This window comes from Pseudoalteromonas rhizosphaerae (assembly GCF_902498845.1).
GTDB lineage: Bacteria > Pseudomonadota > Gammaproteobacteria > Enterobacterales > Alteromonadaceae > Pseudoalteromonas > Pseudoalteromonas rhizosphaerae.
Genome location: NZ_CABVLM010000006.1, coordinates 1 through 57,537 on the forward strand (window position 1 = coordinate 1; position 57,537 = coordinate 57,537).

At 40.4% G+C, this 57,537-nt stretch carries 60 protein-coding genes, 1 tRNA gene and 1 pseudogene (1 of these 62 only partly in view); 26 read left to right on the forward strand and 36 right to left on the reverse strand.

Going from position 1 to position 57,537, the window contains the following annotated elements; all coding sequences use genetic code 11:
• Positions 1-145: 145 nt before the first annotated feature.
• A complete protein-coding gene (locus PSR9079_RS10420; protein WP_149981424.1) occupies positions 146-481 on the forward strand; it encodes a hypothetical protein in 336 nt (111 codons plus the stop codon).
• A gap of 431 nt (positions 482-912) precedes the next feature.
• Here PSR9079_RS10420 and ggt read toward each other — a convergent pair whose 3' ends face one another.
• A complete protein-coding gene (gene ggt, locus PSR9079_RS10430) occupies positions 913-2,583 on the reverse strand; it encodes a gamma-glutamyltransferase (protein WP_149981425.1) in 1,671 nt (556 codons plus the stop codon).
• 92 nt (positions 2,584-2,675) lie between these two features.
• The gene (locus tag PSR9079_RS10435) at positions 2,676-3,212 is read right to left on the reverse strand and encodes a GNAT family N-acetyltransferase (protein ID WP_149981426.1); all 537 of its coding nucleotides are present in this window, start codon (positions 3,210-3,212) and stop codon (positions 2,676-2,678) included.
• Between the two features lie 95 nt (positions 3,213-3,307).
• On the opposite strand from PSR9079_RS10435, the gene PSR9079_RS10440 reads away from it, so the two are divergent.
• The 3 genes from PSR9079_RS10440 to PSR9079_RS10450 all read left to right on the forward strand — a co-directional run bounded on the left by PSR9079_RS10440 (position 3,308) and on the right by PSR9079_RS10450 (position 5,536).
• Positions 3,308-3,676, forward strand: coding sequence for a hypothetical protein (locus PSR9079_RS10440; protein WP_145242884.1), 369 nt, complete (start codon positions 3,308-3,310; stop codon positions 3,674-3,676).
• Between the two features lie 296 nt (positions 3,677-3,972).
• Positions 3,973-5,118, forward strand: coding sequence for a porin (locus PSR9079_RS10445; RefSeq protein WP_149981427.1), 1,146 nt, complete (start codon positions 3,973-3,975; stop codon positions 5,116-5,118).
• Between the two features lie 10 nt (positions 5,119-5,128).
• Positions 5,129-5,536 carry a type 2 periplasmic-binding domain-containing protein gene (locus PSR9079_RS10450; RefSeq protein ID WP_145242880.1) on the forward strand — a complete coding sequence of 136 codons (408 nt, stop codon included), beginning with the start codon at positions 5,129-5,131 and terminating at the stop codon, positions 5,534-5,536.
• A 70-nt stretch (positions 5,537-5,606) separates the two neighbouring features.
• Here PSR9079_RS10450 and PSR9079_RS10455 read toward each other — a convergent pair whose 3' ends face one another.
• The 9 genes and pseudogenes from PSR9079_RS10455 to rlmE all read right to left on the reverse strand — a co-directional run bounded on the left by PSR9079_RS10455 (position 5,607) and on the right by rlmE (position 14,394).
• Positions 5,607-7,232 (reverse strand): methyl-accepting chemotaxis protein, encoded by a 1,626-nt coding sequence (locus PSR9079_RS10455; protein WP_149981428.1) that lies wholly within the window; start codon positions 7,230-7,232, stop codon positions 5,607-5,609.
• Between the two features lie 282 nt (positions 7,233-7,514).
• Positions 7,515-7,630, reverse strand: a pseudogene (locus PSR9079_RS10460) (transposase); the annotation flags it as partial.
• Between the two features lie 474 nt (positions 7,631-8,104).
• Positions 8,105-8,189, reverse strand: a tRNA-Leu gene (locus tag PSR9079_RS10465).
• Positions 8,190-8,271: 82 nt separating this feature from the next.
• Entirely contained in the window at positions 8,272-8,622 is a 351-nt protein-coding gene (gene secG / locus PSR9079_RS10470) for a preprotein translocase subunit SecG (RefSeq protein ID WP_149981429.1), read from the reverse strand.
• A gap of 1 nt (position 8,623) precedes the next feature.
• Positions 8,624-9,373 carry a triose-phosphate isomerase gene (gene tpiA / locus PSR9079_RS10475; protein ID WP_145239190.1) on the reverse strand — a complete coding sequence of 250 codons (750 nt, stop codon included), beginning with the start codon at positions 9,371-9,373 and terminating at the stop codon, positions 8,624-8,626.
• A 72-nt stretch (positions 9,374-9,445) separates the two neighbouring features.
• On the reverse strand, positions 9,446-10,795 hold the full coding sequence (glmM, locus tag PSR9079_RS10480) for a phosphoglucosamine mutase (protein WP_145239192.1): 1,350 nt from the start codon (positions 10,793-10,795) through the stop codon (positions 9,446-9,448).
• Positions 10,796-10,797: 2 nt separating this feature from the next.
• Positions 10,798-11,652, reverse strand: coding sequence for a dihydropteroate synthase (gene folP, locus PSR9079_RS10485; RefSeq protein ID WP_149981430.1), 855 nt, complete (start codon positions 11,650-11,652; stop codon positions 10,798-10,800).
• 102 nt (positions 11,653-11,754) lie between these two features.
• Positions 11,755-13,698, reverse strand: coding sequence for an ATP-dependent zinc metalloprotease FtsH (gene ftsH, locus PSR9079_RS10490; RefSeq protein WP_145239198.1), 1,944 nt, complete (start codon positions 13,696-13,698; stop codon positions 11,755-11,757).
• A 66-nt stretch (positions 13,699-13,764) separates the two neighbouring features.
• Positions 13,765-14,394, reverse strand: a complete 630-nt coding sequence (gene rlmE / locus PSR9079_RS10495; protein ID WP_145239201.1) for a 23S rRNA (uridine(2552)-2'-O)-methyltransferase RlmE — start codon at positions 14,392-14,394, stop codon at positions 13,765-13,767.
• Between the two features lie 88 nt (positions 14,395-14,482).
• Between rlmE and yhbY the strand changes: the two genes are divergently transcribed.
• On the forward strand, positions 14,483-14,779 hold the full coding sequence (gene yhbY / locus PSR9079_RS10500; RefSeq protein WP_016707974.1) for a ribosome assembly RNA-binding protein YhbY: 297 nt from the start codon (positions 14,483-14,485) through the stop codon (positions 14,777-14,779).
• A 93-nt stretch (positions 14,780-14,872) separates the two neighbouring features.
• Here yhbY and PSR9079_RS10505 read toward each other — a convergent pair whose 3' ends face one another.
• Entirely contained in the window at positions 14,873-15,349 is a 477-nt protein-coding gene (locus PSR9079_RS10505; protein ID WP_149981431.1) for a SixA phosphatase family protein, read from the reverse strand.
• Positions 15,346-16,512 carry a serine hydrolase domain-containing protein gene (locus PSR9079_RS10510; protein WP_484297942.1) on the reverse strand — a complete coding sequence of 389 codons (1,167 nt, stop codon included), beginning with the start codon at positions 16,510-16,512 and terminating at the stop codon, positions 15,346-15,348. The genes PSR9079_RS10505 and PSR9079_RS10510 overlap by 4 nt, the downstream gene beginning before the upstream one ends.
• A 128-nt stretch (positions 16,513-16,640) precedes the next feature.
• On the opposite strand from PSR9079_RS10510, the gene PSR9079_RS10515 reads away from it, so the two are divergent.
• The 6 genes from PSR9079_RS10515 (at position 16,641) to PSR9079_RS10540 (ending at position 22,399) form a co-directional block, all read left to right on the forward strand.
• Positions 16,641-17,444 carry a hypothetical protein gene (locus tag PSR9079_RS10515; protein ID WP_149981783.1) on the forward strand — a complete coding sequence of 268 codons (804 nt, stop codon included), beginning with the start codon at positions 16,641-16,643 and terminating at the stop codon, positions 17,442-17,444.
• A 104-nt stretch (positions 17,445-17,548) separates the two neighbouring features.
• On the forward strand, positions 17,549-18,406 hold the full coding sequence (locus PSR9079_RS10520) for a MipA/OmpV family protein (protein WP_149981433.1): 858 nt from the start codon (positions 17,549-17,551) through the stop codon (positions 18,404-18,406).
• Positions 18,396-18,788, forward strand: coding sequence for a DUF3019 domain-containing protein (locus PSR9079_RS10525; RefSeq protein WP_149981434.1), 393 nt, complete (start codon positions 18,396-18,398; stop codon positions 18,786-18,788). Before PSR9079_RS10520 ends, PSR9079_RS10525 begins: the two co-directional genes overlap by 11 nt.
• A 13-nt stretch (positions 18,789-18,801) precedes the next feature.
• A complete protein-coding gene (locus PSR9079_RS10530) occupies positions 18,802-19,506 on the forward strand; it encodes a response regulator (RefSeq protein WP_149981435.1) in 705 nt (234 codons plus the stop codon).
• A gap of 28 nt (positions 19,507-19,534) precedes the next feature.
• A complete protein-coding gene (locus PSR9079_RS10535; RefSeq protein WP_149981436.1) occupies positions 19,535-20,830 on the forward strand; it encodes a sensor histidine kinase in 1,296 nt (431 codons plus the stop codon).
• Between the two features lie 216 nt (positions 20,831-21,046).
• Positions 21,047-22,399 carry a sodium-dependent transporter gene (locus PSR9079_RS10540; protein WP_149981437.1) on the forward strand — a complete coding sequence of 451 codons (1,353 nt, stop codon included), beginning with the start codon at positions 21,047-21,049 and terminating at the stop codon, positions 22,397-22,399.
• 16 nt (positions 22,400-22,415) lie between these two features.
• On the opposite strand, the gene PSR9079_RS10545 is transcribed toward PSR9079_RS10540, so the two are convergent.
• Both PSR9079_RS10545 and PSR9079_RS10550 read right to left on the reverse strand, forming a co-directional pair.
• Entirely contained in the window at positions 22,416-22,868 is a 453-nt protein-coding gene (locus tag PSR9079_RS10545; protein WP_149981438.1) for a GNAT family N-acetyltransferase, read from the reverse strand.
• Positions 22,869-22,946: 78 nt separating this feature from the next.
• Positions 22,947-23,690 (reverse strand): sporulation protein, encoded by a 744-nt coding sequence (locus PSR9079_RS10550; RefSeq protein WP_149981439.1) that lies wholly within the window; start codon positions 23,688-23,690, stop codon positions 22,947-22,949.
• A gap of 265 nt (positions 23,691-23,955) precedes the next feature.
• Here PSR9079_RS10550 and PSR9079_RS10555 point away from each other — a divergent pair, with 265 nt between their 5' ends.
• The 3 genes from PSR9079_RS10555 (at position 23,956) to PSR9079_RS10565 (ending at position 26,430) form a co-directional block, all read left to right on the forward strand.
• A complete protein-coding gene (locus PSR9079_RS10555; RefSeq protein ID WP_149981440.1) occupies positions 23,956-25,527 on the forward strand; it encodes a cation:proton antiporter family protein in 1,572 nt (523 codons plus the stop codon).
• Positions 25,528-25,813: 286 nt separating this feature from the next.
• On the forward strand, positions 25,814-26,095 hold the full coding sequence (locus tag PSR9079_RS10560) for a hypothetical protein (RefSeq protein ID WP_149981441.1): 282 nt from the start codon (positions 25,814-25,816) through the stop codon (positions 26,093-26,095).
• Between the two features lie 116 nt (positions 26,096-26,211).
• The gene (locus tag PSR9079_RS10565; RefSeq protein WP_145239236.1) at positions 26,212-26,430 is read left to right on the forward strand and encodes a DUF3820 family protein; all 219 of its coding nucleotides are present in this window, start codon (positions 26,212-26,214) and stop codon (positions 26,428-26,430) included.
• A gap of 171 nt (positions 26,431-26,601) precedes the next feature.
• Here the strand turns inward: PSR9079_RS10565 and PSR9079_RS10570 are convergent, their stop codons facing one another.
• The 5 genes from PSR9079_RS10570 to ilvY all read right to left on the reverse strand — a co-directional run bounded on the left by PSR9079_RS10570 (position 26,602) and on the right by ilvY (position 30,866).
• Positions 26,602-27,837 carry an ATP-binding protein gene (locus PSR9079_RS10570; RefSeq protein ID WP_149981442.1) on the reverse strand — a complete coding sequence of 412 codons (1,236 nt, stop codon included), beginning with the start codon at positions 27,835-27,837 and terminating at the stop codon, positions 26,602-26,604.
• A gap of 6 nt (positions 27,838-27,843) precedes the next feature.
• Positions 27,844-28,536: a response regulator gene (locus PSR9079_RS10575; protein WP_149981443.1), complete on the reverse strand. Its 693-nt coding sequence runs from the start codon at positions 28,534-28,536 to the stop codon at positions 27,844-27,846.
• Between the two features lie 14 nt (positions 28,537-28,550).
• Positions 28,551-28,937 carry a DUF3019 domain-containing protein gene (locus PSR9079_RS10580; protein ID WP_149981444.1) on the reverse strand — a complete coding sequence of 129 codons (387 nt, stop codon included), beginning with the start codon at positions 28,935-28,937 and terminating at the stop codon, positions 28,551-28,553.
• Between the two features lies 1 nt (position 28,938).
• Positions 28,939-29,799, reverse strand: a complete 861-nt coding sequence (locus PSR9079_RS10585) for a MipA/OmpV family protein (protein WP_149981445.1) — start codon at positions 29,797-29,799, stop codon at positions 28,939-28,941.
• 152 nt (positions 29,800-29,951) lie between these two features.
• A complete protein-coding gene (gene ilvY / locus PSR9079_RS10590) occupies positions 29,952-30,866 on the reverse strand; it encodes an HTH-type transcriptional activator IlvY (protein ID WP_149981446.1) in 915 nt (304 codons plus the stop codon).
• Positions 30,867-31,030: 164 nt separating this feature from the next.
• On the opposite strand from ilvY, the gene ilvC reads away from it, so the two are divergent.
• From ilvC to PSR9079_RS10610, 4 genes are all read left to right on the forward strand, one after another.
• Complete coding sequence (ilvC, locus tag PSR9079_RS10595) at positions 31,031-32,503, forward strand: ketol-acid reductoisomerase (protein WP_145239254.1); 1,473 nt, start codon at positions 31,031-31,033, stop codon at positions 32,501-32,503.
• 194 nt (positions 32,504-32,697) lie between these two features.
• Positions 32,698-34,611: a methyl-accepting chemotaxis protein gene (locus PSR9079_RS10600; RefSeq protein WP_149981447.1), complete on the forward strand. Its 1,914-nt coding sequence runs from the start codon at positions 32,698-32,700 to the stop codon at positions 34,609-34,611.
• 81 nt (positions 34,612-34,692) lie between these two features.
• The gene (locus tag PSR9079_RS10605) at positions 34,693-35,886 is read left to right on the forward strand and encodes a tetratricopeptide repeat protein (RefSeq protein WP_149981448.1); all 1,194 of its coding nucleotides are present in this window, start codon (positions 34,693-34,695) and stop codon (positions 35,884-35,886) included.
• Positions 35,887-35,923: 37 nt separating this feature from the next.
• Positions 35,924-36,793 (forward strand): M28 family peptidase, encoded by an 870-nt coding sequence (locus tag PSR9079_RS10610; protein WP_246175529.1) that lies wholly within the window; start codon positions 35,924-35,926, stop codon positions 36,791-36,793.
• A gap of 37 nt (positions 36,794-36,830) precedes the next feature.
• Here PSR9079_RS10610 and PSR9079_RS10615 read toward each other — a convergent pair whose 3' ends face one another.
• A complete protein-coding gene (locus PSR9079_RS10615) occupies positions 36,831-37,148 on the reverse strand; it encodes a GIY-YIG nuclease family protein (protein WP_149981449.1) in 318 nt (105 codons plus the stop codon).
• 119 nt (positions 37,149-37,267) lie between these two features.
• Here PSR9079_RS10615 and PSR9079_RS10620 point away from each other — a divergent pair, with 119 nt between their 5' ends.
• Entirely contained in the window at positions 37,268-37,627 is a 360-nt protein-coding gene (locus PSR9079_RS10620) for an outer membrane protein assembly factor BamE (RefSeq protein ID WP_145239264.1), read from the forward strand.
• Between the two features lie 75 nt (positions 37,628-37,702).
• Here the strand turns inward: PSR9079_RS10620 and PSR9079_RS10625 are convergent, their stop codons facing one another.
• Both PSR9079_RS10625 and PSR9079_RS10630 read right to left on the reverse strand, forming a co-directional pair.
• On the reverse strand, positions 37,703-38,032 hold the full coding sequence (locus PSR9079_RS10625) for an RnfH family protein (protein WP_145239596.1): 330 nt from the start codon (positions 38,030-38,032) through the stop codon (positions 37,703-37,705).
• On the reverse strand, positions 38,032-38,469 hold the full coding sequence (locus PSR9079_RS10630; protein WP_149981450.1) for a type II toxin-antitoxin system RatA family toxin: 438 nt from the start codon (positions 38,467-38,469) through the stop codon (positions 38,032-38,034). Before PSR9079_RS10630 ends, PSR9079_RS10625 begins: the two co-directional genes overlap by 1 nt.
• A 146-nt stretch (positions 38,470-38,615) precedes the next feature.
• Between PSR9079_RS10630 and smpB the strand changes: the two genes are divergently transcribed.
• Positions 38,616-39,095: an SsrA-binding protein SmpB gene (gene smpB, locus PSR9079_RS10635; RefSeq protein ID WP_064666579.1), complete on the forward strand. Its 480-nt coding sequence runs from the start codon at positions 38,616-38,618 to the stop codon at positions 39,093-39,095.
• 189 nt (positions 39,096-39,284) lie between these two features.
• Entirely contained in the window at positions 39,285-41,879 is a 2,595-nt protein-coding gene (locus PSR9079_RS10640; RefSeq protein ID WP_149981451.1) for a TonB-dependent receptor, read from the forward strand.
• Positions 41,880-41,945: 66 nt separating this feature from the next.
• Here PSR9079_RS10640 and PSR9079_RS10645 read toward each other — a convergent pair whose 3' ends face one another.
• Together PSR9079_RS10645 and fadR are read right to left on the reverse strand one after the other, a co-directional pair.
• Complete coding sequence (locus tag PSR9079_RS10645; protein ID WP_145239274.1) at positions 41,946-42,551, reverse strand: peroxiredoxin C; 606 nt, start codon at positions 42,549-42,551, stop codon at positions 41,946-41,948.
• 270 nt (positions 42,552-42,821) lie between these two features.
• Entirely contained in the window at positions 42,822-43,535 is a 714-nt protein-coding gene (gene fadR, locus PSR9079_RS10650; protein ID WP_149981452.1) for a fatty acid metabolism transcriptional regulator FadR, read from the reverse strand.
• A gap of 433 nt (positions 43,536-43,968) precedes the next feature.
• Here fadR and nhaB point away from each other — a divergent pair, with 433 nt between their 5' ends.
• The 3 genes from nhaB to PSR9079_RS10665 all read left to right on the forward strand — a co-directional run bounded on the left by nhaB (position 43,969) and on the right by PSR9079_RS10665 (position 46,530).
• Complete coding sequence (gene nhaB / locus PSR9079_RS10655; RefSeq protein WP_149981453.1) at positions 43,969-45,552, forward strand: sodium/proton antiporter NhaB; 1,584 nt, start codon at positions 43,969-43,971, stop codon at positions 45,550-45,552.
• 163 nt (positions 45,553-45,715) lie between these two features.
• Positions 45,716-46,228: a disulfide bond formation protein DsbB gene (dsbB, locus tag PSR9079_RS10660; RefSeq protein ID WP_149981454.1), complete on the forward strand. Its 513-nt coding sequence runs from the start codon at positions 45,716-45,718 to the stop codon at positions 46,226-46,228.
• Complete coding sequence (locus PSR9079_RS10665) at positions 46,228-46,530, forward strand: DUF6170 family protein (protein WP_149981455.1); 303 nt, start codon at positions 46,228-46,230, stop codon at positions 46,528-46,530. Before dsbB ends, PSR9079_RS10665 begins: the two co-directional genes overlap by 1 nt.
• Before the next feature lie 16 nt (positions 46,531-46,546).
• On the opposite strand, the gene PSR9079_RS10670 is transcribed toward PSR9079_RS10665, so the two are convergent.
• Positions 46,547-46,843 carry a ComEA family DNA-binding protein gene (locus tag PSR9079_RS10670; RefSeq protein ID WP_149981456.1) on the reverse strand — a complete coding sequence of 99 codons (297 nt, stop codon included), beginning with the start codon at positions 46,841-46,843 and terminating at the stop codon, positions 46,547-46,549.
• Positions 46,844-47,104: 261 nt separating this feature from the next.
• On the opposite strand from PSR9079_RS10670, the gene PSR9079_RS10675 reads away from it, so the two are divergent.
• Positions 47,105-47,419 carry a YebG family protein gene (locus PSR9079_RS10675; protein WP_149981457.1) on the forward strand — a complete coding sequence of 105 codons (315 nt, stop codon included), beginning with the start codon at positions 47,105-47,107 and terminating at the stop codon, positions 47,417-47,419.
• A gap of 70 nt (positions 47,420-47,489) precedes the next feature.
• On the opposite strand, the gene putP is transcribed toward PSR9079_RS10675, so the two are convergent.
• A complete protein-coding gene (gene putP / locus PSR9079_RS10680) occupies positions 47,490-49,001 on the reverse strand; it encodes a sodium/proline symporter PutP (protein ID WP_149981458.1) in 1,512 nt (503 codons plus the stop codon).
• A gap of 377 nt (positions 49,002-49,378) precedes the next feature.
• Here putP and PSR9079_RS10685 point away from each other — a divergent pair, with 377 nt between their 5' ends.
• Entirely contained in the window at positions 49,379-50,602 is a 1,224-nt protein-coding gene (locus PSR9079_RS10685) for an EAL and HDOD domain-containing protein (RefSeq protein ID WP_145239295.1), read from the forward strand.
• 69 nt (positions 50,603-50,671) lie between these two features.
• Here the strand turns inward: PSR9079_RS10685 and PSR9079_RS10690 are convergent, their stop codons facing one another.
• The 9 genes in view from PSR9079_RS10690 to ccmB are tightly spaced (at most 9 nt apart) and all read right to left on the reverse strand, a layout consistent with a single transcriptional unit that may run on beyond the window.
• The gene (locus PSR9079_RS10690; protein ID WP_149981459.1) at positions 50,672-51,403 is read right to left on the reverse strand and encodes an MlaA family lipoprotein; all 732 of its coding nucleotides are present in this window, start codon (positions 51,401-51,403) and stop codon (positions 50,672-50,674) included.
• A gap of 9 nt (positions 51,404-51,412) precedes the next feature.
• Entirely contained in the window at positions 51,413-52,711 is a 1,299-nt protein-coding gene (ccmI, locus tag PSR9079_RS10695) for a c-type cytochrome biogenesis protein CcmI (RefSeq protein WP_149981460.1), read from the reverse strand.
• Positions 52,712-53,173 carry a cytochrome c-type biogenesis protein gene (locus tag PSR9079_RS10700; protein WP_149981461.1) on the reverse strand — a complete coding sequence of 154 codons (462 nt, stop codon included), beginning with the start codon at positions 53,171-53,173 and terminating at the stop codon, positions 52,712-52,714.
• Positions 53,170-53,742 (reverse strand): DsbE family thiol:disulfide interchange protein, encoded by a 573-nt coding sequence (locus PSR9079_RS10705; protein ID WP_149981462.1) that lies wholly within the window; start codon positions 53,740-53,742, stop codon positions 53,170-53,172. Before PSR9079_RS10705 ends, PSR9079_RS10700 begins: the two co-directional genes overlap by 4 nt.
• Positions 53,739-55,706 carry a heme lyase CcmF/NrfE family subunit gene (locus tag PSR9079_RS10710; RefSeq protein WP_149981463.1) on the reverse strand — a complete coding sequence of 656 codons (1,968 nt, stop codon included), beginning with the start codon at positions 55,704-55,706 and terminating at the stop codon, positions 53,739-53,741. The genes PSR9079_RS10705 and PSR9079_RS10710 overlap by 4 nt, the downstream gene beginning before the upstream one ends.
• A 1-nt stretch (position 55,707) precedes the next feature.
• Positions 55,708-56,187, reverse strand: coding sequence for a cytochrome c maturation protein CcmE (gene ccmE, locus PSR9079_RS10715; RefSeq protein WP_149981464.1), 480 nt, complete (start codon positions 56,185-56,187; stop codon positions 55,708-55,710).
• Positions 56,184-56,387 (reverse strand): heme exporter protein CcmD, encoded by a 204-nt coding sequence (gene ccmD / locus PSR9079_RS10720; protein ID WP_149981465.1) that lies wholly within the window; start codon positions 56,385-56,387, stop codon positions 56,184-56,186. Before ccmD ends, ccmE begins: the two co-directional genes overlap by 4 nt.
• Before the next feature lie 2 nt (positions 56,388-56,389).
• Entirely contained in the window at positions 56,390-57,127 is a 738-nt protein-coding gene (locus PSR9079_RS10725; RefSeq protein WP_149981466.1) for a heme ABC transporter permease, read from the reverse strand.
• Position 57,128: 1 nt separating this feature from the next.
• Positions 57,129-57,537, reverse strand: the 3' portion of a protein-coding gene (gene ccmB / locus PSR9079_RS10730) for a heme exporter protein CcmB (protein WP_145239323.1). The gene runs 278 nt beyond the window's last position; 409 of the gene's 687 nt are visible here — the last part of the coding sequence; its start codon lies beyond the right edge, outside the window; its stop codon occupies positions 57,129-57,131.

Here is a 57,537-nt window from a genome sequence, read left to right on the forward strand (position 1 = left end):
TATGCTATGTTTATTCATGTTAGCCTCTGCTGTTTAGTTGATAGACAAACTAATTATGGCTCTGGCTTTGAATTAAGCTAACCCACGAAAAGCGGAGGCTAACACCGTGTGGGAGTCATTATGTCTAGCCGTACAAGGAGTTCACATGAAAATATGGATATTGTTTCTCATTTCGAGTATCTCTTTCTTTGCACAATCTAATAACGATATTGCTGTGAAAAAGGAGATTGATTTATTTTTGGGCGTTTCTGAGTGTTTAAGGAATATTCCCAGCAAAAAAATTATAAATCAAGAACACGATGAATTATCTTTAATCACTAGCGTAATTGAAAATATTACTCTTGAATTAGGCACAAATGATAACGAGCAAAAAGAATTCAGAGAATTATATAAAATAGCTTCCAAATACTGTTCAAAAGAAATAAATGACCTTAAAGCTAGTTATAAAAGTACACCTAATCGGGTAACTGGAGGTCTCTAACCTCCCTCTCCACACCACCCATCATGCGCTTTTCATTAACAGGAAGTGCTATAGGCGGTTCAGCTCCCGTTATCAATATTGATCCAAATATTTCTCAATAACGCTAAACCTTGTGAAGCTAAATAGTCATTGCCTAGCGCAATGTTAATTCCTTTTGTTTTTGAGCTTCAACAAGGGTCTTCGCTTCCAAGCGCCTACTTTTGGTGCTGGTGATACCACATGCTAAGGCGAGTCGTTCGTTTACACCCAATTTCATTAAACTGCGTACTGCGCGAGGTAAACTCGCGCCTACGAGTCACTCCCCTAACACCTAGTTACCTAGCTCCTAAAACCTTTTTGTAATTGGGCTTCGTTACCCTCACCCCAACTACAATCGCTTGATTTATCACCAAGCAATCTTACAACTTATGACTTACCGCTTAAAGCTGCAATCAAAACACCATCGCCTTACCGCGCCCTGACGCTTCTGAGCCGGCATCTAGTTTGCCATCACGTTCGATAATCACATGCATATCACCAAAATGGCGCTCGTCTAAGGTGTAGCCCATTTTCTCTAGTGCTTTAACAACGTTTGCATCTAACCCTGCATGATGACGTATGACATTTTTAGGCCAAAGTTGATGATGAAAACGCGGACTATTTACCACTTCATCGGCGCTCATATTAAATTCAACCGCGTTTAAAATAGATTCGTACACCGAGCTTATTATGGTGGTGCCGCCAGGTGAGCCGGTAACCATTTTAACTTTATTGCCTTTGAGTAAGATAGTTGGCGTCATTGAACTAAGCATACGCTTATGCGGCTGGATTTCATTGGCTTTACCACCGAGCGCGCCAAATACATTCATCACCCCAGGTTTGGCACTAAAGTCATCCATTTCATCGTTAAGCAAAAAACCCGCGCCAGCAACGACTACACCACTGCCATAACCTAAATTAATGGTGGTGGTATTCGATACTGCATTACCCCATTTATCAACTATAGAAAAATGCGTGGTTTGTTCGCTTTCATATAACCCAGGCTTAATGTTTTCAGTCGTCGATATTTTATCGAGTGTGATGCTGCTACTGCGCTTTTTAAGATAATCCATGGCGATTAGTTCGCTCTTTGGCACATCAAAAAAGTCTGGATCACCTAAGTACTCTGCTCTATCAGCAAATACGCGTTTGCCAATTTCTGCTAATAAATGAATATATGCTGTGGAGTTATGCTCAAGCCCTGCTTTGGGTTTAGTCAGCTCGTACATTTTTAACCATTGTATTATTGCAATACCGCCGGAGCTTGGTGGTGGTGATGTAAGTACTTGGTAACCGTTCCAAGCTGCTTTCATTGGTGTACGTGATTTTGCTTGATAGGCTTTTAAATCCGCTTGCGTAATGATCCCGCCATGTTCAGCCATAAAATCGGCAATGATTTTAGCAGTTTCTCCTTCATAAAATCCTGCCTTACCTTGCTCGCGAATACGTTTTAACGTGGCTGCAAGCTCAGGTTGCTTAAAGTTTTGATTCGCTTTAGCGCTGGCAAAATAATCAGCAAAGTTAATTGTTACGTCTTTTTTAGCCATGCGGGCAATGTAGCGCTCAATACTGCTGGCTAATTTCGGGTGAACAATAAAACCCTGCTCGGCTAACTTTACTGCAGGCTCAACAAGGGTTTTCCAATCAAGTGTGCCGTGTTTTTGATGAGCAAGCCACATACCCGCCACACTACCGGGTACCCCACTGGCGTGAATGCCGTATATCGATTTATTTGCAACCACATTACCTTTGTCATCCAAATACATATCGCGATGAGCGGCAATTGGAGCTGTTTCGCGGTAATCTATAAAGTCGCCTTGCCCGTCTTTTTGGATCAGCATAAAACCACCACCGCCAATGTTTCCCGCTTCAGGCAAAGTAACGGCTAATACAAATTGCGCAGCAATGGCTGCATCAACCGCGTTACCGCCCTGCTCCAAAATGGCTCTTGCTACGTCACTACTGTAACTATCGGGCATAGCCACTGCTGCTTGAGCTGTTTTGCCACTAGCTGCCAATGCAGTTATATGTAACTGCATTACAATGACACTAAAAATCAGTAAATGTTTTACACCTGCAAACATATTTAATTCCTTGTTGATTTTATTTTTTGATTATTTTATTAACCCCATTAATACACATTCAGTTAACAAGGGTCAAACTACAATGAACAACTTTACACAAATTTTCGATATAACACGGCTGGTAACTCGCCGAACTCGTCGCTATGGGTATAGTGTTCAATAAACTGCAGACCCAGCTTTTCCATCACTTTAATCGAGCCGTTATTGTCTTTTAGTGCAGTGGCGCTAAGTGCCTTGATCTCAGCATTGGCGGTGATCACATCGGCAACGGCTTGTGCGGCTTCACTGGCGTAACCTTTACCCCAACTTGTGCGTTTAAAACGCCAGCCAATTTCAATATCACTAAAATCCGACTCTGCAGTAAAAAACCCCATTGGCCGAATTAATATCCAACCAATAAAGCTGTCATTATCATTAAGGTTAACTTGCCAAAGCCCCCAGCCCTGTTGTGGATTGCGGTAGGCTTGCATGCGCGGAATAAAAACGTCTTTGATGGTGCTCATGGTCGTCGTCTTGCCACGAGTAAGGTACTCCATAACCTGTGGGTCGTTATCGAGTTCAAACAGTAGCGCACTGTCATTTTCATCCATTAATTTAAAATTAAGTCGTGCTGTTCGAGGTATATTCATTTTCTAGCCTGTATATTGCTTGTTTTAAGATTGCCATCAATACTGTACCAGAGGAAATATTCCTCGGGACATCATTATTATACAAAGGAACAAATATGAACAAATTAGCAAGTTTAGTTTTATTAGGCTGTGTAGCACTAACCGGTTGCGAAGACGCCAGCGAAGCAAAAAAAGAAGCGGCTGAAGCAAAAGCTGAGGTTAAAAAAGCACTTAATGATGCATGGGATGAAGTAAAAGAAACCAGCAATCAATTTAAAGGTGAATCACTTGATGAGCTACTGCAAGAAAGTAAAAAACTTGGCCTTGATATGTATGATGATGGCAAAGAGGTGGCTTTAGATGCCTGGCTTGAAAGTAAAGAAGCAGCAGGCGAGTTAACCGAAAAAACCAAGCAAAAAGCCCAACAGCTCGTTGAAGAATTACAAGCCGCACGTGAAGAACATGACAAAGAAAGTAATAACTAACCCCCTGCACTTTAAACTGCTATTTTTATAGTTCGCTGCATTACTGAATTTCTCGTCAGAGTTGATGTTAACACCTATTTTATCTGATTAGGCTGCTATTAGGGCAGCCTACATTCGCAATATAATTAGATCAGCTCGGCTGATCGTACGGGTTGTTTTCAAGTTACCTACCACACTTACCTCATTTTAAAAAATACATATATAAAATCAAAATGATACTGTTAAATTGTCGATAATTCACATATTTACTCCTATACTCTAGCTGAAATCAACATACTAAAAACTTAGGATACACAATGAAAAAACTTCCTCTCGCAATTGCTTTATGTGCTGTATGCGCATCTGCAAGCTCATTTGCAGAAGTGCGTATTAATGGTTTTGCCTCTATTGTTGGTGGCAAAACATTGGATGATAATACAACTCGATACGGGTACGACAACGACATTTCATTTAAAAATGAAAGCGTTTTTGCTTTACAATTATCGGCTGATTTACAAGATAAGCTCAGTGCAACTGCACAAATTGTAGCCCGCGGTGAGAATGATTTTGATGCCGAATTTGAATGGGCTTATTTAACATACGAATTTACCGATGAGCTGCAACTCAGTGCGGGTAAAATGCGTGTGCCTTTTTATCGCTACTCTGACTTCTTAGATGTTGGCTATGCTTATCGCTGGGTAAGACCACCACAGTCTGTTTATAGCATTCCATTTTCTACCTATGAAGGCTTGAGCCTACTGCACACTTCACAAATAGGAGATTGGGATTCAACCTTACAAGTCATTTATGGTGGCTTTGATGGTGACATTGCAGCAGTTACAAACAATGATGAAGCCAAACTAAACGACATCGCAGGGGTTAACTGGACTCTATCGTATGATTGGTTTAGTGTTCGCGCTGCTTACTTAGTTGCTGAAACCTCTATTGATTTAAGCAATGGTGAAGCTGGCGGACAAGCTATTAATGGCCTTGAACAATTACTGCGCGACAACGGCCTAATAACTCAAGCTGATGATATTGCTATAAATGAAGATGACGGTACATTTATTGGTGTGGGTTTTTCGATTGACTATAACAACATATTATTTGATGCCGAATATACACAGTTTGAAGTTGAAAAAAGTATCTTAGCAAAACAATCACAATATTATGCGTCGATTGGTTATCGTATGGATGAGTGGATCGTTCATTTTACCTATGAAGATAATGACGACAAACATGACAAATCTCGCTTTGATCAAGTAACCCAAGTGCCTCCTCTCAATAATGGGATTAATCAGGCACTCGATGGTGTTCGTGCACAAAGTAATGTATACACTATCGGAACTCGTTACGACTTTCACCCATCTGCGGCACTAAAAGTTGATTTTAGCCGTTTTAATGATGATATCTCAGATACTGAAACGGATGTTATTGCCGTTGCTGTTGATTTGGTTTTTTAAGGGGATGGTTATGAAAAAACTAATTTTAGCGGGTCTTATGTCTGCCTGTTCATTTAGTGCGTTTGCAGGCGTTACTGTGATCGTAAATACAGGTAATGCCAACGCGATAGACCAAGATGAAATCAAAAAAATCTACCTTGGCAAAAGCAAGTCATTCGCGGATGGTGTGAAAGTAAATCCAGTAAATCAAAACGGCAACAGTATTGCTGATGAATTCAATGACAAAGTGGTTGGTAAATCAAGTAGCCAACTTAATGCCTATTGGTCAAAATTGGTTTTTACTGGTAAAGGTACACCGCCAGAAAAACTAGATAATGACCAAGCGGTGATCGACTTTGTTTCGAGTAATGCCGATGCTATTGGCTATATTGATAGCAGTAAAGTGAGTGATGCAGTGAAAGTAATCGCAACTTTCTAGCTGTTATAACTTAAATAAAAAACGCCTTGTGGTATCTAACCACAAGGCGTTTTTTATTATAACTACAAGGTTATTCGACTTTAAATTTAGCCGTCGCATCCAATAGATTATCAGACAAGTAATGTAAGTTCTTCGCCACATCACGAACCGCAGTAAGCGAAGCCATCGTATCTTCAAATGATGTATGCATATTAGATACATTTTCGACCACCATTGCCGCAACTGATGTTTGCTCTTCAGTGGCTGCTGCAATTTGTGAGTTCATACCATTAATTTCAAGCATTTGCTCTGCAATTTTTTCAATTGAAATACCTGTATTTTCTGCCGCTGTTGCATTATTACTGGCCATATCACGCGCCGATGTCATAGCGCTAACCGACTCATTTGCAGCACTGGTTAAGGTGTTTAATAATTCACGAATTTCATTGGTTGATTTAGCCGTACGCGATGCCAACTCTCTGACTTCATCAGCAACCACAGCGAAACCACGCCCTTGCTCACCCGCTCGCGCAGCTTCTATAGCAGCATTAAGTGCTAACAAGTTGGTTTGCTCTGCAATCGAAGTGATCACATTAAGTATCTGAGTTACATTTTTTGTATCATCCGCAAGCTTGTTAATCGTCGAAGCGGCACGATTGATTTCAGCACTTAACGTCTGAGATTCAGTGACCGATGTTCGGATCTGTGAACGACTTTGTTCCACTTCTTGTTCAGCTGTTTGCGCAGCACGTGAGGCACTTGCTGCCGAATGTGAAATGTCTCCTACACTTTGCTTCATTTCTTCCATCGACTGTTTAACTATTTCAGCATCTGCGGTTTGCTTGCTGGTCGCATTTTCTGCTTGTTCCATGCCTTGCACTAAGCGCGTTGAGTTTTCCATCAAGGGTTCACACACCGCCATTACTTCGAGTACCGACTCTCTTAATAAGGCTATAAATGTATTGAAGTTAATTGCAACTTGGCCAATTTCATCTTCACTACGCACTGTAAGCTGCGTGCTAAGAGAGCCTTTCCCCTCACCTAATAAGCGTAAATTGCTAGCCGCATCACTGGCGGCGGCAGCAATTCCACGAGCAATCCAAATAGCCATAAATAACAGTAATAACAATGAAACAGATGACACAACCAGCATTAACGTTAAAGCATGATCAGAGCGTGACTTAGTATTTTTTACCAACTCAAAAAAGCGCGCATCGGCACGTTGCTGAGCAGCTTTAAGACTTTGCAATACCGAGTTATACATATTGGTTTTAGATTGTGCTTGCTGCTGGATTTTACTAAAATCAGCAGTCCCACTGATCATATCGTTCGCAATTTTTGATGATATAGCAGCGTATTCGGTTAACTGTGTGCGTGTTTGCCTGTCAATGTAGGTACTATTAATATTATTTATTGCGTCAAGGTTCTCAGTTAATGCTGTCAGCGTCTCTTTTGCTTTATCAACAATATCTTGTTCGCCAAATGTAACTGCTTGTGTATAAAGCTCATCTAATTTTTCAAGTAACCCGACGTTCGCTGATGTTAGTTTTACCACTTGATAAGATGTTTTTTCAAGTTCGTCTAATGATCCCCGATTGTCCACCATCGAAATATAATTGATTAATACAATAACCACAAAAGCGATAACAGCAATACTCGTGATAGCGTGAATTTTTTTACTTATGCTTAGGTCCTGAAAAGACAAACTTGAAGCCATGCGATCTACCTTATTATTTAACTGTGTGTATTATCGGCCTGTTAGTTATAAGTGTTAACTATATTTTTAATTTATCTAGCTTTATTGCCATAAAAGTTCACAAACCGGATAAAATACTAGAGAACTAAAGAAACCGATTGTCTTTTACTTAATAGGCTATTATTTAAGCACACCGTTACTGAACTAATATTAACAATATCTACTCTGTTCAATATAGCAGAACTTATCGTTAAAAGAGTTGAATATAAGCGAGCTATGCTGAACTCATCAATAAAGATCCGCTAACTTTGATATTGACAGCTTTGCCGGTACTTTTACCACTAAATGTATGTGATCTATTTTACATTCAGCTCTACAACCTTGCAGTCCAGTTGTTCGAAATAGATCTGTTCGCAGCGCACGGTTTGAACTTTTAGACCATCGACTTTATAAATAAACAGCGCTTAATTTTTTCAAGCCCAAACGTGGTCTCTAGTATGCCCTTATTACCAATTAATCCCACCTTAAAAGACTGTGTTTGGCCAAAAAACAGATCTACTGGCGTATAATTTTTAAGAAATCATTAGCATTTGAGTCTAGATAAATAATTTAATAAATGGGGATAACGAACTGATACCAATCGACTTAAATATTTAACCATTTTAGCGAGCTAAATAAAGCGCTAACTGCGTTATAATTTTTTCAAGTAGAACAACTACATGTCAAAATTTACGCCTTGTTATCACTGTATTTATCTGTCGCTATAAATGGTCAGTAACTTAACACGATTGGTATAATAAACAGGAGGAGCTAACCGAGGTGAGAGTCTGTGCTAATTGCAGACCACAAAAAGCAAAAAACCAGTAACATCGCTGTTACTGGTTTTTATAAGATGGTGCGGTTGGGGGGACTTGAACCCCCACGCCCGAAAGCACTACCCCCTCAAGGTAGCGTGTCTACCAATTCCACCACAACCGCATTGTTAAAGCTTTCGCTTTAGGTGTTAAACATATGATTTATTTGAGGATGATAAATCGTTTAACGATACTTTTAATAAGTATTAATTTGGTACGTCAGATTTCTCTTTCGTTGATGTTACTGGAACATCGTCAGCTGCAGGAGCAATTGTTTCAACTGCTGGTGCTGCTTCTAGGTTTTCCCACTCATCAGTCTTTTTTATCTGACCTGCAGTTAAGTTACCTAGTACAATACTTAGCACAAAAAATACTGTTGCTAAGATTGTAGTTGTTTTTGTCATAAAGTTACCTGCACCTGACGAACCGAAAACGGTTGCAGAGGCACCAGCACCAAATGATGAACCCATATCTGCGCCTTTACCTTGTTGAATTAAAACCATACCAACAAGCGCTAAAGCAACAACTAAATAAACTACTAATAAAATTTCGTACATCTTATACGGTCCCTTTTGCACTTTCACAGATTGCAGTAAATAACTCTGCTTTTAGACTAGCGCCACCAATCAGGCCGCCGTCTATATCTGGTTGTGCAAATAATAATTCGCTATTTTTTTCATTTACGCTGCCACCATAAAGAATGGTCAGCCCTTGTGCTAAATCACTACTGTTAGCAGCAATTTTATCACGGATAAATTTGTGCACATGTTGTGCTTGTTCAGGCGATGCAGTCTTACCTGTGCCAATGGCCCAAACGGGCTCGTATGCTATCACAGAATCTTTCAGTGCTGCTAGACCTAATTTATCAATTACTGCATCAATTTGTGCAGCAACGACTAATTCAGTTTGACCTTGTTCGCGTTGCTCTTCACTTTCACCAACACATAAGATAGGTGTTAAACCCACTTGTTGTGCACGAGCAAACTTAGCTGCAACAGTGTCATTGCTTTCGCCGTAGATACTACGACGCTCAGAGTGACCAACTAACGTATATTGGCAACCTAAATCTTTAATTAATTGCGCATCAACTTCACCAGTAAATGCACCCGGTTCATTTTCAGAAACCGTTTGTGCGCCAGTTGTTACACCTGTTGCTGTTAGCATAGGTAACAATGGGTAAGGTGGAAATACCACAACGTCTATCTGATCTGATTTTACGTTGTTGATAGCGTCAGATAATTGCTGTACTAACTCTTTCGAGCCGTTCATTTTCCAATTGCCTGCGACCATTGGCTTGCGTATTGCCATTTTTCCACTCCACATTAGAAAGCGGGCGAGATAGTAACTCGACTCGCCCAAAGTTACAAGAGGTTATTGTTCTTAATCAGTTTGTTTGCTCATAGATTCGACAACTGCAGCAATTTTTTGTGCACTATCAAGGACTATTTTCTCTTCTTCGGCTTCTACCATCACGCGAACAACCGGCTCAGTGCCAGATTTACGTAATAACACACGGCCTTTACCAGCAAGTTGTTTTTCAACATCAGCAACCGCAGCAATAACCTCTGGTGCAAGTGTTGGATCTGTGCCCGCTTTATAGCGCACATTAATCATCTTCATCGGGTATTTAACAAACCCTGCGCCAAGATCTTTTAGCGTACGATTTTGCGCCACCATAGCAGCCAAAACTTGTAGGCTTGAAATGATGCCATCACCGGTGCTGATCAAATCCAGATTCAATACATGCCCTGAGCTTTCACCGCCGATTTTCCAGCCTTTTTCTTGTAGTAATTCCATTACATAACGGTCACCCACTTTACTGCGAGCAAACTCAATACCTTTCGCTTTAAGCGCGTTTTCAAGACCCATATTAGACATTACCGTGCCAACAACACCACCGCCTAACATGTCATCATTGGCAGCTTGGCAGGCAATAATGTAAACAATATCATCACCATCAAAGACACGGCCATTGTGATCGACCATCATTACACGGTCGCCATCACCATCATAGGCAATGCCGACATCAGCATTATGTTCTAATACTTTGCGTTTTAATGCATCAACATGGGTAGCACCGCACTCTAGGTTGATGTTTACACCATTTGGCTCGCAAGCATGGCTGATTATCTGCGCGCCTAATTCACGCATTACTGATGGTGCGATATGATAAGTTGCACCATTGGCACAATCTAATACAATCTTTAAACCTTCTAACGACAGGCCTTGTGGGAATTGGCTTTTACAAAACTCAATATAACGGCCATCAGCGCTTTCTAAACGGCGGGCTTTACCTAGCTTATCAGATGCTACACAGGTCATTGGTTCATCAAGCATTGCTTCAATTTGTAGCTCTACTTCATCAGCTAACTTCAAACCTCGGCCACAAAAAAACTTAATGCCGTTGTCATGATATGGGTTATGAGATGCACTGATCACAATTCCAGCTTCAGCACGAAATGTTTGCGTTAAATACGCAACGGCTGGCGTCGGCATCGGGCCAAGTAACACCACATCGATACCTGCGGCGATCAAACCTGCTTCAAGTGATGTCTCTAACATATAACCAGAAATGCGAGTATCTTTACCAATAATGACTTTCTTAGTGCCATTTTTTGATAGTACCTTGCCTGCAGCCCAACCTAATTTAAGTGCAAATTCTGGTGTAATTGGGTATTCACCCACCATGCCACGTACACCATCGGTGCCAAAATACTTTCTTTCTTTCATTTTTAAATTCCTTGTTCGCAAGCTTGCCACACGCCAAGCACATCTGCGGTTTCTTTTACATCATGTACACGAATAATTTTTGCGCCATTTTGCGCTGCAATTAATGCCCCTGCTAAACTGCCAGCAAGGCGCTCGTTTGTTTGTCTATTTAATAAGTTGCCAATCATTGATTTGCGCGATAGTCCTGCTAAAACAGGTAAACCAAAGTGGTTAAATTCATTAAACCGCGCCAGTAATTGGTAGTTGTGACTGAGGGTTTTACCAAAGCCAAACCCGGGGTCTAAAATAAGTTGCTGGCGCTGAATACCCGCTGTTTTACAGGCATTGATCCGCTGTACAAAAAAATCATTTATATCACTGAATAAATCATCGTAATGTGGAGAGTTTTGCATACTTCGAGGTTGGCCTTGCATGTGCATTAAACACACCGCAACGTCTGGATACTGGGCAACTGTAGCCAATGCGTTTGGCTCTTGTAAAGCACGCACATCATTAACAATATCAGCACCAGCTAGAATAGCTTGACGCATTACTTCACTTTTACTGGTATCAATCGAAATAATGCAATCATTAACGGCGCTATCACTGTGGGCACGAATTGCCTCGATTGCGGGTATTACTCTGGCTAATTCATCCTCAAGGCTAACATCAGGCGCACCTGGACGTGTTGATTCGCCACCAATATCTAATATGGTAGCACCATCTGCGAGTAACTTTTGAGCTTGTATGACAGCGCTGTCTGTTTGATAGTAGCGCCCGCCATCTGAAAAAGAGTCAGGAGTGACATTCAAGATCCCCATTATAACTGGGGTGTCGAGGTGTAAACTGCGACCTCTAGGTAACTTAACTGTGGTCATCTATCACCTTCAATACATCCATTGCATTGATATATATACTTTATTTAACCAGTTACAAAAAAGCCCCGACAATCGGGGCTTTTCGTTTAGCTATTTTAACTGTTATTCAGCTTTATCATCAAGATTTGTTTCATCTTTTTGAGCTGGCTTGTCGTCTTTTTCAGCAACTGGCTCTGCTTTGCTCTCTTCAACTGCTGGTTTTTTATCAGCAGTATCACGGCGGTCATGCGCATCACGTGGTTCACGTACAGGCTGACGTGCCATTAGATCATCAATTTGCTTAGCATCAATCGTTTCATATTTCATTAATGCATCTTTCATTGAATGCAGAATATCAATATGATCTTTCAAGATTTGCTCAGCGCGTTGATAGTTGCGATCTGAGAACAAACGAACTTCAGCATCAATTACTTTTGCCGTTTCATCCGACATGCTCATGGCACGACCACCGCCGCCACCCATGTACATCTCATTTTGATCTTCAGCGTATAGTAATGGCCCTAATTTTTCACTTAGGCCCCACTGTGTAACCATTTTGCGCGCAATGTCAGTAGCACGTTCAATATCGTTACTAGCACCGGTAGTTACTTTATCTTCACCATAAATCAGTGCTTCAGCAATTCGGCCACCATATAAGCTTGAAATCATAGATTCCAATAGCTCTTTAGAGTGACTAACACGGTCTTGCTCTGGTAAATACATCGTTACACCAAGGGCACGGCCACGTGGAATAATCGATACTTTATAAACAGGATCGTGCTCTGGTACTATGCGGCCAACAATTGCATGTCCGGCTTCATGATACGCAGTCATTTCTTTTTCTTTCTCGCTCATCACCATGGTCTTGCGCTCTGCGCCCATCATGATTTTATCTTTAGCAGCATCAAATTCAGCCATGCTAACAACACGTTTATTACCACGTGCAGCATATAGAGCCGCTTCATTGACTAAGTTTGCAAGATCAGCACCAGAAAATCCCGGTGTACCACGCGCAATAACAGAAGCTTCTACGTTATCGCCTAATGGCACTTTTCGCATATGTACTTTAAGGATCTGTTCACGGCCACGGATATCAGGTAAGCCAACCACTACTTGGCGGTCAAAACGACCAGGACGAAGTAATGCTGGATCAAGTACATCTGGGCGGTTAGTCGCGGCAATAACGATAATACCTTCATTGCCTTCAAAGCCATCCATCTCTACTAGCATTTGGTTAAGTGTTTGCTCACGCTCATCGTGGCCACCACCCATACCTGCGCCACGTTTACGGCCTACGGCATCAATTTCATCGATAAAGATGATACATGGCGCTGCTTTTTTCGCTTGTTCAAACATATCACGAACACGCGAAGCACCCACACCAACAAACATCTCAACAAAGTCTGAACCTGAAATCGTAAAGAATGGTACTTTCGCTTCACCAGCAACGGCCTTAGCAAGCAAGGTTTTACCCGTACCTGGAGGACCAACCATTAATACGCCTTTAGGAATACTACCGCCAAGTTTTTGGAATTTAGATGGATCACGTAAGAAGTCAACAAGCTCTGTTAAATCGTCTTTAGCTTCATCACAACCGGCAACATCTGCGAAGGTGGTTTTAATTTGGTCTTCACTCATTAAGCGTGCTTTACTCTTGCCAAACGACATAGCACCTTTGCCACCGCCGCCTTGCATTTGACGCATGAAGAAAATCCATACCCCAATTAGTAATAACATTGGGAACCATGAAATTAAGATGCTCGCTAAGAATGATTGCTCTTCTGGCTTCACACCTTTTACATTCACATCACTTTTTAATAAGTCATTAAGAATGTCTTTATCATAAATAGGCATGATCGTTTGAAAGCGATCGCCATTGGTTTTAGTGCCAGTAATTGTGCCACTGGTACTTTCGATTGCCACTTCTTGTATAGCGCCACTTCGGGCATCTTTTACAAATTGACTGTAACTAGTTTGACGGTCTGTTTGATCGCCACCATTAAAGCTCTGAAATACTGACATTAGCACAACTGCAATGACCAGCCAGAGTATTAGATTTTTCGCCATATCGCTCAAGGGGTTAACCTCTTGTATCCAATTAATTTAAATTCAACTAAACGCCTGACAACTGTACTACAGTTTATAGCCTGTCGCTACTATATATACTTCACGTGATCGCGCACGTGAGGCGTCGGGTTTACGGATTTTTACAGTTTTAAAGCTATCACGCACTGTTTTTAAGAATTCATCAAAGCCTTCACCTTGGAATACTTTAACAACAAATGCACCATTTTTCTTTAAAACTTGGCTACACATATCTAATGCTAATTCCACTAAATACATGCTTCCAGCTTGGTCAACGGAGCTATTACCACTCATGTTTGGTGCCATATCAGAGAGCACCACATCAACATTTTTACCATTAATGCGATTTAATAACGCATCTAAAACAGCTTCTTCTCGGAAATCTCCTTGCAAAAAATCAACGCCGGCCAATGAATCCATAGGTAATATATCACAAGCGATCACTTGCCCTTTATCACCTACTTTTTCTGCTAAATACTGTGACCAGCTTCCCGGCGCAGCTCCCAAATCAACAACAGTCATGGCTGGGCGTAGTAATTTATCTTTATTTTGGATCTCGTCGAGTTTAAAAATCGCACGAGAGCGCCAACCTTTCTTTTGTGCCTCGTGAACATAAGGATCATCAAAATGTTCCTTCAACCATCGCTGTGAACTGGCCGAAAGTTTCTTATTCGTCATAAATTAACACGCAACTAATTAGTAATATTCTCTAGATGGCGTTAGAATACCCTTAATTCAAGCCATATTCAGCAAAATTTGTAACAACATGAAATTATCGAACAAACAAAAGCAGTTTTTAAAAGGTCAAGCACACTCTCTAAAACCCGTTGTACTTCTTGGTTCTAACGGTTTAACTGAAGGTGTATTAGTTGAAATTCAAAGCGCTCTAGAAATCCACGAACTTATTAAAGTAAAAGTACCTACTGATGATCGTGAGACTAAAGCACTGATTTTTGAAGCTATTATTCGTGAAACCGGTGCTGAGAAATTACAGTCAATCGGCCACACCCTTGTGCTTTATCGCCAAAGCGAAGAAAAGAAGATCCAATTACCACGTAATTAATTTTCTATTCCGATATAAAAAAACCAGCAATTGCTGGTTTTTTTATATCTGCGACGCAACTGCAATAAATTGTAAATAAATATATTACATTACTCAAAAATTCATCTTCATATCACTCAACTGATAACCTTGCGCTTCGCTTTGTAAGATAAAATAGCGGTTAAATTCAGTTTCAGGCATCTTTTCAACATCTATTTGTGCTATTAATTTTGCCAACTCTGGCGTGGTATTACTATGGCCTACAATCACCACTACGCCATCTTGCGCTAAAACAGTGTGTTTAAATGCGGCTAAGTCACGAGGATCGTAGCTTTGAATTGTAATATTAAAATGTTCAGCAATAGGAGTTGCGGTCTCGATAGTGCGATTATAGTCCGTACTAAAAACTGCTGTTGGCTGGACTTTACTAAGCAGACTCACTAACTGCTGCGCCCGTTGCTTGCCGGCATCCGTAAGATGGGGATCGTTGCCTGTTAATTTTTCACTATGGCGAAACAAAAAAATACTTTGCGGTGCTGCTGTTAAATTCGCAGTAAACAGTAATATTACGCTCGCTAAAATATAGTTCATTTGTCTTCCTCTTTATACATTGCTAGTTGTTGTGAGCGTTTGAATAGCAACACACGATCAATAAACTCTGTCGTTAATTCATTAATGATACCGGTTTCGGCGTTAAGGATCAGACTGAAACCTATGTTTAAGTGCGGTATTACTACAAGGTCACTGCGATATCCTTGCACCCAGCCGCTATGATAGTAAATGGTTTCATTATCATATTCGTAAACCCGCCAGCCTAAGCCATAATAGGCCTCGCTAAGGTGCTTTTTCCACACTCGACGCCGTAACTCTTTTTTTGTATGCGTATAAGGACGAGTTTGACTGGCTAACACTGCACTGGATAATACCGTTGGGTAATATCCTAACTGCGCTTTTAACCAAATAGCCATATCACTGGCACTAGCATTAACGCCGGCTGCGGGAAGTACCTTGTAATAATTTTTTTTCAATTTTGCGGTATGCCAGCGTTTGCGCCCTCTTACATGGGGATGAGCATAATTATCATCTGTTACCATCGCTGTATAACCCAGGCTTGCATCATTCATATTTAATGGTGAAAATATAAATTCACTCATCCACCGAGAGTAATCCAATTTAGTACTGCTTTTGATCACTTCAGCAATTAAGCTAAACATCACATTTTGATAGCCATAGCACTGCCCTGGCTGGCAAATAGGTTCAACACTCAACAACTTTTGCACTATAGCAGGGTAACTCATTCTTGATTCAATCAAGTTATCATACGCATTAGGTACTAAACCGCTGGAGTGACTGAGTAAGTGAAAAACTTTTAAATTATTTTTGTAATCCGTATTGGCGAAGGCTGGAATAAATTTACTGACAGGGTCGTCTAAAGAAAACTTCCCCTCATTGGCTAACTTTGCACTGAGTGAGCCTGCAAACGTTTTAGATACCGATGCTAAGCGAAACCGAGTATGGGCATTGACTGCTAAGCCCTTATTTAGCTTTGTTACCCCAAACCCTTGTATATGCGTATCATCAGGGCCATTAACTATCGACAACGCAGCCCCTGGGATCCCTTTGCTTTTTAATTTATGTTCGAGATGTTGTGTGTAATCATTGACAAATTCTTGCCACTGTTGCTCGCTGGCATGAACCTGCGATTGAAATAACACTAACGTGATAACGAAAAAAAAGGAGTTGATTAACGACACAAAAGGCTTCATTTTTTATTATTTTTATCTAGATTAAGACATTCTTAGCCTTATAATACCATGAAGTTTTATTAAGACTAACGTACAATATTCCGATTATCGAGCTTTCAAAGGGTTTTAAAGTGTTCATACGTTATTTATCAATAGTTTTTTTTACTTTCATTACAACGGCCTGTGTCACTGCGCCGCCACCTGCTGCGCCTTTAGAAATGCCACTCAAACCGCAATTAAAAAGCCAAAGCTATCAAGTAGCCTATGAAACCGAACATGCTTCACCGAAAGTAAAATCAGTACAATTACCAGCGCATAAAATTACTCGTAACCAAACTGTGCAAGTTATTGCCGATAAAGCAAGTGTCACGGATACCCTATTTAAACAAATAACTGATGCATTAACGACTATGAACTTACGTGTCGTTGATCAAGGCAATAGTGATTATACCCTAGCTATACACCAGCTAGAGCTCAACTTTATTGAAGATACTGAATATCAAATACAGCCACCGAATAAAGCGTATCCTTTATTTGCGCAAATAACACAACTGTATCCAATCCAACAATGCTCAACCATCAATGCAGAAGTTAGCATGCGCCTGATCCATCGTGCATCAGGTGATGTAGTGTGGTTTGGAAAATCCTCAATCGACAGTGCAAGCTTCCACCGCGAACCACTTATTTACAGCTTCAGTGATGAACAAGTGATCAGTAATGAGCTTGAAGTAGCCACTTTTATCCATCAACAAAATACTGAGCAAGCACGTCTTGCCCGTGCCAATCAAGAGATCAGTATACCAAGCTATAAAACCATTTCTAAAATGACCAGTTTAACTAAACTTCAAGGACCGTGTAATCGCACTGAAGTGAGTGCTCTAACACCGATGATGCACTATTATCTGAGTAGTATTTTGATCGATAAAATTAAAGTACACTAAGTTCATGTCTGCAGAATGACTACTGGCTACAATTTTTTACAGATCAAAGGAACTCTTTGACAATATAATACACTTAACAACTGCTTAATTTATTTGGATCATGGATGCAACGTAAACAACACACTCTACAGAAACTACTGTTATTACTGATCAGTGTGGGTTTATGGAGCACCTCTAGCAATGCCAGCAATCGCTATTATGCTGATAATACCTTAGAGCCTACCTCAGGCTTTGCTTGGGATTGGAGCGCGGGTGCGGGCTATTATGTTGAAGATTCTTATTTAGTTGGAATGGATTCTTACAGTGACGGCCTAGAACTTGATATTAATCTTGCTATTTCTTACGAACGCTTTTATTTAGATATTGATCATAGCCAACTCAGTGGCGGCATTATTATTGGTTATAGCATCATCAATAAGTATGATTGGGATCTTGATATTCTTGGCACTAATATGCAAGCTGGGTTTGATGAAACAGGACTCGACTTTTATAGCAGTGGAGTGGTGTCAGAACTTAAAGGAATACGAAGCCGAAAAAGTGACTTTGATACTGGCTTACGCCTTACCCGCCGCTTTGAAAACTCACAAATCTCTTTTGAATACTTACATGACATTTCCAGTGCTCATAATGGCTGGGTTGTAAATAGCTTTTTTAGTCATATTTTACCATGGCAAAACTGGGAGTTTCGCACCGGTGTTGGTATCAGCGCTTACTCAGCTGATTTCACCAATTACTATTTTGGCATTACAACAGAGGAAGCCACCGCTACTCGTGCGGTCTATCAAACAGACACCGCAATGAGTATGATTTTTGAATTCCACGCCGAGTACCCACTCAATCAACACTGGGTATTTTTAGGTGGCTGGCTATCTACCTGGTTTTCAAATGAAATTTCCAACAGTCCCATTGTATCTCAGGATTATCAGCATAAAGCCATGGTAGGCGTGCGCTATGTATTTTAAAACCACAGTAATTTTATTACTGTTACTTAACACAAAGCCGTTATTGGCCGATGGCGAAGAACCGCACGACAGTAGTTTAATTGCATTGCCCGATACCTGTGTTGCACTGCGAGAAGGACGCAGCTGCTATGCTGATATTGAGTTAAGCTGGCAACAAACTAGCATCGGTAATTACTGTTTACGTGATGCAACATCGAAGCATATTATGCAATGCTGGCTTAGACAAAATAGCGGGAAGTTAAATTATGCTTTTGATTCTGTTGAAAGCATTTCATTTGAGTTAATAAACAGCGATACCGGTAAGATCATTGCATCAACACAAGTACAGTTGCAATGGGTGTATCAAAATCGCCAAAAGAAACGCCGCTGGCGGCTTTTTTAAAACGAGATAAAGCATGAATAATTACGGCACAATATTACTTGTTGAAGATGACGGCTCTTTAGCCCAGTGGGTGGCAGAGTATTTAACTGAGCAAGGCTACACAACTCATATTTGTGAGCGAGGCGACCAAGTTGTCAGTCATGTAAAAGAGCTCAAGCCTGACTTAATTTTACTCGACATTATGCTCCCCGGCCAAGACGGTATTAGTGTCTGTCGTGAACTACGTCAATTTTACCAAAGCCCTATTATTATGCTAACCGCTCGAGACGAAGAAATGGACGAAGTGATTGGTCTTGAAGTCGGTGCCAGTGATTATATAATGAAACCGGTCAGGCCGCGTGCATTACTAGCGCGGATCAAAGCGGCGCTGCGCGCCAATAACGATAATTCGGAGTCGCAAGCGGATGATACCATTATTCAGGTAGGCTCTTTAAAAATTGATACACAATCTCGCAATGTTTTTATTAATGATATTGATCAAGGGGTATCCAGCGCTGAGTACTTATTACTGCATTATTTAGCCTGTAACGCAGGGCAAGTTGTGTCGCGAGATGCTGTATTCAAAGCAACCAAGGGCCGTGAATATGATGGCCTTGATCGCAGTGTCGATGTGCTCATTTCTGCGCTGCGTAAAAAATTTAATGATGATCCCCAGCAACCTGAAAAAATTAAAACAATTTGGGGGCGAGGCTATTTACTCGTCGCAAGCGCTTGGTGATCGCCGCTAAGGTATACTGGCGAACGCTATGAAAAAGTTTTATCTTTCCTTATTAGCCAGTGCCCTGCTCTCGATTGTGATATTAGGTTGGTTAATTGATGCTTTTAGTCAGCAAACCCATACAGCGCAGGATGAGTTTGCCTTACAAAGTAAGCTTTTAATGGGCTTCAGCCAGCAAATTGCCAGCCAACCCTTCATGCAAAGAGCAGACTACACCGCCTTACTTGCACAACAGTTTTCGTTGGGATTAAGTTATCGCGCCACGCAATCTTTAGCGCTGCCACCATCACTGCTGGAAGAGATCAATGCTGAAGGCGGACTGATTTTAGAAGATCAAGAAGGGTATTACCTACTCTACAGTAATGATTTGCTTGCGCCTTTTCATCTTAAATTACGTTTAGAAAAACCCCACGAACAAGATCAACAAAACGACATGTTACTTACTTTATTATTTTACGCTGGTTTATGTGTGTTTATGGGGTTTATTATCGCGCCATTAGCTAAACGACTAGGCGTGGTTAATGACGCAGCTAAAAAGTTTGCCAGTGGCGACTTACATGCCCGCATTAGGGTATCACATTTCACTTATATTAAAGATGTTGAGCTTACTTTTAACCGTATGGCAAGCCAGATTGAAAAGTTACTCGATGAAAATAAACTGATGGCCTCGAGTTTATCTCATGATATCCGCACCCCCATTGCCTGCCTACGATTTGGCTTAGATGCGGCACTAGATAGTCATAGCGAAGAGAAAATAAAACATTATCTAAATCGTATGGAAGCCGATTTAGATCAAATGGAATCAATGTTGAAAAGTTATTTAGCATTTGCCACGCTTGAGCAAAAAGCCAATCAATTGACTTACTCACACACTGAGTTAAACAGCTACCTAAGCACCCTAATACAACAACTAGAGCCTAAGTTAGTACAGCAACAACTTGATTTACAACTTATCTGTCATGATAATTCTCATATTTATGCAGATTTACACTGGTTAGCACGCGCAATCACTAATCTGCTTAGCAATGCCTGTGACTTTGCCAAACAGAAAATTATTCTCACAGCATCAATGAAAGAGCAAACACTGATAATCACTGTTGAGGATGATGGTCCAGGTATCGAAGAGCAAAATTGGCACAAAGTTTTTAGTCCTTTTTTTCAAGAACAGAGTCATCGCAATCGAGCCGATCAAAGTTATGGTCTAGGACTTGCAATTGTAGCTAAAGTAGCTGATTGGCATCATGGCAGTGTAAGCGTAAATCGCAGTAAGCAGCTAGCGGGTGCATGCTTTACCCTTAAAATACATAACCCAGAACAATTGTAACTTTTATGTTACAGTTTACATTATCATAAATAACCTAATTATGATTATATAACAACAACTTAAATTATAAATGTTAACAGCATTGGCATTCTAAGTTTTGTAAATACAGTCAGGCGTTAATTCTTCACGGCTGCAGTTAAAAATAAGAGCTTTTTATTTTTTAACATTTACAGTAGATTGTCAGCGCCGTCACTATATAGAGAAGAAAAAATAATTATGAGCGCAGTCAGAGGGGAGTTTAGCTCCCGTTTTGGATTCATTATGGCCGCAGCAGGATCTGCAGTAGGTCTTGGTAATATCTGGGGTTTCCCAACACAGACAGCCAGCAATGGAGGCGCGGCCTTTTTAATTGCTTACCTTGTATTAGCATTTTGTTTAGCTTACCCAGCGCTGATGGCAGAGCTAACAATTGGTCGCCATGGTCAAGCCAATGCGGTTAGTTCATTGCGGAAAATTTCAAATAACCCGCTCCAAAAACGTTTTGCGTTTGTGGTCGGTTTTGGCGGTATTATATGTGCCGGACTGATCCTCAGCTTTTATGCCATTGTCGCCGGTTGGATGATCAGTGCCACTCTAGAGCCCATTGCGACTTTAGTGGGCAGTGAGAGCTCTTCAACTTGGTTGAGTGAGCAGTCACTCTCTAGAAACCTTATATTTACTGCTGGATTTATTATTCTTACTGTCGCAATCATTAGCCGCGGAGTAGAAAATGGCATTGAAAAATGGTCAAAACGCTTAATGCCCGCATTGCTGACTATTTTATTTGCACTGATTGTTTATGTGATGATGCAAGAAGGCGCTATGACAGGCCTAAAAGCCTACTTAGTGCCTGATTTCAGCTCTATTTTAGACCCTGAATTACTTGTTAGTGCACTGGGACAAGCGTTCTTTTCGTTGTCATTAGGCACCAGTGTGATGATCATTTATGGCTCTTACATTAGTAAAAAAGAAAATTTAGTCTCACTTGGCGCCTACGTTACCCTGATTGATGTGTTTATTGCTTTTGTTGCCGGGTTACTAATTATCCCTGCGATGTACGTTGCGCAGGCACAAGGAGTGGAAATATTCTCAGCTACTGGAGAGTTGCTTTCTGAAGACACTTTAGTATTTCAAGTATTACCCGCTCTTTTTGATGGCATGGGCACCATTGGTTTATTCGTTGGCTTTGCCTTTTTTGCATTGATGAGTATAGCTGCACTGACATCGTCTATTTCAATGCTTGAAGCACCGGTTTCATATGCGGTAGAGCGCTTTGATCTTGGCCGTGTAAAAGCCACTTGGTTAATAGGAACGATTATAGCATTGGTGAGCTTTACAATAGTTCTGAACTTTAATGCGCTGTTTGGTTTAGTTATTGCGCTCACAACTAAATTTGGTCAACCTATTCTTGGTTTAATGTGTTGCTTGTTTGTCGGCTGGATTTGGTATCGCAACTCACTATTAAACGAAATACAACAAGGCTGCCCAGAAGTTGCTACCAGCCTATTTTGGAAAATATGGCCATGGTATATTAAATTCATTTGCCCAATTGCAATTGGTTTAGTGTTTGTCAGCTCACTATTAGGCTAACTCAAAAAACCGCTCTTTACACTGAGCGGTTTTTTAAAATCATATCTTGATGTGCAATACCATCTTCTAAATAAGGCTCGCCAATACATTGAAAACCCAGCGACTGATAAAACGCGAGTAAATAGGTTTGCGCGCCAATGTATATATCCTTGTTCGGCCAATGCGTAAAGCAACACTGGATCGCCTCTTGAACCAATAACACTGCCAACCCCTTACCCCTATGTGATTTTTCAACCAGCACGCGACCAATAGCGCTGTACTGCTCATTTTTCTCATAACAACGTGCGTATGCAGCTAATTGTTCAGCCTGGAGACAATAGAGGTGCTGAGTTGTTGCAGTGCAATCGATATCGTCTAATTCAGGGTATGGGCATTGCTGCTCGACTACAAATACATCGACCCGCGTGCGCATGATAGTAAACAGTACCTGCGCAGACAGTTGAGAAAATGGTTTTGTTGTTAATTGCATAAAAACTCCTAACATAAAAAAGCCCAGTCAATGCTGGGCTATTTACTAAGCTTAGCTAACTAACCGAGCTCTGGATAGCTAGGCAAGCAAACGTTCTAATTGATCACATAAATGCGAAAGATTAACGTGGTCATGTTCAATCGTCAGGTCAACATAACCATCGCCACGAAAACCACGATCAAGCTCAATTAAAACATGAGTTTTATGCGCTTCAGGCACAAACGATAGTTCAATCTCTTTAATACCGAACAAGCTACGGCTATTTGGTTTATATTCCAGCTCTTGATAACAACCTGAGACAGAGTTAAACGTACTAGCGCGTAAGAAGCCCTTTTCAACATCCGCTTTCACCAAGCTAAAACCCAGTTTATCCATCGCTTGCATAAAAGTAGTTACGGCATCATTTGGATAAATATGAAGATGATCTTTATCCGTAGGATCAAGTGCTAAATCAATATCTAAACCTGTTTCAAGCCAAACATGTGATTGGTTATAACCGGCGTTGATTTCGGTGATCGGTGTTTCTGAATGTAAGCGCGCTTCAAACGGAATGTGTTTTTGCTGACCCGGTTCAATTGTACCAATATCGGTTATACGCCACTTATCAATAATATGATTGGTAAAATAAGCACCGTCTTCACCTTCCACTTTTACGCGCGTCATTAATGCTAAATCAAGACCTGTTATTGCTTGGCTAACATCCCCTGCGGTGATCACTATTTGGGCATTAAATAGTTGCCCAGGTTGTAAATGCTCAGTTTCAAGCACGGTATCTACTGTTGCTGCACCAATACCGACTGATGCAAGAATTTTTTTAAACATCTATTTCTCCTTAAGCTTAATTCACCTAAACCTGAATCACGCTTAAATTCCTTTGTTACTGCATCTTAACCATATTTAAAAGCTGCTGTCAGTGAAAAAATAACTATTTTTTATGTTTTTACCAGAATACCTAACTAAACGAGTGTTTTTCATACGCAGGTATATCCTTATGCGCACAATTTATATGCATAATATGCAGGAATGATTTTCAAAAATGCTGATATTTCGCTACACTAAGTAACCAAATGAAGTGATATTAAGAATTATGGAACTATTATATTTTGCTGTCGCATTTGTGTGTGGCTTTGCCGTGTACCAACTTAAACTTCCTCCGCTAATCGGTTTTTTGATTGCAGGCTTTGTACTGAACTTATCTGGCTTTAAAACCACTGAGCTACTTAATACGATTGCTAATTTAGGGATCACGTTATTACTATTTAGTATTGGTCTAAAACTAAAAGTTAGTCATCTTATTAAGCCACAAGTTTGGGCCCCAGCCTCTTTACATATTATTATTAGTAGCGCTATTTTTTGCAGTTTGATGCTGTTCTTAGGCGCACTTTCTTTGCCATTATTTGCTGACCTAAGTTGGCAAAGTGCGTTACTTGTTGGTTTTGCTTTTAGCTTTTCTAGCACAGTTTTTGCTGTAAAAGTACTTGAAGAACGTGGTGAAATGGCCAGCCTTCACGGCAAAATAGCCATTGGTATTTTGGTTATGCAAGATATCTTTGCAGTGATCTTTTTAGCCATCAGCACAGGTAAAACCCCCAACGGTTGGGCTTTTGCGCTATTAGTTGCCTTGCCATTGTTACGACCAGTCATGTTTTGGGTGTTAAATCGTTCTAAACATGGTGAGCTACTACCTTTGTTTGGCTTTTTCTTTGCACTTGTCGTTGGCTATCATGCATTCGAATTTGCAGGCTTGAAAGGTGATTTAGGCGCGTTGATCATCGGTATGATCTTTGCTCCTCATAAAAAAGCCAGCGAGCTTGCAAAATCACTACTCAATCTAAAAGAAATTTTATTAGTTGGGTTTTTCTTAACAATTGGTTTAGGTGCTGATCTGACGCTCAACTCATTACTTATAGCGCTTATTATTGTATTGGTGTTACCAGTCAAAGTTGCCCTGTATTATGTACTAACGAATGCCTTTAAGTTACGCGCTCGTACTTCTTTATTAAGTGCTTTTAGTCTAGCTAACTACAGCGAATTTGGCTTGATAGTCTGTATGGTTGCTGCCAGTAGCGGGTTAATCACCTCTGAGTGGTTGGCTGTTATGGCTATTGCAGTATCAATGACCTTTATCATTGCATCCCCACTAAATAAACGTTCAAACGAAATTTATGTAAAAATCGAAGCTTGGCTCATGCGTTTTGAGAGCCCTACTCGCTTAGCAGAAGAACTTCCTGTGAACTTAAATGACACCAAGATTGTTATTTTTGGTATGGGTCGTATTGGCACCGGTGCATATGAAACAATTAACATCACTCATCCTGGCGTTGTAGCGGGTATAGATATCAAACCTGAAGTGGTCGAAAAGCATGTTACACGAGGTCGTAAGGCACTCTTGGCAGATGCAACCGATCCAGACTTTTGGCAACGGGTAAATCACTCCCATGTAGAGATGATCATGCTCGCGATGCCGAAACATATGCAGAACATTTTTGCTTTAGAGCAATTGCGTGCTTCGGGTTACCAAGGTCAAGTTACTGCCATTGCTAACTATCCTGATCAGCAAAAAGAATTAGAAGATATGGGCGTTGACTCTACTTATAACTTCTATTTAGAGGCCGGTAGTGGCTTCGCTGAGCATGTAAAACAAAAATTATTTCCATAATATAGAAAGGTTCTCAGTACCACAAAAGGTACTGAGAACTATTTTCATTTGATTTTCATATCCTTATATATAGCCGTTCTAAACAACCTCACAAAAGTCCCCAAATAAGAGTCAAGCGCATTTACAAAGCTTTACATCCAGATTAGCATTTACCCATGAAAAAAGAGTACACTGCATGTGTTGAATAATACGTAAGTATCTATTTTTAGCACAAAAAAAGCCTTCACATGTTTGTGTATACGTATTTATCGGCATTTTGTCTTTTGCTATTAAATAAGGTTTTTAGATGAAAAATAAGTTTGCTACACAGTTTCAGGCCGTGGCGGATGATGTAAATAACCCAAAACTGGTTGAACTTCAAAATCGCCTTGATGAAATACAAAGAAATGGAATGACAGCGTTAGCAATGCGCGCAGTGTTATTTCAAAAAATGCTCGATATATATCAAGTGCCGGAAAATCATTTCTTACGTGATAGCGAAACACCAAGCCGCATCGATGATCCGTCAATTATAAACAAACTTAAACAACTTGGATTTACCAAAAAGCATCAATATCAGATCCATTAGTAAATTATGAGGGCCTACTCCCCTCATTAAATAGGCTGTTTCTTGCCCGTCACAGCCTATTTTCTCCCTCTCTTTTGTAATACACTTCACGCATAATTTAGCAAATTAAGTTAACCATGGATCCAGAGCTTTTAAAAACAGCGATCAATACAAAAATGCCATTTGGCAAATATGCAGGCCGCCCTTTGCTGTTATTACCTGAGCCATACTTGGTTTGGTTTAAGCAGCAAGGATTTCCTCACGGCACACTCGGTGCTCAATTAGCGATGATGTATGAAGTGAAACTCAATGGCTTGGAGCAGATGCTCATGCCGCTTTTAAAAACGCATAAATAAATTAAAAGTAATAAATAATGGAACTTACTCAGCAAAGTGAAGTCTACTCTTTTGCTACTTGTTGATTTTGGTTTTAACCGCAGAAAAGCGCCTATTAGGCGCTTTTTTTTTGGATATCTATTGAGCAACAGATATAACAATAGAAAAGGAGTTACTTACACTGAACTCAGGTTACTTAGGCAAATAGATTGTAAATTTGGCGCCACCTAATTCTGAATTCGATATTGCACAGCTACCTTGGTGCCAAGACACTATTTTTGCCACAATGGCTAAGCCAAGCCCAAAGCCTCCAGTCTTTTTATCGCGGCTTTTATCAAGTCGGGCAAAAGGTTTAAACACTGTATCCCATTGTGATTGTTCAATGCCAGGGCCATCGTCTTCGACAGATAAAATTACCTGCCCAGTATTTTCAACTAAGCTAATTCGCACTTCGTGACGAGCATATTTCAACGCGTTGCCTACTAAGTTTTGGATGCTGCGGGCGATAAAGTGACTGTCACAAGTGTAACTGCATAAAGCTGGTAATTGCATATTGAGTTTTATTTGCGTAGCAAAATCAAGTTTAGTGACAACACTTTCTACTAGCTGCACTAAGTTACATGTTTGCACCGTAAGATTAGGTTGTTGGCTATCAAGACGAGCATAATCAAGCATTTCTTTAACTAACGACTCTAACTCCACAATATCCAATTGCATGTTATCGATATATTCAAAGGCTTTTTCGTCAGCTACTTTGTCTTCAAGCATTGCCAAGGCAAATTTTAAACGTGCCAGTGGCGTTCTAAACTCATGCGAGACCGACGAGGTAAGTTCTTGTTGCGCAGTTAGTAAATGCTGAATACGCTGCTGCATAGCACTTAAGGTGTCGGTAATTGGTAAAAAGAATGATTTAGAGGTGGCGCTCAGCTCAAAGTCTTGTGAACCACCAACGGCTTCACAGGCCAGCCGCAACTTAGCAAAATCACGCCACAGTAAAAAACTCCATAAGCCAACAGGGATCCCAACGACACACAATAACAATAGATAAGGCCAAACGGATGAGAATACTGGTGCAGAAACGGTAATTGGACCCACTTGCAATAATTGCTCATTATCAACAGCGATATACCAAATAGCTCGCTGTTGTTGATCAAATAGATAAATATAATTATGTAGCTTAAGTTCTTGTTGTTGTTGTGCGGGCAACATTAGGTCTTGTTTTTGTACTATTTTACTTTGAAAGCGCGAAGCTATTTTAGTTAGCCCTTGTGGGGTTTGCGCTAATAACCATAGAGAGTGACCAAACTCGTCATCGAGCGCAATTTGTTGTTGGCTATCTTCGTACGGCCACAGTTGTTCAATTACCCCACTGACTAAAAACAAGGAAACTATAATGTACAAATATAAACTTGCGAATAGTTTCCCCATTAATAATTACATACCCCATGCATCGGAGACAAATAAGTAGCCTTGTCCCCAAACGGTTTTAATACGGTATGGTTTATCGCTATTATCACCTAATTTTTTACGGATCCGCGATACGCGTACATCTACGGTGCGGTCTAATCCATCATATTGGCGACCGATCATGTGTTGATGAACATGTTCACGACTTAGTACTTCACCGGAATTTGAAGCTAATAGCCACAGTAATTCAAATTCATGGGAAGTGAGGGTGATTTCGTTATTCTTTAAGCGAACAATACGGCTGGTTTTATCAATACATAAATCGCCAAATTGTAATTCTTCTGGCGCTTTTACTGATGCTTGGCCACGGCGTAATAGCGCATTAATACGGGCAAGCAATACTCTTGGCTCAGCTGGCTTAATAACATAATCATCGGCACCAAGTTCCAAACCAATGACTTGATCAAAGTCTTCACCTTTGGCGGTCAACATTAATATTGGTAAGCTAAATTTATCTCTCACTTGACGACAAACACTAAAGCCATCTTTACCCGGCAGCATTACATCGAGGATCATCAAATCAACCTGATTGTTTTCAAGGTAACTAAACACTTCATCGCCACGGTCTAACACCGCAACTTCAAGGCCATTATTTTCAAGATAGTCACGGGTTAATTGCTGTAACCCTAAATCATCTTCTACAAGTAAGATCTTTGCCATTTGCAGCTCCAAGATTAAAAAAAGCTCCACGGAGAACGTAATCGGCGCCGAGTTATTTTAGCGCGAGTGCTCTGTACTTCAATGCGTGTTGTCGCCAGTAATTCATCCGTGTGAGGATTGACTAGGGAGTATATGGTTTCAACCTGAACACGCGCTTTATGATTGAATTCTTCTAAGGTAACCTGTTGCCAACATTGCAGTTGTTGATCTTCGTGGTATAAACATACGTCCATTTTATGGGGCATATTTAAAGCAAATTTTACATCAACATCGCAAAAGTCTTGTTGTTCGGAAACCACACAGACTTTTGGAGTAACTGTTAATATATCTTTTTTCGCGACAGCTAACTTTGGCCATACCAACAAAAAAACGACGCACGCACCAAATTGTAAATACTTCATATTAAAAAATATGATCAAACCCTATAAAGGCAGTCAGAGAATACGTTTGTTCAAACAGCGGACTGTCGTCAGCTAAGGCGGAATAATCATAATAAGCCAGATGAAAACGCAATGAGTTGGCTCTATTTAAGGGCCAGCGGGCATCTATTTTAGCATAAGGCTGCCAACTACTGCCAACCTCAATTGCACGAACTGGGGACTCTTTTTCTGTTACGCCATAAAAATATGTATTCAGTGCTGCCGATTTATACCAGATGCCAATAGTCGGCTTAATCTGTAACTCACCAATGTTCTTGTGCATTTGCCATTGCAGTGCACTTCGCCACCCGTCATACACTCCGGATACATCAGCTAATGCCTGCACGGAAAATACATGCTGCTGATAGCTATAATGGTAACTCAGGCCAGCATCAAGTGCCCATTTACGCTTATCAAGCTCACTGATATCTAGACTAGGTTGTTGGATTTGAAGTTCATTTTCACTGCTCGTAAATGAACTATCTGATCTTAATGCAAAAATGTTACTTGGATGCCAATCAACAAAAAAACGAGTTTCCGAATTAAACTCAGTGACTAGATTAAAGGTATGTGGGGAGTCTTGTATTAGGCTATAGCCTAAGCGACCATTGTCAAAAAAGAACTGTTCACCGTAATAAGCTATATCTGGGATCAACACTAGTGGTAAATCACCTCCACCAGCTAATGGATTTGTTATGACTCCTAATCCCGTGTTAAGGCTCAAGTGCCACTGCCCTGTTGTTATATCCTGCACAGGCTCAATTTCTGATGGCTGTGCAAAACAAGGTACTGTAAGCCATACAGAGATGCAAAGCGCAGTAAGAATATTAACTATCGACTTCATTGTTGTTATTTATGCCAAAAGAGACAACCCAATATCGTTATCATAGCAAGGTATTAATAACTAATCCCTAGACGATTACAATCATTCACACTTTTGATACATATGGAACGATTCAAGGTAAATAAACTTTACATCTGCGTATTTAGACTCGGCTAAGAAGCTAAGCTATTAACGTTTTTCAGTGATTGAGCAATTTCCCATAATGCATTTAACGCGGCATCAGGTAACTCTTTACGTAATACTGCCAAACCAATCTCAAACCCTGGTGGAGCTTCTTTTTGGTCACTGATCACCTGCACGCGATCTTTTAATGGACTATTATCTAAAACAATTTTTGGCACCATGGCAATGCCTAGCCCTAAACTCACCATTGACACCATAGCTTCATGCCCCGCTACTTGCGCATAGATCTTTGCATTAATACCGTGCTTACGCCACCACAGCTCTAATCTTTGGCGAGTAAAACCTTGTTCTGGCACTATAAACTCAAGCTCAGACCAATCTATCTTATCGCCAAACTGGGCCAGTTTTTCAGTGAGCAACGATGGAATACGTGGCGCGATAAATACCAAGGATGAATAACCAATACTGGCAAATGCAATTTGCGTCGGTAATTTATCAGGCTTTGCGGCTATTGCCATGGCTTCTTGTCCGTCAAGCACACGGTTAATTGCCACTGCGGGGTCGCCAGTATTTAGCTTTATTTCTATATGTTGATGTTGCAAACGCAGTTGCTCTAATAGTTGATGCAAAAAACTATAAGAGGCCGTTACTGAACAGTAAATACTCACTTTACCGTAAATAGTTTGCTCAGGATTTTGTACATTTGCTCGAAAACGCTGCCAATTAGCTAACGTAGCCGTTGCATAGTCGATAAACGATTCTCCTTCAGCTGTTAGCTTTACACTGCGATTATCGCGACTGAATAATGCGACTCCCACTTCATCCTCTAACTGCTTAATATTACGACTTAAGGTGGGAGCACTTATGTGGCAAAACTCGCTGGCACGGGCAAAATGTAAGGTTTTGGCAAGAGCCAGGAAATAATGTAATCGTTTATGGTCCATAGTGATCCCAATAGTTAGCGGTTATTAATTAAAGTATTTCATTTTTTGAAATACTTTAATGCAAATATATCATTTTACGCAAGGGTAAAAATTCCTTATGGTGACTTTAAGCAAGGCAGCAAGCGCTTGCATCTAACAAATACGAAATTTATAGGATACTAACAATGGCGAATTATTTTAATACTCTTCCTTTACGCGAGCAGTTAGCACAACTAGCACAATGTGAATTTATGGATCCGGCTGAATTTGCCGATGGTGTTGAAGCACTTAAAGGCAAAAAACTTGTTATTGTTGGGTGTGGTGCACAAGGTTTAAACCAAGGACTGAACTTACGAGATTCAGGTTTAGATGTTGCCTACACATTGCGTGATTCTGCAATCAGCGAACGTCGTCAATCATTTCTTAATGCGTCAGAAAATGGTTTTACTGTAGGTACTTACGAAGAATTGATCCCTACTGCTGATGTTGTGTTAAACCTAACACCTGATAAACAGCATACTGCGGTTGTAAACGCAATCATGCCGATGATGAAACAAGGCTCTACGCTTGCTTATTCTCATGGCTTCAACATTGTTGAAGAAGGCATGCAAGTACGTGATGATATCACTGTGATCATGGTTGCACCTAAGTGCCCAGGCTCTGAAGTTCGTGAAGAATATAAGCGCGGTTTTGGAGTACCAACACTGATTGCAGTTCACCCTGAGAACGATCCTCAAGGTCATGGCTTAGCACAAGCAAAAGCGTATGCAGCGGGTACTGGCGGTCATCGTGCAGGGGTTTTAAAGTCTTCATTTATTGCTGAAGTAAAATCAGACTTAATGGGTGAGCAAACAATTCTTTGCGGCATGTTACAAACCGGTTCAATCTTATGTTTTGATAAGATGATCGAAAAAGGTATAGACGCCGGTTACGCATCAAAACTAATTCAATACGGTTGGGAAGTGGTTACTGAAGCACTTAAATACGGCGGCGTTACCAATATGCTTGACCGTTTATCAAACCCAGCGAAAGTAAAAGCGTTTGAATTAAGTGAAGAATTAAAAGTAATCATGCGCCCGCTTTACAATAAACACCAAGACGACATCATCGATGGCACGTTCTCTCGTGTAATGATGGAAGATTGGGCGAATGATGATGCAAACCTTTTGAAATGGCGTGCAGAAACAGCTGAAACAAATTTTGAAAAAACCCCAGCAGGTGATGTTGAAATCAGCGAACAAGAGTTTTTTGATAACGGTATCTTGATGGTTGCAATGGTGAAAGCCGGTGTGGAATTAGCGTTTGAGACCATGACTGCTGCAGGTATTATCGCTGAGTCAGCATATTATGAATCGCTACATGAAACGCCATTAATTGCCAATACCATTGCGCGTAAAAAATTATTCGAAATGAACCGCACGATCTCCGATACTGCAGAGTATGGTTGCTACTTATACAATCACGCATGTTTGCCACTGTTACAAGACTTTATGCAAAACATCGATACTGATGTGATTGGTAGAGGCTTAGGCGAGCGCTGTAATCATGTTGATAACCAAACACTAATTGCAATCAACAAGTCGCTGCGTGAGCACCCTGTTGAAATCATTGGTACCAAATTGCGTGGCTACATGTCAGCAATGAAGAAAATTGTTTAACCCTGGAAAGTAACAATTTCGCTTGTTAGAAACCAAGCCCACATGCTAAACGCAGTGGGCTTTTTCATTTTATTTACTTTGTCAAAATACATCTTAGAGTAAATTACAAACTGAGTACTTACTCTAATAGATGATGAACTGCATGAAAAAAACATGCTAAAATACCCGCATAATTTGTAAATTCAGTACCCACAATGTCGTATAAAACTCTTAGTATCACGCGTAAGATCACTATTTTAGGGATCGCTATTGCCCTGTCAGTTGCCAGCTTAATTGGCATTACGGCGCTGTTATCCGCCAAAACCATTATCGAACAACGGATGATACAATCTGAGTTGCCCAGTAAACTACACGCAATTAATAACTATATCAGCTTAGAAATAAATGAATTACTTAGTGCGGCCGAACAAGTATCAAGTAATCATTTTATACTCGCGTGGGCAAATAGTCGTGATAACAATGATGAAGTTTTAATCAAAGAATTAAATCGTCTGGTAAAACAATACGGCTTAGCAACCGCATCATGGGCAAATCGCGATACCGCGCAGTACTGGAATCAAGATGGCTTTTTAAGAGTATTAGATAGGCAGCAAGATGGCTGGTTTTTTGATTTTAAAAACGCCAATCAAGCTTACTCTATTAGCTTATATCAAGAGCCTAATGGCGACACAAAAATGTTTGTAAATCATCAACAGATCAATGGCATCGGCTTAACTGGACTGGCAAAAAGTATTGATGATATGCAGGCACTGCTAAATAAATTTACTATCGAGCAAACCGGTTTTGTATTTATCACTGACGATAAAGGCGTAATTAAACTCCATCAAGACGTTAATAAAGTAGAAAAAACAAATCTAGATAGCTTGTATGGTCATCAAGTAAGTGGTCAATTATTAACAAGCAATGAATTTAACTTGCAAGAAGTCGAACTCAATGGCGACACTTTTTTCCTAGCGGCGAGTCCGATTAAAAACACTCAACTCTATGTGGTTGCACAAGTACCAAAAGCAGAAGTGTTTGCCGGGATCACCACTTTACAATGGCAAATTTTAAGTTTTGCTATCGCAATTGCGCTGTTGGCATGTATCGTTAGTTTTTTACTGGCTCGTTCGTTAGCTTCACCGCTATCAAAAATGGCAGAGTTATTTACTCGTTTAGGATCTGGTGATGCCAATCTAGCTTACCGTTTACCTCACAGTGACCAGCCTGAGCTATCAGCATTAACGAATGGTTTTAACCAATTCATTGATAAAATTGAAACCGCCATTGCGCAAGTCTCCCACGAAAGTTTAAAAATTCGTCAAAGCTCAGATCAGGTATTTACTCAAGCCAAGCATAACTCACAGGCAATGGACAACCAAAAAGAGCAGACTATCTCTGTTGCAGCAGCAATCAACGAAATGGGCGCGACAGTGCAAGAAATTGCCCACAGCGCCGCAACTGCCGCAAAACTGACCGAAGATAGTAAAGCGAATACATTACAGAGCCACCAGCAAGTAGTGCAAAGCCAACAGAGTATTACCGCATTAGCCAGTGATATTGACACAATTGCGGGACAAGTGACTGAGCTTGCCAATAAAACCCAGACTATTGCCAGTATTGTTGACTCTATTCGTGGTATTTCAGAGCAAACCAATTTATTAGCACTAAATGCAGCAATTGAATCAGCACGTGCTGGTGAACATGGCCGCGGCTTTGCCGTGGTTGCGGATGAAGTACGAGCCTTAGCCAACCGTACGTCACAATCAACGACTGAAATTCAATCAATGATTGAAGAGCTCGCGAAAACAGCTACCAATGTGGTTGAACATATTGCCCAGTCCAAAGATAAAGCTCAACACAGCATAGCAACAATGCAAAGCTCTGTGCAGTTGCTTGATGCCATTACCAATACCGCTAATGAAATTAATGATATGGCAACCTTGATTGCTACAGCTACTGAGGAGCAAAGTAGCGTGGTTGCTGACGTCGGCCGCAATATTGAACAAATTAGTGAGATCAGCGATATGGCAATGCGAGAACAAATTGATACCGAGCAGGCGATCAAAGGACTTGCAACCAGCGCACAAACCTTAGCAAGTTTAGTCGCCACCTTTGAAAAGCGCTGACACAGTTTGTAACATTTAACATCTACCCCGACTAAAAAACAGACTAAACTTAATAAGTCAGTAATTAGTTGGGGTATGATTATGACAATATTAACGCAGCTTTATAAGCTAGCAGTCATTGTGCTGCTTTTTAGTATCTCTGCCTGTACCATTGTGAGTAATCAACCAATACTCATCCCGCCACCAGTGACTGAAAACCAATCTTTCACGCTTTACCCGGTAGAAAGTAGTGAACAGATTTTTACCTTAAGCGATACAATAACACAACAACTCGATGCAGCCTTTCCAAGTACTAAACGCAATTTAAACACAACTCGAAAATTACTAAACTTTTTGTTAGAAAATGGCGATGCATCCTTACTATATCAAGCAGGGGCTACCCTAACCGCCAATCAAGCCTACCGAGATTTAAATGCTAACTGTTTATCATTATCGATTTTGGCCTATAGTATCGCGGAATATTTAGGCATGCAGGGGCAATTTCAAACGGTTCATATTCCTGAGTATTGGGCGCTAAATAAAGGCTATAACTTATTGACTGGGCATATTAATTTGATCGTCACACAGCATCGTAACAACAACACTAATGTGACTTATGTGTATGACGCAAAAACCTCATTAGTGATTGATTTTGATCCGAACTCGCGAGGCGAGAAATTTCAGACGACCCCCATCAGCAAACAACGAATTACCGCGATGTTTTATAACAATAAAGGGGCAGCGGCAATGCTCAATCAAAATTATGATTTAGCCTATAGCTACTTTTTAGCGGCAACAAAAGCAGATAAATATTACTCTGCTGCATGGGGTAACTTAGCCGTATTACTTCGCCTTGATTCTCAGTATGATAACGCCGAATTAGCCTATAATTATGCTTTGCTGCTTAATAACGACAACAATACAGCACTGGGCAACTTAGCTTTACTGTATCAACTCACCGACCGTCCTGAACTGGCCGACAAGATTTTATCTAAACTTGATTTGAAGCGCCAAAGTAATCCGTATTATCATGTGTCATTAGGAAATAACGCATACCTTGAACAAAACTATCAAGATGCCATCAAGCATTTCAATAAAGCAAAAAGAATTGATGATAATATTCATGATAGCTACTTTGGTCTTGCCCGCACGTATTATCAGTTAGGTGATTTTAAGCAAGCGTATCGCCAATTACGTTTGGCTAATAAACATGCCGATTTTGACCATGATAAGCAACGTTATCAAAATAAATTACAGGCACTAAGTGACATGACCGCGCGAGTAATTAATCATTAACTATTTTATTTTGCTATTGAGCCTCAGCTTTTCAACATTGTGCCAAAGTAATAGCAGCGCGCAGCAACAGCTGATTGATGATCTGAGGCATCTAAGCTCTACGGCTCTAAGCGGTAGAAAAACCAATACCGACGGCGCGCATACCAGTGCCCAATACATTAGTACGCGACTGCAAACGCTCGGTTACAATACACAATTACAGCCGTTTAGTTACAGCCATGGCTGGTCTTCAAAAGCAACGGGGCAAAATGTAGTTGCGACTTTAAAACCACCGCACTTAGTCAAGACTCATTTGGTAATTACCGCTCATTATGATCACTTAGGTATGCGTGGTAACACTTTATATGCAGGCGCAAACGATAATGCCAGTGGCGTCAGTGCCTTGTTATTCCTAGCGCAACGCTTCGCACACACAAATCTGCCTTTCCAACTTAGTTTTGTTGCTACTGACGCAGAGGAAAATGGTTTACATGGAGCTGAATATTTTGTTAGTCAATTGCAAATCGACGACAGCGTAACCGTGCTAAATATTAATTTGGATATGTTAGCAGTAAAGCCGCCAAAAAAAATCTTATATGCCTTTGTCTCACATGCACAACGCAGTGCTTTACAAGCACAACTACAGCAGGTGCCTGAGCATAATTTAAAGATAAAAGTAGCTAGTTCATCAACCACAATGAACAGAATGACCCTCGGAGATAGTATTGATTGGCGCCGAGCAAGCGACCATTATGCGTTTGCTAAAGCCGGAATTGCTTATATTTACTTTGGTATGGGTCATGACCCCCACCATCATAAAAGTTCCGACCTACTAAGTAATATTGACCAAGCACTTTATATTGATGCTGTTAATTATATTGCCGTATTTATTAGCCAACTTGATATAAATGATATAAACACTCTTTGAGCTAAATTGTAGATAGTAAATATATTTTAAACTAAATTCAGGTTAGCAAAATCCCAGAGCTAACAAACACTCGCTTTTGTGCCTTACTTAAGCGTTTAATTTTTATCTCAAGCTTGGTGGCTTCACTGCGAGAACCGACTTCACATTGATATATTAAAGTCAGTGGCCCCTTCCCCTTTAAATTTTTAGCCCCTTTGCCCGCTTGATGTGCTGCAAATCGTTTTGCCACATCCGTGCTGATCCCAGTGTACCAATGCCCTAAACGTGTTTGTACAATATAAAGTGACCACGTGGAGATCTTAGTTGTCATAGTATTTTCAGTAGTAGTTAAACTTTTTGCGGACTCAGAGGTCAAAATTACGCTCCAAACATCGATAGTAAAAATTAAGTCACAAACAATTACTCAAAAGGGTTTTACCTTAGCTGACTAATCGGTATCATGCAGTTTATAAAAAATAAGGATCCAAACAAACAATGCAGTCGTTAAAAACTTTTTCTCTTTGGTTTATCGTTGCTCTGACCTTAAGCGCAACCGCCGGTTGTTCTAGCTGGGTTTATCGTATCAACATCCCTCAAGGTAACTTTTTAGAACAAACCGATGTTGACAAGCTTCGTATCAATATGACCCGTGAGCAAGTTCTTTATGTATTAGGTAAACCTGTTGCAGAAGACGCTTTCGATAAAAACACGTGGCATTACTTATATTCTTTTAATCTTGGCCGTGATAACGAACAACGTAAATCACTGACTATTAATTTTGAAAATGAAAAATTGGTATCGCTCAGTGGTGACTATGAACAACCCGCAGAGTTTAATACACCGCTTGAGCAATAACGCTCCAGTTCAGTAAATTACAGTTCAGTAAATTACGAAAAGGTTAGCAACAGCTAACCTTTTTTGTTTGAGCTATTATTTAGCTTTATCAAGCGGTCGCCCACCTGTAATTTTATTAGCACGACCTTCGTCTTTAGCTTTTTCTGCACGTTTTCGTCGTGCGTCTTTAGGATCAGCAATTAAAGGACGGTAAATTTCAATTCTATCGCCATCCTCAAGCACTTGCGTAAGCTTGCAGGTACGGTTCCATATTCCTAAGGTTAATGCTAAGCCATCAATTTCAGGGCACTTAGCGAGGATACCTGATTGCATCACGGCATTTTCTGCCGTTGTACCAACGGGTACTTCAACAAGCAAACACGTTGCCGTGGTAGGTAATGCATACACAACTTCAACTTTTATCATCATCGCAGTCCATATACCTGTTTAGCGCGTTGAGTAAATGCATTCACCATGTTTTTTGCAACATCGTTAAATACGCGCCCAAACGCAAGTTCAATTAATTTACTCGCAAATTCAAACTCAAGCTGTAGCTGAACTTTACATGCATTGTCATCCAACACTTGAAAATGCCAACGCCCTTGCAAGGCTTTAAATGGCCCATCAACTAAGCGCAATGTTACTGTATTATCATCTACAAAGGTGTTTTCAGTAGTAAACCATTTTTTTATACCCGCTTTGGAAATTTCCAAACTTGCCGTCATGGTATTACCTTGCTGTGCAATAATTTTTGCATCCGAGCAATGGGGTAAAAATTCAGGATAAGCATCCACATCATTGACTAAATCAAACATTTCTTTGCTGCTATACATTACTAGCGCACTTTTTTCTATTTGTGGCATACTCACTCCCAACTGTGTGGGCGAATTTTAGCAAGCTTTGCGTTTTTCCCCAAACTTTCATGGCGCTTTATTTACAAACACTTTTTTATTAGCAAAAATAAAAAATCGATGTAAAAAGCAGAGCTTTACGTATAATATGGGCCACTATGGCTAAGAAAAATTCATCTAAATCGACAAGTAATACTATCGCGCTAAATAAAAAGGCGCGTCATGAGTATTTTTTACACGACAAGTTTGAGGCTGGTGTTGAACTACAAGGCTGGGAAGTAAAAAGTATCCGAGCTGGTAAAGTAAACATCTCTGAAACATACATTCACCTTAAAAATGGCGAAGCGTTTTTGCTTGGCAGTCAAATACAGCCTCTCAATAGTGCTTCAACCCATGTTATTTGCGATCCATTACGTTATCGCAAGTTATTATTAAGCAGACGCGAGCTAGATCGCTTAGTCGGTGCGACTGAGCGCGATGGCTATTCATTAATCGCCACTGCCATGTATTGGAAAAAATGCTGGGTGAAACTTGAGTTCCACCTCGGTAAAGGTAAAAAAATGCATGACAAACGTGAAGACGGTAAAAACAAAGACTGGTCTCGCGAAAAAGAACGGTTAATGAAGCACAAAGTTTAATCTATCTAAACAACCTCAAAAACGCCTAACCCAGTTAGGCGTTTTTATTTATATCCCTTAAATCCTTCTAACTGTATCAAATATAGTACACCTCTTTACAATTCAATTTGATAACAAACCTGTTACATGGTATTGATGTGTGTGGTTCATTTGACCAGATAAAATTAACATTATAACAAGGATTTAAGGATGAAGAACATACTCCCATTTAAACCTAAGCTAATCGCTTGTGTAACACTTGCACTTTCAACAGCGGGTTATACTTCTCAATCATTTGCTGCGGACGAAGCAAAAAAAGTTGAACGTATTGAAGTGACGGGTTCTAGAATAAAGCGAACAGATATTGAAGGCCCTTCCCCAGTACAATCAATTAGTCGCGCCGATATCGATAATATGGGCTATGACAACTTACAACAATTACTGGAAAGAATGCCTGCTGCTGGTAATGGTACTTTTTCTACTCGCGGTAATAATCAGGATTCGACCGCTAACGGCTCTGCAGCTGTATCGCTACGAGGTTTAGGCGCTGATGCAACACTTGTATTAATTAATGGCCGTCGAGTAGCTATAAGCGCATTTGCGGAGAGTATCACTAACTCATTTGTTGATATTAACAGTATTCCGGTCTCTGCTATCGAACGTATTGATATTCTTAAAGATGGTGCCTCTGCAATTTATGGTTCCGATGCCGTTGCAGGTGTGGTGAATATTATTTTGAAAAAAGACATCGATGGTTTAGAAGTTAATTTAGGTTATGGTGGTACTGACGGCCCTAACTATGAAGAAACCTCAGCAAGCATAGTTTGGGGTACCTCAAACGAAAAAAGCAGTGCGTCTGTGATCATCGATTACTTTAAAAACACCTCTTTATCATCAGATGAAATGGGCCGCTTAGGCACTGCTAATCAAACCGCGAATGGTGGTGAAGATTTCCGTTCATCTCGTGGCTTTCCTGGTTATTTCTACGTTGACGGCGTAAAAACTATCGATCCTGATTGCCCAGCTGAAAGTGCCACATCTAGCGGCAGCTGCTTATTTGATTATGGTCCATTTGGTTATATTGCCCCTGCTTCTGAGCGAGTTGGTGCTATTTCACAATTTGAATATAACTTTGATAACGGCATTACAGCCTTTCTGGAAATGGCCATGCAGCATAATACCTCGATTGCTGCAGGTGCACCGACACCGCTAGACGAAGATGCGGGATTAACAGTTCCAGCCAGTCATCCAAACAATCCTTTTGGTAAAGATATTGAGATTGGTCGCTATCGTACCGTGGATGCAGGTGCCCGTCAGTGGGATATAGAATCAGATACGTTACGCTTTGTTGCCGGTCTTCGTGGTGAAATTAGCGATTGGAGCTGGGAAGCAGCTGTACAAAAAGGTCGAAGTAAATCAATGCAAACCGGTGATCGTACTCAAGGCTGGGTAAGAACTGACTTTTTACAACAAGAAATAAATGCTGGCAACTACAACCCATTTGGCGGCACTTATAATGATCCAGATGTAATAAACCGTATTACCACCAGCTTAGTTCGCCGTGGTGAATCACATATGACCTCATTTGATGCCAACATTACCGGCGAAGCGTTTAGTTTCGGTGACAGTGTCGTGATGATGGCGGCTGGTATTGAGTACCGTGAAGAGGACGTCAGTGATATCCCTGATGATCAATTTCAACGTGGTCTTATTTTTGGTACTGAGTCAGTTTCTGCTGCCGCTGAGCGGGACCAATACGCTGCCTATGTTGAATTCTCAATCCCATTAGCTGATAGCTTAGAATTACAACTTGCAGGTCGTTACGATGATTACAGTGACTTTGGTACCACAACCAATCCTAAAGTAGCACTGCGCTGGGCACCTACTGATGAAATTACCGTTCGCGGCTCATGGGCACAAGGTTTTAGAGCACCTTCACTAGCACAAATTGGCCTAGGTCCATCAGAGGAAAGTCAGTTTTTTATTGATAGCTACCGCTGTGCTGCAACTGGAGAAGATTGTGATGTACTCGATTACAACATCCAATTTGCTGGTAATCCTGATTTAAAAGCCGAAGAATCTGAATCATGGAACGTTGGTTTTATTTGGGCGCCAATGGCTGATCTTGGTTTCAGTATTGATGTATGGAGTATTACCCAAGATAACAAAATTGATGAGCAAGCATTCGGCCCTATTTATGATGCTGAATGTAACAACCAGAATAGTACCATCTGCGTTCGCCTGCCGCCACAAGGTGGACAAAGTCTTGGGGTGATCCAAAAAATTCATAGTACCTTTGAGAATGTCTCTTCACAAGAAGTGTCTGGTGTTGATTTCTCAGCAAATTATAACCACTCATTGGATGATCTTGGTTTACTTAAGTTCAACTTAGAATGGTCCTATCAAGACAAGTTTGAAAAAGACGGTCGCGATTATACTGGTGAATATGGTTACCCTGAACACCGCTGGATGTTCTCAACTAATTGGGAGCTTGGTGCATTCAATACTAATGTAAATATCAGCTATGTGGGTGAGTTTGAAGATACGCCTGATATTGATTTTGATGGCACCCTCGATTTTGATAGCAACACGTCAAGAATGGTTGATTCACAAGTCTTAGTTGATTTACAAACGGCTTATCGTATTACCGAATCGACCAAGATCTCGATTGGCGTAAATAACCTATTTGATGAAGAGCCACCATTTGCAATTGGTGATGGTGATGGTGATTTATACGGTTATGCTTCCGCGGTTCACAACCCTCGCGGACGTTATATCTACACCAAAGTGTCATTCGCTTTCTAGCGACTACCCTAAATAAAAAACCCGCCAAATTGGCGGGTTTTTCATATTCTAAAACAAAGGCCTAAATTATAGGTCGCTTTCGTTTTCAGAAAGGAACTTAGCAACGCCTGCTGGGCTTGCATCCATACCTTTTTTGCCTTCAGTCCAACCAGCTGGACATACTTCACCGTGCTCAGTGTGAAACGCAAGAGCGTCAACCATACGAAGCATTTCGTCGATGTTACGACCTAGTGGTAAGTCATTTACTACTTGATGACGTACATTACCTTCTTCATCAATTAAGAATGAACCACGAAATGCAACGCCCGCTTCTGGATGCTCAACATCGTATGCTTTACAGATTTCGTGCTTAACATCTGCAACTAGTGCGTATTTAACTGCACCGATACCGCCGTCTGCAACAGCAGTGTTACGCCATGCGTTGTGTGAGAATTGTGAATCGATTGAAACACCAATTACTTCTACGCCACGCTTTTGGAATTCTTCATAACGCTTGTCAAAAGCAATTAGTTCAGAAGGACATACGAAAGTGAAATCTAATGGGTAAAAGAAGATGACTGCTTTTTTACCTTTGATTGTTTCGTGAAGATTGTAGCTATCTACGATCTCGCCGTTACCTAGTACTGCTGCAGCGGTAAAGTCTGGTGCCTGGCGGCCTACTAATACACCCATTTTATTCTCCAAATATTTGAGTTTGCTTTTAATTGCTTACGCAATGCTTGCCTTTAATATGGGATCTAAAAAGTAAATACCAAGGGCTAGCATGCATAATTATCAGAATATTTTAGAGACTAAAGACTTAAAAGAACAATCGTATTTTCCGATGTCACTCATCGAAAAATACGAACGCAGTGTATCACTCGCTGTTTGTCATTAATAACAGCGAAAAAAAACCTGCATATGCAGGCTTCTTATAGATATAACTACCCAGTAAATGCAGAGTTAATCCATGATATTTTCCGGCATATCACCACGGATTTTTTGCCAGATCTCACCTGTTTGATGACCATATTTCCGCATCATTGAAATTGCGCCGTCATGTTCGCGTTTCTCAGCAAGTATGGTTAAATCTTTATAGAATTGACGCGCTAACTGACGCGTGCCTGGATCTGAAAAGTAATGACAGCCAATTTTAGAGTAAAAACCCTTAAAACCATTAAGAATAAGTACATAAATACGGTTATTACCTGCAACAGCCAACTCATGATGTACTTTATAATCATAATCAGCGAAAGCTTGTGCACTATCTTCAAGTTCATCACTTTTTGAAAGAATTTCTATCACGCGATCAGGTGCTAGTTTAATGGCAGCGCGAGTATAGATAGCGCTAATATTAGTACGCGCAGAAAGTAACTGGTCGGTTAACTCGGGCATTTTATCTTCATCAAGACGCGCTAAGGTCTCTAAAATATTAAGTCCTGAGGTTTCCCAAAAGTTATTTACTCGAGTCGGTTTACCGTGTTGGATTGTTAACCAACCATCACGCGCTAAACGCTGCAGTACTTCACGTAAGGTTGTACGAGTAACACCGATTAATTCTGATAACTCTCGCTCAGCGGGAAGAATAGAACCTGGTGGAAAATCACCATTCCAAATTGACTCAACAATGTACTCTTCGGCAAACCCTGCTGGGCTTTTCGCTTTAAAAATTCTCATTCAATTCCCACTTGAGTTACCACATAACATTACTTTAAACGATTAACTGACTGATTGTACCAGATGAAGCCAAACTAACAAGTAAAGTCACTTCATTAATTCACCCACGACGACAAGCTTAAGCCTCTACTCTCGCCACGTTTTTAAAATGGATACAGGCTAATTTATCACTCTTTCAGTGTCGCTTTCTTTTATACTAAATTGAAGGGATTGACCACAAAGAGTAATAGACATTTAACTTCATTATGCACACTATACGGACTGAATAAAAATACCCATTTCGCTATTTCAGCTACACTTAATATAGCGCGGCATATTAAATGGATAAAAGGTACGTGATGTTGTTTATAGCTTTTTTGTTTACACCACGGCTAGACTGAATTAACTTAACCAACAACAGTTATACTTAAATGTACAATAATAAGGAACACCTATGCAACAGAGTGTTTTCAATGCAATTTTTAAGAATTTTTTAGGCTCTGCCCCACAGTGGTATAAATACACAATTATTGCTTTTTTAGCTATTAACCCTGTGTTATTTCATATCAATCCCTATATGGCTGGTTGGGCATTAGTTTTAGAGTTTATTTTTACTCTCGCGATGGCGCTGAAATGTTATCCACTGCAACCTGGTGGTTTACTTGCAATTGAAGCTATGTTTATAGGCATGACAACTGCCGGGCAAGTAGAGCATGAAATTGTTCAAAATGTAGATGTAATCTTACTGTTGATCTTTATGGTCGCAGGTATCTACTTTATGAAAGATTTATTACTCTATATTTTCACCCGCTTGGTGGTATCAGTTCGCAGCAAAACTGTACTTTCCTTAGCATTTACTATTTCTGCAGCATTTCTTTCTGCTTTTTTAGACGCACTTACAGTAATGGCGGTGGTCATAGCTGTCGCTATGGGCTTTTACAGTATTTACCATAAAGTCGCCTCAGGGAAAGACTCCACTAGTGAACATGACATTAACGATGATAACCAAGTACGCCCAGTTAATCGTCAGGAACTTGAAGAATTTCGAGCTTTTTTACGTAACTTATTAATGCATGCTTCGATTGGTACCGCGCTTGGTGGAGTCTGTACTATGGTGGGTGAACCACAAAATCTTATTATTGCAGAACGAGCAAGCTGGCAATTTGGGGAGTTTTTCTTGCGTATGTTGCCTGTTACTATGCCTGTATTCATCGCTGGTATTGTTACTACAATATTACTCGAAAAAACAAAAACCTTCGGTTATGGCGCAAAGTTACCAGAACCGATTCATCAAATACTTGCTGATCACGCAAAAGAGCTCGATAACAAACGCACTAAACGCGATAAAGTTAATCTGATGTTTCAGTCATTTATTGCTGTATGGTTGATCATTGCATTAGCTTTACACCTTGCCACGGTTGGCTTAATTGGCTTATCCGTCATTATTTTTGCAACTGCGTCCGCTGGTATAATCGAAGAACACCAACTAGGAAAAGCGTTTGAAGAAGCATTGCCGTTTACTGCACTGTTATGTGTATTTTTCTCAATCGTTGCAGTAATTATTGATCAACACTTATTTACTCCTGTAATAACTTGGGTACTGACATTTGAAGGGCAATTACAGTTAGTTATGTTTTTTGTCGCTAATGGCCTACTCTCGATGGTCAGTGATAATGTGTTTGTTGGCACTGTTTACATCAACGAAGTAGCGGCGGCTTTAAAAGCAGGACAAATTAGTCGCGACCAATTTGATTTATTAGCAGTAGCAATTAATACTGGTACTAACTTACCAAGTGTAGCCACACCGAATGGACAAGCTGCATTTTTATTCTTACTAACATCAACACTTGCTCCCGTATTACGTTTATCTTACGGGCGTATGGTTTATATGGCACTTCCCTATACCATTGTACTTACGGTTGTTGGTTTAAGCTCTACATATCTAGGGCTTAGTGAGGTAACTGATTTACTCTATCAATGGGGTTGGATTGAACACCACAGCGCAAGCTTACAAAGTATAGGAAGTTCAGGGCATTAAATATCCGAACTCTGGACAGTAAATCCCTTAACCCATATTTAGGTTAAAGAGTAAAAACAAAGCTGCTTCGGCAGCTTTTTTATTGTTACAAATCATATTTATCCTTGCGCCTAGTTTAATGACTAAGTCATAATTCATCTACAAATTATAGATTGGATATTTTATGACTTGGTTAGCAAATTTAGCCCAACAGCGCAGTGCTTGGTTACTGCTCGCTTTTAGCGCTTTTATTTTTGAAGTAATCGCATTGTTTTTTCAATATAAAATGGGCTTAGAGCCATGCATTATGTGTATTTACCAACGTACTGCCATGCTGGGGTTATTAGCCGCTGGGTTACTCGGTGCAATTAAACCCACGAATGTAATATGCCGCCTAACAGCATTTTCTGCATGGGCAGTTGCCAGTATTTGGGGTTATTTAATTGCACGCGAACATATCGATATGCAAACTACCACCGATCCTTTTGCGTTTAGCTGTGAATTCGAACCTAATTTCCCATTACCATTGCACGAATGGATGCCACATTTTTTTGCTGCAACAGGTGACTGTGGCAACATCGATTGGCAATTTGCAGGGCTAAGTATGCCGGCGTGGATGGAGATCATTTTTGCCGCATTTACTCTGATACTAATGGCCGTTGTAGCAAGTCGTTTAATAATTAAAAAGTCGCTGTGATGATGGCATTATTTTCAAGTCAAGTAACGCAATTAAAATCGTTTAAAATACGTCAACGTCAGCAAATAATTGCGATTGCAGTGAGTATGTTAACTCCAATGCAAAAAATCAGTTTGCGTATTATTAAGCTGGTTTTATTGATCCCAGTATTTCTATCATTAGCGTATGTTGAAGGTTGGTTGTTACTTCCAGCTTTACTTCTGGCCGGGTTAAGCTACCCGTTGTTAACCACCCCTGTTGAAATTCAATTTTCTAAACACTATTTAAGCAAGGCTATAAAGCAATTTGAACAGGGCGAATAATTCGCCCTGTAGTTTTTTAAAATGTAACTTTGCCATCCAGTTTAGCGACTAATTTATCGCCAATACCTTTAACCTGCGCTAAATCTGCAACAGACTTAAACTTGCCTTGCTTAGTACGGAAATCAATGATCGCTTGCGCTTTTGATTTACCAATACCAGGCAGCTGAGTAAGCTGTTCGACTGTTGCTTGATTCACATTGACTAACTGAACTTTCTTCATACTTTCAGTAGTCTCTGTTTTAGTTACAGCTGCGCTACTAGGCAATGAAATAGCTAAGCCAAGCACTACCACTATTAAAGTTAAAAACTTCATGTTTCTCCTCCATGATATCCATACGTGGACTCAATTAATAGTTGATTTTAATGCCTTCACTTTTGGACTACCTCCAAATAAAGTCATACTAAAAAAGTGCGACTATTTAAATAAAGTAAAGTTGTACCTCTTTGTCAAATCCTAGTAGTAAAAAATAAAAATGTTCACTTGCAAAAAGACCAATAAACAATTACTGTACATAAAAACAGTAATCAATCAAGGTGAACTTGTTATTCACCAAGCAAATTGGCAGGAGAAATCATGGCTGTTGTTGTTAAATATGTTGTAGAGAGAAACGGAGTCGAGCGTATGACGTTTACTACTAAAAAAGAAGCTGACGCGTATGACAAAATGCTTGATATAGCAGAGTCGCTTGAGGTTATGCTTGAGAAAGTTGATGTGCCACTAAGCGAACAACAAATCGAATCGCTCGCACTTGAGATTGCTAAAAGTAAAGACGACTTTATGAATGTACTTAAAGGCGGCAAAGAGGCAATACAGAAAGCACCTACGGCGAAAGTAAAAAAAGAAAATGTAGCGTCGATTAAAGCCAGCGCAGATAAAGAAGCAAGCTAAAAACTTACAAGTTAACTAACTAAAAAAGGGCAATTAATTGCCCTTTTTTAGTTATAAAAATTACTACCCGTTATAGCCCTCGTTCAACTTCATCAAATAATTCGGTGATCTCTTTATTTGGTGGCGCTGTTGATAAGCTCACTGTAATGATTGCAATTGTTGCAAGTATAAAACCCGGTATAATTTCATAAATGATACTGCTGAGGCTCTCACCATTTATGGTGATTGGCGCGTATATCCAGATCAACACTGTCCCTGCACCCACAACCATGCCACTGATCGCACCTTGTAGATTCATTCGCTTCCAATACAAGCTAAGTAATACTAACGGGCCAAACGCAGCCCCAAAACCAGCCCATGCATTACTTACTAAATCTAAAATAGAACTATCGCGATCATAAGCCAAATAAATAGCAAATAATGCAACGAGTAGTACACTAATTCGACCAACTAAAACCAGCTCGGTTTGTGATGCATCACGGTTTAAATAAATTTTATAGAAATCTTCAGTTAACGAGCTTGAACAAACCAATAACTGAGATGAAATAGTACTCATAATCGCAGCTAAAATAGCAGCAAGTAAAAAGCCGGCAATAAGTGGATGGAAAACCAATTCAGATAATACTAAGAATATCGTTTCTTTATCGTCAATCAGCATTTGATTTTCGATCATGTAAGCGGCACCAAATAGTCCAGTTAACACCGCACCAATCGCTGATAAGGTCATCCACGACATACCAATACGACGCATAGTTGGCATATCTTTCACAGATCGTACTGACATAAAACGTACTATGATATGCGGTTGACCAAAATAACCTAAGCCCCATGCCATTGCAGAAATAATAGCGATAGTTGAACCACCAGCAAACCAATCTAACATATTAAGCGAGTGGACTTCGCTCTCTTTCGGAGCGCTTAACAGCAAGTCATAGCTGGCATTAGCAAGTGTGTCTAACACTGGCTGGTCTAGCATCGTATAAGTAACAATAGGTACAGCAAGTAGCGAGACAAACATAATGCAACCTTGCACAAAGTCAGTCAAACTAACAGCTAAGAAACCACCAAACAATGTATAGAGTACGACGACTCCGGTTGTCACATAAAGCCCTGTTTCGTAACTCATCTGAAATGAGTTTTCGAATAATTTTCCGCCAGCGACAACGCCTGAAGAAGTATAAAGTGTGAAGAAAACGATGATCACGATTGCCGAGATGACTCGTAATATATTTTTATTATCAGCAAAACGATTAGCAAAGTAATCTGGGATGGTAATCGAGTCATTCGCTTTTTCAGTATAGACACGTAGCCTTGGCGCGACTAAAAAGTAGTTTGCCCAAGCACCAAGTACTAAACCTATCGCAATCCAAACTTTACTTAAGCCAAATAGATACATAGCACCGGGTAAACCCATAAGTAGCCAACCACTCATGTCCGATGCACCTGCAGATAGTGCAGCTACAGCTGGTGATAAACTTCTGCCACCCAACATATAACCCGACACATCGGCGGTAGACTGCTTATAAGCGTACAAGCCAATACCTAGCATTACGATAAAATACGCAGCTAAAGAAATAATCATTCCAGTTTCCAAACTCGCCTCCAACTCTGAAGTTAAAACCTGGCTTTCAATCCTAATAATGACTCATAAATCAATACTATATAAAGTCATTATTGGTGTAAAAACCAACCTAGAGCTTGACTATATCACGCAAAGGGTGAATAACTCCAATTACTAAGTTAACCTTACAATGATATAGGGTTAAGCGGTTTTACCTAATGGTTAATTATTTGACTATAGAACATGGTAATTAATACTTAATTACCCTAGGATTAGATCGATGATTTTGCAATTAATCAATACTATAGTATTGATATTTTAAATATAGTTAATGCTATTTATGTTGTTTTATCTTATATTGCCCAAGTAATCGCTTAACTGATGTGGACCCGCTGTTTATGTATTTTTATGCTGCACGCCAACCAATTTTAGATCGAAACAAACAACTTGTAGGATATGAGTTACTTTTTCGTGACGGCGTTGATAATGTATTCCCAGATATTGATGGTGACGAGGCAACTAGCCGGCTAATTGAAGGTAGTCAATTCAATTTTGGCTTAGAAGATCTCACCGATAATAAACCAGCGTATATCAACTTTACGCTTGAAACATTACAAAAAGGCTACCCAACCCTGCTTGGTAAAGATCAGATTGTTGTAGAAATACTCGAAACAATTCAACCAGGGAAACGCTTACTCGCGATCGTCAAAGACTTAAAACAAAAAGGTTATACGCTCGCCCTGGATGATTATATTCACCAGCCTGTATGGCGTCATTTTTATCCTTTTATTGATATTATTAAAATAGATTTTCTCAATTGTGAAGTTGACACTATCCACAGCATAATCGAAGAAATTAAACCTTATCCGCATATAAAATTATTAGCAGAAAAGGTAGAAACCTACGAAAAGTATCAATTAGCATTAGATCTTGGCTTTACTTACTTTCAAGGGTTTTTCTTTTCCAAGCCAGAAATGGTGCAAAGTAAAACCTTGCCGCCATCAGAGATAGCTCTTGCCGAGCTGCTTTATGAGACATCCACTGTTGAAGTCAATTTAAAGAAAATTACCGACGTATTTGAGCGAGATGTAAACCTCTCTTATAAATTATTACGTTATAGTAATTCAGCGGCATTTAAGCGCAGAGCTGAGATCAGCACCATCAAACAAGCACTAATTGTGCTAGGTGCAGCAGAAATTAAAAAGTTTTTATCCTTGTTGTTTGCAGCTCAAGTTGCTGGTGATAAACCCGCAGAGTTAATACGCTTATCGTTAACTAGAGCACGCTTTACTGAGTTGCTAGCTATAAACCATAGTAAACTCAAAGATACGGGAATGGCTTTTTTAACCGGTATGATGTCACTAATGGATGCCATATTAGATGAAGATATGGAAAGCGTGATGAATAAGCTACCATTATCCAACGACATAAAGTTAGCATTATTAGAGGATCAAGGTTTACTGGCACAATATCTGCGCTTGGTAAAATTATACGAACAAGCCAATTGGCAAGGTGCAAACGCGATTAAAGATGAGCTTGGTCTTACAGCTGGTAAAGTGCCAGATGCATACCATGACGCAGTTAACTGGGCTAATGAACAAATGAAAGTACTGGCTGGGTAATAAACAACGCCGTAAAAACAATGCCAGCTTAGATGCTGGCATTGTTATTTAACCCGAAAATATAATATATTAAAGGCTTTCTAAAAAGTCTTCATCAAAATCTTCGGGCTCTTTTTCAACAGGTGGATTACCATCATACAGCTCATATAACTGACGTTGAAAGTAAATGTCTTTCATAAAAATATACGGATCGAGTGACTCATTCAATAAGCTTTCTTGCGGTATTAAAGAGGCTCGGGCTTCTACGGCCTTTAATGCAAACACCAATACAGTTTGTGGCGTGGTTAAGGCAATTTTTGGTAACACATAGCCATCAACCACTGCACCCGTTAGGTTACGCGCTGTTGACGGTCCCATTCCCGGTAGCATTAAATAAGCACCGTCGCCTATTCCCCATACCCCCAGAGTTTGACCAAAGTCTTCATCGACAATATTCAAACCAAGCGATGTCGCAACATCAAATAAGCCAAAAATACCCACAGTTGAATTAACTAAAAACCGCGCTAAGCTCACGCCTGCGTTACCCGCTTTACCTTGTAGCGTGGCATTAACTACATCAGTTGGTGCACTAATGTTGCCAGTAAAATTGACGATACTACGGCGCACCGGTGTTGGTGTTACGGCCACATACCCTACCGCAACAGGGCGCAGAACATAAGCATCAAGTACATCCATATTAAAATCATACATTGGACGGTTAAATGATTGTAGTGGATCTCGCTCATCTATTTTTTCGTCAGGCACTTGCGCGCATCCTGCTAGCACCAATAGCCCAAACAAAACTAAACTCTGTCTTAACATCTTTTATCCTTAAGGTATTAATTCATTGATAAGTAAATCGTAAGCCTTGGTTTGGCTACGTTCTAACACATCTGAACGCCCTTCCAACTCACCCGTTGAAGGCATTACTGATGCATCCTTTGAAATGCGTGCAGTTAAAATAATTTTATCAACGCTTGAAAGCGTTAACCCTGCGACCATAGCATTACTATCACTTAACTGTACTTCAATTGGAAAACTATAATCTGTTAATTTTACCACTGCGAGCGGCATTGGCGGACCATTGGCAGCTTTTGCAAATACGAATAAGGTACCTTGGATTGGAAGCTTCTCTGCAAGCTGTGGCGCAAGATTAACGGTAACTTTGATAGCACTCATTTTAGCTGCGTTATTATCCTCGCCACTGCCCTGCTCAGCTTGTGGTTGCAACGCAGGTGCTAGTTGTGTGTTTTCAGCTGTAATATTTTGTTCAATTTCAGTAATTCGCTGAGCAATCATGTCATAGCGAGTATCTTGCTCATCCATACTCTTTAAAAGCACTTCGAATGCTGCTTTTGCTTGCAACCAATCATGACGCTCATAAGCAATTAACGCTAACAATGAAATAGCATCAAGGTTAGTTGGATCGTCTTTGAGCACTTTAGAGAGCATACCCGCAGCGCGCGTCATATTTACATCACTGCCTTCAAGTAATAGTACTTGGCTGTAACTGATCAGCACAGGCATGTTGTCAGGATCCATGCGTAGCACTTTATCAAATGACTGTTGCGCCATGTCGTATTCGTTCAATGACATTGCAACACGACCGAGTAGCATCCAAGCCACTTGATCATCACCACTTTGCGCAAGTTTAGTGCGTAGCCCTAACGCAAACGCTTGTAATTCATTTTGGGTTAAAGGTTCGCCTTGTTGCATCACGGCTCGTTCACCATAAGCTGCTAAATTATCCATGGCGCTGTGCCAGTTCTGCAACTGTTGTTGTGAACCAGTTGCAGTATAAAATACAGCGGTAAAAGCGATTAAAAATGCACTGCCTGTTAATGCAAAAATACGGTTATTGCCTCTGCTCATCAGTGATTTTTCAGGCGATAACTCATTTAGTAAACGACGTTTGAGCTCAATCACAGACTCATCATGGTTAACTTGATCAATACGTTGATTTGCTAAATCATTCGCCAGCTCGCCAAGGCGCTGATGGTAGATGGCAATAAGCTCTGAATTAGCATTGTAAGTGAGACTTTGTACCCGCTCTTTACTCAAAAACGGCAATGCCACAAACGCCACAGCTAATAAGGTTAATAATGCAAAAGAAACCCACATTAGTATCATTTAAATCTGCTCCTGACGTTCATTTTTCGCAATGAGCTTGGCTAATAACGCCTCATCTTGCTCACTCCATGTTTGCTTAACCGCAGACTTACGTTGACGAAAAATAATAAAGCCAAAGCCAAATACCACAATCAAAATAGGTAATACCCATAACACTAATGTTGCTGGCGTTACTGGCGGATCGTAGTGAACAAAATAGCCATAGCGGTCAATCATATATTCAATCACATCGTCTTTCGATTTGCCTTCTTTGACTAACGCCAATACTTTTTCGCGCAAATCTTTCGCAACCACAGCATCTGAATCTGCGATATTTTGATTTTGACATTTAGGGCAACGTAATTCTTTAGTTAACTCAGTAAAGCGTTGCGCTTGTTCGTTGTTATCAAATTGGTAACGATCTTGCTCTGCCATAGCTATGCCACTGGCTAGTATCATTAAAGCAATTAAAAAATATTTCATGGCTGTAATTCCTGCATCAAGGGAGCAAATTTAGCACGCCAAACTCGTGGGTTTATATCGCCAGTATGGTGCAATAAAATGGTGCCTTTGCTATCCACTAAAAATGTTTCAGGTGCACCTGACACACCTAAATCAAGCGAAAGAGTACGGTGTAAGTCAAGAATATTAAACTGATACGGATCACCGGCACGACTTAACATTGACGTCACTTCTTCACGTAGCGCTGGCATATCAAATTCACCATCAAAGTCAGCATCATAACTTTGTACATAGTAAAGCCCGATAATTTTAACGCCTTGCTCTCGCAATTGGGTTAAATAATCTAATTCAGCTAAACAGGTAGGACACCAAGTGCCCCATACATTGAGTAGATATACATCGCCTTTTAATTGACTATCTTGCCAACGCTTTGAATCCTGCATTAAATCAGGTAAATCAAAGGCTGGCATTGGCTGACCTAACCGACCGGTTTGAATTTCTCTTGGGTTTGAAAACAAACCTTGAAATAAAAACACACACACTAAAGCAAATGCCAGCAGGGGTATAAGCGCTAATAATTTGCGATTCATACTAACTGCTCCTTTGATTTATCAGACTTCTTTTTGCTGGTGCGATAGCGTCTGTCACCCAAAATCATAAAGCCAGCAAGTGAAATCAACACACCACCAATCCACATCCAACGCACATACGGTTTATGATAAATTCGCAGTGACCAACCACCGTTACTTAACTGCTCACCCAGCGCTAAATATAAATCGCGGGTGAAACCGGCATCAATTGCCGCTTCAGTCATAAATTGCATACCAATATCATAACGACGTTTTTCAGCATGCAATACGGTCACTAATTTATCATTTTTCAGAACACTCACTTCTCCCGCATGGCCACTGTAGTTAGCGCCGCGAATAGTATTCACCCCTTCAAAACGATACTGATATTGATTTAACTGTACGATTTCGCCAGGCTTCATCGAAACATCACGTTCAACCGAATACGCCGAAGTTAAAGTGACACCTGCGATAACAAAGGCAATACCAACATGCCCTAGTACCATAGCCCAATAACTAAGTCCTAACCTTTTAAGACCTTGGCTAAAGTTAGTTTGCACAGTAGCTTTAACATATAAATCAACACCGGTGGTGATCACAATCCATATCGCAAGCGTGGTCGCCAATAAAGTTAAAGGCGCTACGCTGGCATAACTTGAATATAACCAAGCAGCACTGATCACTATGCTCATTAACGCTGACACAAGGAGTTTATTTTGTAAAAAAGACCACTTATTTTGCTTCCAACGTAACAGAGGGCCAATGCCCATTAAGATGGCAAACGGCACTAAAATAATGGCAAACATTTTATTAAAGAATGGTTCGCCAATTGAAATACTGCCTAAGCCCATTTCTTTATGAACCATAGGTAGTAAAGTACCCAGTAACACAATAAATGTAGCAACCACTAAAAATATATTATTGAGCCATAACGCCACTTCACGTGATACCAGTTTGTAACGACCTTCGCTGCGTACTTGCGATACCCTAAATGCATATAACGTTAACGCACCACCAACCACTATCGCTAAAAACGCTAAGATAAATAAGCCACGATCAGGATCGGTAGCAAACGCATGCACTGACACAATAATGCCAGAGCGAACAATAAAGGTGCCCAGTAAACTCAATGAAAATGCAGCAATCGCAAGTAATACGGTCCATGATTTAAATACACCGCGTTTTTCGGTTGCCGATAATGAGTGCAATAATGCAGTAGCTACTAACCAAGGCATAAGCGATGCGTTTTCAACGGGATCCCAAAACCACCAGCCACCCCAGCCAAGCTCGGAATATGCCCACCAGCTTCCAATAGTAATACCTAGTGTTAAAAACCCCCACGCAGTCATTGTCCAAGGACGTGACCACTTAGCCCACGTATTATCAAGTTTACCTGTTAATAATGCTGCAATTGCGAATGCAAAAGAAACCGATAGACCAACATAACCCATATATAATAAAGGTGGATGGATGATCATCCCTGGATCTTGTAATAGCGGATTAAGGTCGCGACCTTCGACAGGAAAATACGGCAGTAATAATTCAAATGGATTTGACATCCACAGAGTGTAAAGCATAAAGCCAACACCTAAAAAGCCTAACACACCTAATACACGAGCACGCAGTATCCAAGGCAGTGAATTAGAGCGCAGTGCTACTACTGCTGTCCAACCGGCTTGCATTACTAGCCACAATAAAATAGCACCTTCGTGCCCACCCCAAGTTGAAGTGATTTTATAATACCAAGGCAAGGTACTACTAGAATGATAAGCCACGTACGCGACAGTAAAATCATCGGTTAAACTGGCATAAATTAAGGCAGCGAATGACACTAGTACAAATACAAATTGGCCAACAGCTAATGAAGGAGCTGCACGCATTAACCGTAAATTACCAGTATGTGCGCCCCATAGAGGAAAAATACACAATAAAACACTCAGCACCATGGCCAGTGTTAGGGAAAAATAACCGAGTTCTGGGATCATCTTAATTGCCACTTTCTAAGTTATATTTAGGTTTTTCGTGTTTGATCCCCTTCACCGCTTCCGCAACTTCAGCAGGCATGTATTCTTCATCATGCTTAGCCAATACTTCAAACGCTTCTATTACATTAGGTTCAATCAACACACCTTGAGCAACAATCCCTTGCCCCTCGCGAAATAAGTCAGGCAAAATACCTTGGTATTTGATCGTTACTAAAGGGCCTGTATCAATCAAGGTAAAGCTTACTTGTAGGCTGGTTTCATCTCGAATCACTGATCCTGGGACCACCATACCGCCAATACGCAACTTTTGACCAATGTGCGGCTTTTCTTTATTCGGGCCTTTACCTTCAATTAACTCACTTGGAGTATAAAATAAGTTAATATTTTCTTGCAGCGCATACAATACTAAACCGATGGCGGCACCAATACCGAATACAATAGCGACGACGCCAAGCAAACGTTTCTTACGTCTTGGGTTCATGCTTGATTCTCCTGTTGAGCGTGTTTAATGCGAGCCTCTCGTGCAGCTTGTTGCTGCACAGAAGCCATAATGCGCTTAGTATCATTAAAAGAGCTTACTAAAATACCTAATAAAATCAGTGCACATGAACCAAAAGAAAGCCACACATAAAAGCCGTAACCGCCCATGGCAATAAAATCAGAAAAAGAATCAAACTGCATAACTAGCCCCTATTTAACAACTGACGCACCCAAGGGCGATGCTTTTCACGTTGTAAAATTTCATTTTTAAGACGCATCAAAGTCACCATGCCAACAAAACCAGCAAACGCGACTATATTTACCATTAATGGCCAAAACATACTTGAATCAATGGCTTTCGTATCAAACTTGGTAATAGTGGCACCTTGATGCAGGGTGTTCCACCACTCAACCGAAAAGTGGATAATGGGTAGGTTAATTACCCCCACAATAGCTAAAATAGATGCAGCTCGACCTGCTGCTTTTTTATCTTCAAAGGCATGATATAAAGACAATACCCCCAAATATAGAAATAATAGAATGAGCTCAGACGTAAGTCGTGCATCCCATACCCACCACGCACCCCACATAGGTTTACCCCAAGCGGCGCCGGTAATAAGTGCAATTGCAGTTACACATGCGCCAACAGGTGCGATGGCAATCACCGCCAACTCGGCATTACGAAGTTGCCATACCAAAGCGATCACTGCCGCAATAGCCATTGATGAATAAGCCCCCATCGACAAAATAGCTGACGGTACATGAATGAAAATAATGCGATAACTGTCTTTTTGTTGATAGTCGGCAGGCGCATAGGCTAACCCCCAGACCCAACCAATAATCATAAAGACAACCGTTATCACGGCAAAATAGGGCAGTAACGTATTGCATAATTGATATGCACGATCTGCTTTAGCGTAGGGATGTAACCACTTCCACATATTAACTTACACTCACTTTCAATGCTGACGATATGGCGATTGGTGCGCTGATAATTGCAATGACAAGCATCGCACCAAGGATGGCAAGCTGACCACTATAATCCAGCGACATTGTGCTGGTATCGATAGCAGACGTTGCAAAAATTAATACGGGGATATATAAAGGTAAGACCAATAAACTCATCAAAATGCCGCCTTTTTGTAATCCCACTGTAAGCCCAGCGCCAATAGCGCCGATAAAACTAAGTAATGGCGTACCCAATAGCAAGGTAAGCACCGTTGCAATCAATGCTTGATTGTCTAAATTTAATAACAAGGCGAACAGCGGCGTCATCAACACCAACGGCAAGCCTGTAATAATCCAATGGGCAACGACTTTGCCAAGCACCGTTAACGGTAGCGGGTACGAT

Excerpts from the sequence above, each read along its gene's own strand:
- PSR9079_RS10520 (WP_149981433.1), top strand. The coding sequence starts at position 17,549 with ATGCAACGTAAACAACACACTCTACAGAAACTACTGTTATTACTGATC.
- PSR9079_RS10575 (WP_149981443.1), bottom strand. The coding sequence starts at position 28,536 with ATGGCAAAGATCTTACTTGTAGAAGATGATTTAGGGTTACAGCAATTA.
- PSR9079_RS10640 (WP_149981451.1), top strand. The coding sequence starts at position 39,285 with ATGAAGAACATACTCCCATTTAAACCTAAGCTAATCGCTTGTGTAACA.
- PSR9079_RS10570 (WP_149981442.1), bottom strand. The coding sequence starts at position 27,837 with ATGGGGAAACTATTCGCAAGTTTATATTTGTACATTATAGTTTCCTTG.
- glmM (WP_145239192.1), bottom strand. The coding sequence starts at position 10,795 with ATGAAAGAAAGAAAGTATTTTGGCACCGATGGTGTACGTGGCATGGTG.
- PSR9079_RS10445 (WP_149981427.1), top strand. The coding sequence starts at position 3,973 with ATGAAAAAACTTCCTCTCGCAATTGCTTTATGTGCTGTATGCGCATCT.
- ftsH (WP_145239198.1), bottom strand. The coding sequence starts at position 13,698 with ATGGCGAAAAATCTAATACTCTGGCTGGTCATTGCAGTTGTGCTAATG.
- dsbB (WP_149981454.1), top strand. The coding sequence starts at position 45,716 with ATGACTTGGTTAGCAAATTTAGCCCAACAGCGCAGTGCTTGGTTACTG.
- PSR9079_RS10540 (WP_149981437.1), top strand. The coding sequence starts at position 21,047 with ATGAGCGCAGTCAGAGGGGAGTTTAGCTCCCGTTTTGGATTCATTATG.
- ccmE (WP_149981464.1), bottom strand. The coding sequence starts at position 56,187 with ATGAACCCAAGACGTAAGAAACGTTTGCTTGGCGTCGTCGCTATTGTA.
- PSR9079_RS10535 (WP_149981436.1), top strand. The coding sequence starts at position 19,535 with ATGAAAAAGTTTTATCTTTCCTTATTAGCCAGTGCCCTGCTCTCGATT.
- PSR9079_RS10690 (WP_149981459.1), bottom strand. The coding sequence starts at position 51,403 with ATGTTAAGACAGAGTTTAGTTTTGTTTGGGCTATTGGTGCTAGCAGGA.
- PSR9079_RS10585 (WP_149981445.1), bottom strand. The coding sequence starts at position 29,799 with ATGAAGTCGATAGTTAATATTCTTACTGCGCTTTGCATCTCTGTATGG.
- PSR9079_RS10545 (WP_149981438.1), bottom strand. The coding sequence starts at position 22,868 with ATGCAATTAACAACAAAACCATTTTCTCAACTGTCTGCGCAGGTACTG.
- PSR9079_RS10525 (WP_149981434.1), top strand. The coding sequence starts at position 18,396 with ATGTATTTTAAAACCACAGTAATTTTATTACTGTTACTTAACACAAAG.
- PSR9079_RS10605 (WP_149981448.1), top strand. The coding sequence starts at position 34,693 with ATGACAATATTAACGCAGCTTTATAAGCTAGCAGTCATTGTGCTGCTT.
- PSR9079_RS10665 (WP_149981455.1), top strand. The coding sequence starts at position 46,228 with ATGATGGCATTATTTTCAAGTCAAGTAACGCAATTAAAATCGTTTAAA.
- PSR9079_RS10630 (WP_149981450.1), bottom strand. The coding sequence starts at position 38,469 with ATGCCACAAATAGAAAAAAGTGCGCTAGTAATGTATAGCAGCAAAGAA.
- PSR9079_RS10455 (WP_149981428.1), bottom strand. The coding sequence starts at position 7,232 with ATGGCTTCAAGTTTGTCTTTTCAGGACCTAAGCATAAGTAAAAAAATT.
- secG (WP_149981429.1), bottom strand. The coding sequence starts at position 8,622 with ATGTACGAAATTTTATTAGTAGTTTATTTAGTTGTTGCTTTAGCGCTT.
- PSR9079_RS10710 (WP_149981463.1), bottom strand. The coding sequence starts at position 55,706 with ATGATCCCAGAACTCGGTTATTTTTCCCTAACACTGGCCATGGTGCTG.
- ilvY (WP_149981446.1), bottom strand. The coding sequence starts at position 30,866 with ATGGACCATAAACGATTACATTATTTCCTGGCTCTTGCCAAAACCTTA.
- PSR9079_RS10725 (WP_149981466.1), bottom strand. The coding sequence starts at position 57,127 with ATGTGGAAGTGGTTACATCCCTACGCTAAAGCAGATCGTGCATATCAA.
- nhaB (WP_149981453.1), top strand. The coding sequence starts at position 43,969 with ATGCAACAGAGTGTTTTCAATGCAATTTTTAAGAATTTTTTAGGCTCT.
- folP (WP_149981430.1), bottom strand. The coding sequence starts at position 11,652 with ATGACCACAGTTAAGTTACCTAGAGGTCGCAGTTTACACCTCGACACC.
- PSR9079_RS10560 (WP_149981441.1), top strand. The coding sequence starts at position 25,814 with ATGAAAAATAAGTTTGCTACACAGTTTCAGGCCGTGGCGGATGATGTA.
- PSR9079_RS10435 (WP_149981426.1), bottom strand. The coding sequence starts at position 3,212 with ATGAATATACCTCGAACAGCACGACTTAATTTTAAATTAATGGATGAA.
- ggt (WP_149981425.1), bottom strand. The coding sequence starts at position 2,583 with ATGTTTGCAGGTGTAAAACATTTACTGATTTTTAGTGTCATTGTAATG.
- PSR9079_RS10670 (WP_149981456.1), bottom strand. The coding sequence starts at position 46,843 with ATGAAGTTTTTAACTTTAATAGTGGTAGTGCTTGGCTTAGCTATTTCA.
- ilvC (WP_145239254.1), top strand. The coding sequence starts at position 31,031 with ATGGCGAATTATTTTAATACTCTTCCTTTACGCGAGCAGTTAGCACAA.
- smpB (WP_064666579.1), top strand. The coding sequence starts at position 38,616 with ATGGCTAAGAAAAATTCATCTAAATCGACAAGTAATACTATCGCGCTA.
- PSR9079_RS10450 (WP_145242880.1), top strand. The coding sequence starts at position 5,129 with ATGAAAAAACTAATTTTAGCGGGTCTTATGTCTGCCTGTTCATTTAGT.
- tpiA (WP_145239190.1), bottom strand. The coding sequence starts at position 9,373 with ATGGCAATACGCAAGCCAATGGTCGCAGGCAATTGGAAAATGAACGGC.
- PSR9079_RS10645 (WP_145239274.1), bottom strand. The coding sequence starts at position 42,551 with ATGGGTGTATTAGTAGGCCGCCAGGCACCAGACTTTACCGCTGCAGCA.
- PSR9079_RS10685 (WP_145239295.1), top strand. The coding sequence starts at position 49,379 with ATGTATTTTTATGCTGCACGCCAACCAATTTTAGATCGAAACAAACAA.
- putP (WP_149981458.1), bottom strand. The coding sequence starts at position 49,001 with ATGATTATTTCTTTAGCTGCGTATTTTATCGTAATGCTAGGTATTGGC.
- PSR9079_RS10600 (WP_149981447.1), top strand. The coding sequence starts at position 32,698 with ATGTCGTATAAAACTCTTAGTATCACGCGTAAGATCACTATTTTAGGG.
- PSR9079_RS10440 (WP_145242884.1), top strand. The coding sequence starts at position 3,308 with ATGAACAAATTAGCAAGTTTAGTTTTATTAGGCTGTGTAGCACTAACC.
- PSR9079_RS10555 (WP_149981440.1), top strand. The coding sequence starts at position 23,956 with ATGGAACTATTATATTTTGCTGTCGCATTTGTGTGTGGCTTTGCCGTG.
- ccmD (WP_149981465.1), bottom strand. The coding sequence starts at position 56,387 with ATGCAGTTTGATTCTTTTTCTGATTTTATTGCCATGGGCGGTTACGGC.
- fadR (WP_149981452.1), bottom strand. The coding sequence starts at position 43,535 with ATGAGAATTTTTAAAGCGAAAAGCCCAGCAGGGTTTGCCGAAGAGTAC.
- PSR9079_RS10565 (WP_145239236.1), top strand. The coding sequence starts at position 26,212 with ATGGATCCAGAGCTTTTAAAAACAGCGATCAATACAAAAATGCCATTT.
- yhbY (WP_016707974.1), top strand. The coding sequence starts at position 14,483 with ATGAAATTATCGAACAAACAAAAGCAGTTTTTAAAAGGTCAAGCACAC.
- PSR9079_RS10550 (WP_149981439.1), bottom strand. The coding sequence starts at position 23,690 with ATGTTTAAAAAAATTCTTGCATCAGTCGGTATTGGTGCAGCAACAGTA.
- PSR9079_RS10580 (WP_149981444.1), bottom strand. The coding sequence starts at position 28,937 with ATGAAGTATTTACAATTTGGTGCGTGCGTCGTTTTTTTGTTGGTATGG.
- PSR9079_RS10420 (WP_149981424.1), top strand. The coding sequence starts at position 146 with ATGAAAATATGGATATTGTTTCTCATTTCGAGTATCTCTTTCTTTGCA.
- PSR9079_RS10505 (WP_149981431.1), bottom strand. The coding sequence starts at position 15,349 with ATGAACTATATTTTAGCGAGCGTAATATTACTGTTTACTGCGAATTTA.
- PSR9079_RS10625 (WP_145239596.1), bottom strand. The coding sequence starts at position 38,032 with ATGATAAAAGTTGAAGTTGTGTATGCATTACCTACCACGGCAACGTGT.
- PSR9079_RS10530 (WP_149981435.1), top strand. The coding sequence starts at position 18,802 with ATGAATAATTACGGCACAATATTACTTGTTGAAGATGACGGCTCTTTA.
- PSR9079_RS10620 (WP_145239264.1), top strand. The coding sequence starts at position 37,268 with ATGCAGTCGTTAAAAACTTTTTCTCTTTGGTTTATCGTTGCTCTGACC.
- PSR9079_RS10705 (WP_149981462.1), bottom strand. The coding sequence starts at position 53,742 with ATGAATCGCAAATTATTAGCGCTTATACCCCTGCTGGCATTTGCTTTA.
- ccmI (WP_149981460.1), bottom strand. The coding sequence starts at position 52,711 with ATGATACTAATGTGGGTTTCTTTTGCATTATTAACCTTATTAGCTGTG.
- PSR9079_RS10675 (WP_149981457.1), top strand. The coding sequence starts at position 47,105 with ATGGCTGTTGTTGTTAAATATGTTGTAGAGAGAAACGGAGTCGAGCGT.
- PSR9079_RS10700 (WP_149981461.1), bottom strand. The coding sequence starts at position 53,173 with ATGAAATATTTTTTAATTGCTTTAATGATACTAGCCAGTGGCATAGCT.
- rlmE (WP_145239201.1), bottom strand. The coding sequence starts at position 14,394 with ATGACGAATAAGAAACTTTCGGCCAGTTCACAGCGATGGTTGAAGGAA.